Annotated in this window: 35 protein-coding genes (2 of these 35 running past the window's edge); 28 read left to right on the top strand and 7 right to left on the bottom strand. The window is 38.8% G+C overall.

Going from position 1 to position 57671, the window contains the following annotated elements; genetic code table 11:
• The 8 genes from BTO08_RS22035 to BTO08_RS22000 form a co-directional block, all read left to right on the top strand.
• On the top strand, positions 1 to 2381 hold the 3' portion of the coding sequence (locus tag BTO08_RS22035) for a right-handed parallel beta-helix repeat-containing protein (RefSeq protein WP_105062662.1). It extends 1924 nt beyond the left edge of the window; the window shows 2381 of its 4305 coding nt (coding positions 1925-4305); the start codon falls outside the window, past its left edge; its stop codon occupies positions 2379 to 2381.
• Positions 2382 to 2585: 204 nt separating this feature from the next.
• The gene (locus BTO08_RS22030; protein ID WP_105062661.1) at positions 2586 to 9446 is read left to right on the top strand and encodes a GEVED domain-containing protein; all 6861 of its coding nucleotides are present in this window, start codon (positions 2586 to 2588) and stop codon (positions 9444 to 9446) included.
• A 121-nt stretch (positions 9447 to 9567) separates the two neighbouring features.
• Complete coding sequence (locus BTO08_RS22025; protein WP_242446326.1) at positions 9568 to 16635, top strand: GEVED domain-containing protein; 7068 nt, start codon at positions 9568 to 9570, stop codon at positions 16633 to 16635.
• A 650-nt stretch (positions 16636 to 17285) separates the two neighbouring features.
• A complete protein-coding gene (locus BTO08_RS22020; protein ID WP_105062659.1) occupies positions 17286 to 17771 on the top strand; it encodes a hypothetical protein in 486 nt (161 codons plus the stop codon).
• A 92-nt stretch (positions 17772 to 17863) separates the two neighbouring features.
• Positions 17864 to 21181 (top strand): hypothetical protein, encoded by a 3318-nt coding sequence (locus tag BTO08_RS22015; protein WP_105062658.1) that lies wholly within the window; start codon positions 17864 to 17866, stop codon positions 21179 to 21181.
• 229 nt (positions 21182 to 21410) lie between these two features.
• Positions 21411 to 27899, top strand: coding sequence for a hypothetical protein (locus BTO08_RS22010; RefSeq protein ID WP_242446325.1), 6489 nt, complete (start codon positions 21411 to 21413; stop codon positions 27897 to 27899).
• A gap of 13 nt (positions 27900 to 27912) precedes the next feature.
• The gene (locus BTO08_RS22005; RefSeq protein WP_105062656.1) at positions 27913 to 28455 is read left to right on the top strand and encodes an OmpA family protein; all 543 of its coding nucleotides are present in this window, start codon (positions 27913 to 27915) and stop codon (positions 28453 to 28455) included.
• Positions 28456 to 28473: 18 nt separating this feature from the next.
• Positions 28474 to 31236: a hypothetical protein gene (locus tag BTO08_RS22000; RefSeq protein WP_105062655.1), complete on the top strand. Its 2763-nt coding sequence runs from the start codon at positions 28474 to 28476 to the stop codon at positions 31234 to 31236.
• A 136-nt stretch (positions 31237 to 31372) separates the two neighbouring features.
• Here the strand turns inward: BTO08_RS22000 and BTO08_RS21995 are convergent, their stop codons facing one another.
• On the bottom strand, positions 31373 to 32506 hold the full coding sequence (locus BTO08_RS21995; RefSeq protein ID WP_105062654.1) for an SEL1-like repeat protein: 1134 nt from the start codon (positions 32504 to 32506) through the stop codon (positions 31373 to 31375).
• Between the two features lie 187 nt (positions 32507 to 32693).
• Between BTO08_RS21995 and BTO08_RS21990 the strand changes: the two genes are divergently transcribed.
• The 4 genes from BTO08_RS21990 to BTO08_RS21975 all read left to right on the top strand — a co-directional run bounded on the left by BTO08_RS21990 (position 32694) and on the right by BTO08_RS21975 (position 36812).
• Positions 32694 to 33167, top strand: a complete 474-nt coding sequence (locus BTO08_RS21990; RefSeq protein WP_242446324.1) for a hypothetical protein — start codon at positions 32694 to 32696, stop codon at positions 33165 to 33167.
• A 313-nt stretch (positions 33168 to 33480) separates the two neighbouring features.
• Complete coding sequence (gene selB, locus BTO08_RS21985) at positions 33481 to 35310, top strand: selenocysteine-specific translation elongation factor (protein ID WP_105062652.1); 1830 nt, start codon at positions 33481 to 33483, stop codon at positions 35308 to 35310.
• 211 nt (positions 35311 to 35521) lie between these two features.
• Complete coding sequence (locus BTO08_RS21980) at positions 35522 to 36355, top strand: leucine-rich repeat domain-containing protein (RefSeq protein WP_105062651.1); 834 nt, start codon at positions 35522 to 35524, stop codon at positions 36353 to 36355.
• A 121-nt stretch (positions 36356 to 36476) separates the two neighbouring features.
• Positions 36477 to 36812: a zinc ribbon domain-containing protein YjdM gene (locus BTO08_RS21975; protein ID WP_005366260.1), complete on the top strand. Its 336-nt coding sequence runs from the start codon at positions 36477 to 36479 to the stop codon at positions 36810 to 36812.
• Between the two features lie 52 nt (positions 36813 to 36864).
• Here BTO08_RS21975 and BTO08_RS21970 read toward each other — a convergent pair whose 3' ends face one another.
• From BTO08_RS21970 to BTO08_RS21960, 3 genes are all read right to left on the bottom strand, one after another.
• Entirely contained in the window at positions 36865 to 37971 is a 1107-nt protein-coding gene (locus BTO08_RS21970; protein ID WP_105062650.1) for a flavin monoamine oxidase family protein, read from the bottom strand.
• The gene (locus BTO08_RS21965; RefSeq protein WP_105062649.1) at positions 37968 to 38642 is read right to left on the bottom strand and encodes a cupin domain-containing protein; all 675 of its coding nucleotides are present in this window, start codon (positions 38640 to 38642) and stop codon (positions 37968 to 37970) included. The genes BTO08_RS21970 and BTO08_RS21965 overlap by 4 nt, the downstream gene beginning before the upstream one ends.
• Positions 38643 to 38750: 108 nt before the next feature.
• The gene (locus BTO08_RS21960; RefSeq protein ID WP_105062648.1) at positions 38751 to 39524 is read right to left on the bottom strand and encodes an SDR family NAD(P)-dependent oxidoreductase; all 774 of its coding nucleotides are present in this window, start codon (positions 39522 to 39524) and stop codon (positions 38751 to 38753) included.
• A 163-nt stretch (positions 39525 to 39687) separates the two neighbouring features.
• Here BTO08_RS21960 and gcvA point away from each other — a divergent pair, with 163 nt between their 5' ends.
• The 11 genes from gcvA (at position 39688) to BTO08_RS21905 (ending at position 50112) form a co-directional block, all read left to right on the top strand.
• Positions 39688 to 40599 carry a transcriptional regulator GcvA gene (gene gcvA / locus BTO08_RS21955; RefSeq protein WP_105062647.1) on the top strand — a complete coding sequence of 304 codons (912 nt, stop codon included), beginning with the start codon at positions 39688 to 39690 and terminating at the stop codon, positions 40597 to 40599.
• A gap of 150 nt (positions 40600 to 40749) precedes the next feature.
• Entirely contained in the window at positions 40750 to 41676 is a 927-nt protein-coding gene (locus BTO08_RS21950) for a LysR family transcriptional regulator (RefSeq protein WP_198038523.1), read from the top strand.
• 176 nt (positions 41677 to 41852) lie between these two features.
• Positions 41853 to 42416, top strand: a complete 564-nt coding sequence (locus BTO08_RS21945; protein ID WP_105062645.1) for a fimbrial protein — start codon at positions 41853 to 41855, stop codon at positions 42414 to 42416.
• Positions 42417 to 42426: 10 nt separating this feature from the next.
• Complete coding sequence (locus BTO08_RS21940) at positions 42427 to 43161, top strand: fimbrial biogenesis chaperone (RefSeq protein WP_105062644.1); 735 nt, start codon at positions 42427 to 42429, stop codon at positions 43159 to 43161.
• Positions 43162 to 43203: 42 nt separating this feature from the next.
• Positions 43204 to 45687 (top strand): fimbria/pilus outer membrane usher protein, encoded by a 2484-nt coding sequence (locus BTO08_RS21935; RefSeq protein WP_105062643.1) that lies wholly within the window; start codon positions 43204 to 43206, stop codon positions 45685 to 45687.
• Positions 45678 to 46214: a fimbrial protein gene (locus BTO08_RS21930; protein ID WP_105062642.1), complete on the top strand. Its 537-nt coding sequence runs from the start codon at positions 45678 to 45680 to the stop codon at positions 46212 to 46214. Before BTO08_RS21935 ends, BTO08_RS21930 begins: the two co-directional genes overlap by 10 nt.
• Entirely contained in the window at positions 46168 to 46710 is a 543-nt protein-coding gene (locus BTO08_RS21925) for a fimbrial protein (protein ID WP_146108453.1), read from the top strand. Before BTO08_RS21930 ends, BTO08_RS21925 begins: the two co-directional genes overlap by 47 nt.
• Before the next feature lie 6 nt (positions 46711 to 46716).
• Entirely contained in the window at positions 46717 to 47670 is a 954-nt protein-coding gene (locus BTO08_RS21920) for a fimbrial protein (protein ID WP_105062640.1), read from the top strand.
• 106 nt (positions 47671 to 47776) lie between these two features.
• Entirely contained in the window at positions 47777 to 48496 is a 720-nt protein-coding gene (locus tag BTO08_RS21915; protein WP_105062639.1) for a helix-turn-helix transcriptional regulator, read from the top strand.
• 634 nt (positions 48497 to 49130) lie between these two features.
• Positions 49131 to 49856: an SDR family NAD(P)-dependent oxidoreductase gene (locus BTO08_RS21910; protein WP_105062638.1), complete on the top strand. Its 726-nt coding sequence runs from the start codon at positions 49131 to 49133 to the stop codon at positions 49854 to 49856.
• A 91-nt stretch (positions 49857 to 49947) separates the two neighbouring features.
• Entirely contained in the window at positions 49948 to 50112 is a 165-nt protein-coding gene (locus BTO08_RS21905) for a DUF2256 domain-containing protein (protein WP_080890354.1), read from the top strand.
• Between the two features lie 53 nt (positions 50113 to 50165).
• Here the strand turns inward: BTO08_RS21905 and BTO08_RS21900 are convergent, their stop codons facing one another.
• On the bottom strand, positions 50166 to 51839 hold the full coding sequence (locus BTO08_RS21900) for an RluA family pseudouridine synthase (protein ID WP_105062637.1): 1674 nt from the start codon (positions 51837 to 51839) through the stop codon (positions 50166 to 50168).
• 502 nt (positions 51840 to 52341) lie between these two features.
• On the opposite strand from BTO08_RS21900, the gene BTO08_RS21895 reads away from it, so the two are divergent.
• Positions 52342 to 53985: an insecticidal delta-endotoxin Cry8Ea1 family protein gene (locus BTO08_RS21895; protein WP_242446323.1), complete on the top strand. Its 1644-nt coding sequence runs from the start codon at positions 52342 to 52344 to the stop codon at positions 53983 to 53985.
• A gap of 127 nt (positions 53986 to 54112) precedes the next feature.
• On the opposite strand, the gene BTO08_RS22420 is transcribed toward BTO08_RS21895, so the two are convergent.
• Positions 54113 to 54271 carry a hypothetical protein gene (locus tag BTO08_RS22420; protein WP_198038522.1) on the bottom strand — a complete coding sequence of 53 codons (159 nt, stop codon included), beginning with the start codon at positions 54269 to 54271 and terminating at the stop codon, positions 54113 to 54115.
• A 332-nt stretch (positions 54272 to 54603) separates the two neighbouring features.
• On the bottom strand, positions 54604 to 54993 hold the full coding sequence (locus BTO08_RS21890; RefSeq protein ID WP_105062636.1) for an MAPEG family protein: 390 nt from the start codon (positions 54991 to 54993) through the stop codon (positions 54604 to 54606).
• 238 nt (positions 54994 to 55231) lie between these two features.
• On the opposite strand from BTO08_RS21890, the gene msrA reads away from it, so the two are divergent.
• From msrA to BTO08_RS21870, 4 genes are all read left to right on the top strand, one after another.
• Positions 55232 to 55729, top strand: a complete 498-nt coding sequence (msrA, locus tag BTO08_RS21885; protein WP_005366207.1) for a peptide-methionine (S)-S-oxide reductase MsrA — start codon at positions 55232 to 55234, stop codon at positions 55727 to 55729.
• Positions 55730 to 55870: 141 nt separating this feature from the next.
• Positions 55871 to 56125: an HPF/RaiA family ribosome-associated protein gene (locus tag BTO08_RS21880; RefSeq protein ID WP_242446322.1), complete on the top strand. Its 255-nt coding sequence runs from the start codon at positions 55871 to 55873 to the stop codon at positions 56123 to 56125.
• A 270-nt stretch (positions 56126 to 56395) separates the two neighbouring features.
• The gene (locus BTO08_RS21875; RefSeq protein ID WP_242446321.1) at positions 56396 to 56947 is read left to right on the top strand and encodes a hypothetical protein; all 552 of its coding nucleotides are present in this window, start codon (positions 56396 to 56398) and stop codon (positions 56945 to 56947) included.
• Positions 56948 to 57069: 122 nt separating this feature from the next.
• Positions 57070 to 57671, top strand: the 5' portion of a protein-coding gene (locus tag BTO08_RS21870; RefSeq protein ID WP_105062633.1) for an AAA family ATPase. It continues 139 nt past the right edge of the window; the window shows 602 of its 741 coding nt (coding positions 1-602); its start codon is at positions 57070 to 57072; its stop codon lies off the right edge, out of view.

The raw sequence follows: 57671 nt of genomic DNA, 5'->3' as shown, positions 1-57671 counted from the left end.
TGGGGAGTAATACTGGATGTACAACAGAAGTTATCCCACCATTAGCTAAACCTGAATTACAAATTGATATGGCAACCAATGCTAGCCCCTACAATGCTGAACTGCTTACTATCAGTGCTGATAATACGACGGTTAAACATTTATCTCTGACTGGTGGTTCGCTAGGAATTAACGTTAATGCAGCCAATATTACAGATACATTAATTGAAAATAACCTCATTGGTATTGATCCTGCTGGTAATGATGATGTGATTGGTGACCAAGGTTGCGGAACATCATTAGGTTGTGCTGGTATTGCTATTTCTAATGCCGGAAATAGTGCATTAACTGGTGACAGTGGTGTGATCCGTTATAACGCAATAAAGACAGCACATAATAATATTTCATTTAATAATTTAACATCACAAACTAATGTGATTAATTGGCAAGTGATTCATAACCAATTATTAGGAACAACCTCTACTGCAGCGACACCTTATCATAATGTTGTGATTGCTCGAGGCGCACCAAGTTATCTAAATATTCAAGGTAATATATTACGTGAAGCAACGGGGGATGGTATTAACCAGAGCCTTACTTCAGCCGTTGATTTAAACCAAACTATCACGAGTAATGATATTCAAAATGCTGATGGTGATGCCATTCATTATCGAAGTGGTCGCCATTCAACCATTGAATGTAATGTCTTACACAATAATGGTGGTTCGGGTGTTTCCATTGATGGAAATACCAATGTTAGAGGCTACTTAATTACTAAAAATACCTTCAGCAACAATGATTCCAATTCTATTGACTTACAAAATGGTGCCACTGGTGATGGCGTATCTCTTAATAATGATATATGTAATAACAATACCGGAGCTGGGGCAAATAACAATTTAGCACGGCCTGAAATTGATAGTGCAGTTTATGACGGTACCAATTTAACCGTGACTGGCAGTGTTTGTGGTACGGGTGAATTTGTCTTTGAAGTTTATAAAGTCAATGCAGGTACAGGTGATACTGGTGGTGATAGTCGTGCTGCTGGGGAAGGTGAAACGTATCTATACAGTATTACAGGTGTTGTTGGTTCTAACCTCAATGACGTTACAGCAGTACCAGGACTCGTAAATGGTGATGAAATTACAGTTATTGCTTATCGTATAACAACCGGCGGGCTTGGTTCACTGCAAGATACATCGGAGTTTAGTGCTAATGTACCTGTTGATATGGACATCACTTTAAATGGGAAAGTATTTGAAGACAACGGAAAAGGCGCTACCACTGCACATAATGGTATTCAGGCTGGTGATGAACAAGGCTTACATGGATTCATTGTTAAAGCGGTTTATGATGATACAGCAATAACGGGTTTTAACCCCGGACAAGAGATCAACCGAACTATTACCTCAGGAGATGGTCGTTTTACTCTTGTGATCCCTGTTGATTTATCAGAAAAAAACGTCAAGTTGATCGTGGTTTCGCAAGCTGCTTGGATTGATATATCAGAAAGTGATGTTACAGATCCTGCATTAGATTTAGTGGGGAAAGTTACTAATAATTCATTACTTGACGGTGAAATGCTGATCAACGCTACTGCTGGTGATATTTTGGATAATTTAGACTTTGGTAAAGTCCAAGAGCCGGTTTTAGAACCTGATAATTCTGTCGATGCCTTAGTTGGATTACCAGTCTTCCTGAGCCATAAATTTATTATCGATACGTCAGGTACGGTAACGTTTAGTTTAGCCAATGAACAAGCATCGCCATCAGGGTACAACTGGAGTCATATTATTTATCAAGATATTAGCTGTAACGGTGTGTTAGATATGCCAGCAGATATCGCTGTGGTTGCGCCATTCAATATGAATGCAGATTCTGCACCTGAAATATGCCTTGTTGTTAAATCTATGATGCCATCCAATACGCCACTCAATGCTATTAGTCGCTACGAACTTATTGCGAATGTAACGTTTAGTAATTCACCCATTGTTCGTCAGGTTTCCGATACAGATACAATTAAAGTGACTTACAGTGGTTCTAGTGATTTAGAAATAGAAAAAACAGTGCTAAATATCACTACATCTACGGGTGAATCAAGAAGTAATAAGGCCAAACCTAACGATATTTTAGAATATAGAATCTATTTTAAAAATAATGGATTAGGTGATGTCGATGATTTAATTATTTCTGATTTGATCCCAGATTTCACATCATTATCGACGACAATCTTATGTACGCCTCCTGCGGTATCGCTACCAGGAACGTTAGTTTGCAGCTCCATTTTAACGCCTAATGGTACTAATAATGCGGGTTATCAAGGTGCAGTTGAATGGCATTTCAATAATAATCTAGCTCCTGGTGAGAGTGGTTATGTGAGTTATCAAGTTAAGGTGGATTAATATTTATTAAAACGGAAATTAAACTTTTAATAATATTAAAATTCATAATTGCAATGAAATTAAATAATGATTAGCAAAATAGTATTCTACTTTACGTATATATAAGAAAATTGATGAATTTGAAATGGTATAAACTTTGCTTATTTCCTTTTATAGATTTCAAAAAATAGAGTTAATTATTTTTTGATGGAGGAATTAATTCGAATGCTTATTAAAATCCTAACAATAAAAATAATATTTAGATTACTTCTCTTAACTTCGACACTCTTATTTAGTCAGAAAGTTTTTTCTGCTGAAGGTGTGGGTTTAGTATATCAAAGCGACTTACTTTCCATCGGTGGTATGGGGGGATCTCCATTTTCTGTTAAAAACTGCCCAAGCGGTCAATTAATGACAGGGTTTGAGTTCTATAACTCAAATTCGGGTGGGACTCTTGATGGAACAGCCTTAAGAGGTCGCTGCTCAACAGTTAATGTATCTGGTGGTGTTGCCACGTTAACATACTCTGGCAACACGCCTTGGGGTGGGCCAACATCAGGGACGCAATATTCAGGAAATTGTCCAGCAAATCAAGCTGTTGTTGGTGTTGATGCTCAAACCACAACGTGGCCTGTAATGGGGTGGTTTCGTCTTTATTGTGCGCCTGTTTCTTTTAATAGTGGAACAAATCGATTAGAAATTGCAGCAGCGCCAGCATCGCCATCAACTGGGCAAATAGGACCTAATCATGCATACGGGGGATCATATTATAATCGTGTTGTTGCTCCTGCAGGTCAAGCATTAGCTGGTTTTGATGGCCGTTCCGGCGCAGCGTTAGATTTAGTGTCCTTTAAGGCCTATTCCTTTGTGCAAGGTAGCCTAACCTTGAACGCTGTTGTGAATCCAGGAGGCAGTGCGGTTCCTGGTGACTTTACATTAATAGCGACAGATAGTGGAAATATAGCTGCCAACTTTAGTTCAGGTGACACCAGAGCGATGACGCCTAGCTCGTATACCTTAAGTTGGAATGGTCCAACTGGCTATACGTTAAATAACCTCAGTTGTGCGACGACGTTTACATTAAATAATGGTGACGATGTTTCTTGTACTTATACATTTGATCCGCCTCCTTCTATTTCTGGCTTTGTTTTTAATGATGATGGTAGTGGAGGTGGTACATCGGCCAATGGTGTCAAAGATGGAAGTGAGGCTGGTCTGGGAATAACTGTGCCTGTTGTGGCTTATAATTCAGCAACAGGACAGTGCTATGCGGCTAATGCAGATCCGACAACGGGTGCATATTCAATATCGCTTCCAACGACTGGTACCTATAAAGTTTACGAAGCCATAAACGAAACTAACATCACTTCTCCGACTTGTCCACCAACGCAATCGACGGTTGATCCCGTCACCGGCACTAGCGGAGGCGGTACAATAGGCGATCCTGCTTCACATATCTCCTCAACTGCGAATATTGTTACCGTCACTGCTGGCGTTGTTACTGATGTAAACTTTGGTGACATTGTGATTGATAATACATTTCCTACTTGTGATACCAATGCGTATTTGACTAAAAATACACCCAGATCATTGTATCAAGTGAATTTGGTAACAGCGTCGGAAACACAGCTAGGTTCTACACATTCTCCGACATACAACGGTATTGGCTATAGTGTTGCCCAAAACTTATTATGGGGGGTTTACGCGAATAGCGGTTCAACCAATTCAGATGTCGTTGCTTTTGATAGTCAACATCAACCCGTCTTAAGGCTTAATGTGCCAGAACTCAACGGAATCAGCTTTCCTGCAGGAGACGTCACTGATGACGACATACTAGTATTGTTGTCGGGCGGAGGAGCGAATGGTCGACGTCTTTATTTTGTGGATGTGAATCCTAATTCTGAAACTTATGGTCAATATCTAGGTCGTTCTGCGTCTACGAATACCTTTGTTGGTGATCTCGCGATTCATCCGCTTGATACGTCAATAGCATGGGGTATTACCAACGATAAATCACTTTATCGTTATGATTTAACCATCAATCGTCAAACAAATACGTATGCTGTATCTGTGACAAATTTGGGCACAACAAATATGTCGGGTTCGGGAGCGGTTGGCGCTTTATATTTTGACAATATGGGCTTTATGTATGCCTCTAATAATAATGACGGTGCATTATGGCGATTTGATTTATCGAACTTATCAGCGCCAGCTGCGACGTTAGTTAATGCAACTTTTCTTACAAATGGTCAGCCAGCAAGTGGTAACGATGGCGCACGGTGTCGCTATGCTCCCGTACCAACAGATTTTGGTGATGCACCAAATACATACGGCACAGATTTAACTAATAATGGTCCTCGCCACCAAACCGACATCGGTTTACCGTATTTAGGCTCTAATAACCCTGATAATGAAAATGACGGTCAGCCAACCGCGACTGCAAATGGAGATGATATTAACGGCTTAACTCCGGATGATGAAGATGGATTTATTCAGCCATCGATATCAACAATATTATCTGGTGGTAGTACGGTGACCATGTCAGTACCTGTAGTATCGTCAGGAAATGATAACCTTTATGGTTGGATTGATTTCGACCTTAGCGGCACCTTTGATAATGATGAGAGGGCGACCGTTGCCGTTAATGCATCAGGTAATAGCACCTTAACCTTTACAGTCCCTGCTGATGTTCAAATCCAAGATACCCTTGCCCGTTTACGTGTTTGTTCGAGTGGTGAAGCCTGTAGCAGTCCAATGGGCAGTGCTGGTGACGGTGAAGTTGAAGATCATCAAATATCACTGAAACCACCCGGTGACTTAGAATTAGATTTAGAATTAGAGCCGGGAGTGAATGTTACGTTAGGTATTCCATTTAATGTGGTGGTAAAAGTTGAGAATAAGGGAACGACCATTGCGTTAAACACTAAAGTCACCTTACCTATTCCTGCCGGCTACAGCTTTGTTAGGGCGTATGAAGGAGATGGAGTAACGCCAACAACGATTTATGACCCTATTACGGGGGAATTGGATCTTGGGGCAATTGGTCTCGGATTTAACGATTATGCAGTGATCCGCCTTGCTCCTCAATCTTCCACAGCTCCTCCTATTAGTGGTGAAATCATTGAAACCTCGATCAATGATACCGACTCCACGCCAAACAATGGGTTTAATAACGGTGAAGATGACACAGATACCGTGACACCCAATATCACCAATGTTGTTCAACCGAATGTTTGTGAATCTCCTGTCGTGTATGAAGGAGGGGATGCTTACCTTGATGCCAATGGTGAGTATGTTGTAACGACCAATACACAGAACCAAGCAGGGTACCTGTGGAGTTTGCAATACATCGATTTAAATCAGCCTATGTATGCAGAGCTCGCCGTATATCTCGGTGATCGCAGTGCCAATACCGGGGGGCCGGCAGGCGAAGCGGGGGCTGACGGTATGACCTTTGTTTTATCTGCTGATCCTCGTGACTTGAATGCGGTAGGTGATTTCGGTGGTGGATTAGGGGTGGGCGATAACTTCGGTGGACAGCGTGTACAACCGTCCATTGTGTTTGAGTTTGATACTTTTGATAACACCTTTATTGGAGCTACAGACGATGCGCTTGGTGGACAATATATTGATCATACAGGTGTATATCTAAACGGGGACATATATACCCCAGATCCAGCCAATACTTTGATCCCTGCAACATCTGTCGCGGGTGGTGAATTGGAGGATGGACGTTATCACATCGCACAGTTCTATTGGGATCCGACTACCAACCAATTTACTTATTACATGGATGGTGTGATGGTAGGACAATTTACCCGAAACATCCGTAATGATATTGGCAACAACATGGTTCGTTTCGGATTTACAGGGAGTACTGGGGATAGCTTCAACCTACAAAAAGGTTGTTTCACTGATGCACCAGATGTATTAGGTTCAGATTTTGGTGATGCGGTTGATACCACAGCAGGGACAGGTATCAATGATTACACTACCATTTATGATAATGATGGGGCGCACCATGTGCAGGTAGATACGGATGATAACGGCTTTATCGATCTGCGTTTAGGTAACCAATGGGATGCAGATAACGGTAATTTACAAGATATCCTTGCTCGTGCGGATGATAATAACAATTTCGATGATGAAGACGGCGTTACCGTATTAGCACTTGCGACCATTGGCGAAAACCTTAGTGTCGCGGTTAATGTGGTCGAAGATGCGGCACGTACCAGTACAGGTCAACGTATTTATGGTTGGATGGACTTCAATCTTGATGGTGATTGGGATGATGCTGGTGAACAAGTTATCACTCAAACGAATGCAGCCATTGGCTTGAATAACTTCACGGTGCCAATCCCATCAGGTGCCGTGGTCGGGCATACTTATTTACGTGTTCGCCTCTGTAGTAATGTCGATTGTAATAGCCCGATGGGACGAGCAAATGATGGTGAGGTAGAAGATTACCGTATTCTGCTCTCTGATCTTGTTGGTAATAATCAGTGTGATTTGATCATGCAAACCATCAGGCCTGTGGCATCGAGTGATTATACATATACCTCTTTAGATGTACCAAGTAACCCAATTACTTTCTCTGATATTGTGAATCCGATTGCGATTATCAATCAGACCAATATCGCCAATATTAATGCGATTGGTTTTAACCGTGTGAATGGTTTCATTTACGGTACCTTTACCGACATGTCTCATGCCGATCGTACTCACCACCTATTTGTAACGGATAAAACAGGAAATAGCTTTATTGACCTAGGCGAAATTCGTGCAGCTTCAGGCAGTGCAATACGTCGTCTTCAAGATGGCGATACTTTTACTTTCACTGCTGGAGACTCTTTACGTAACAGCGGTTATACCTCAACGTCAGCGCCGACCGTTACTTTAAGTGCGCCTATAGCGGGTGATGTCACTGCTGATGGGAGTGAGTTGATCATTTGGCGTACATCTTGGGACTCGATTGTTAAAGTGGATGTAGAAACCCAAACTTTCACCACGGTGTTAATCGATATTGCCGCGATGGGAGGCAGTTATGGTGGCGGCCCAATTAATGTCGGTGCTGATTTAGCCATTAATAGTCAAACGGGAGTGGGCTACTTGTTGGATTTAGAAGGTGACACTTTATATACCATCAACTTGACGACGGGAGCAGTGACCAGTAGTAACCTCACTTACTTTGGTGCAGAGCCAACGTTAGATAGTAATGGCAAGTTACAAGCAGGAGCACTTGTAATGGACAATGGTATCAGCCTTTATGCCATCACCAATGGGGGGAACCATGACAGCGATAATAATGGTGGGATAGATCTTAACGATCGCGCTGTGGTTTATCGCGTTAACGTTGTTACTGGAGATACGGAATATGTTACCGCGTCCGATCAAGGCAGCTTACAAGGTAATGATGGGGCTGGGTGTTACGACTCGACCGATTATGGTGATGCACTAGCCAGTTATGGTGAAGCAGGACACCAATATTTTGATGCCGCGACAGATGGTACAGCCGATTTACTACTGGGTAGCCGTTGGGATCCAGAGTTTGGGCAATGGCTAACGGCCGATGCATCAGGGGATGATACCAATGGTCAAGATGATGAAGATTTGGCGATTCCTAGTCAGATTATTGTTGAGACACCAACCACCTTACCAATACAAGTAGTGGGTACGGGGTATGTCAATATCTGGGTTGATATCAACAATGACGGTGACTTTAACGATACAAATGAATTCTTAATTGATGATGAAGCTGTTGTGACAGGTCTTAACAATATTCCAATCACATTAGATGCGAACAGTGCTGAAGGTTTCAACGGCTATACCGTTATGCGCGTACGTTTATGCTCGGCGATAAATACTTGTGACAGTGTGTCAGGTTTAGTAGCTGATGGGGAAGTGGAAGATCACTGGTTTGAATTACTCAATCGTATCGTATTGAACGGCTTAGTGTTTGAAGATAACGGTGTCGGTGGAGCAACAGCGGCTCATGATGGTATACAAGATGGTAGTGAAATCGGATTAGGTAACTTCACAGTGACGGTTACGTTCAATGATACAGGGGTTACAGGGGTTACAACTGGTGATGTGATTGGTACTGAAATCACATCAGGTGATGGAACCTATCAATTTATTATCGGGGTGGATTTTTCGGGTAAAAACTTATTGTTAGATGTCGTGAAACAAGCGGATTGGATTGATATCAGTGAAGCGAATGTCACAGGCATTCCACAAGTGACGAGTAACAGTGTTATCGACAGTCAAATGGCCGTGAATGCGAATGCAGGTGATGAAATCTTCGGTTTAGATTTCGGTAAAGTACGTGAGCCACGCATGGAGCCAGATAACTTCAGTGAAGCCACCCCCGGTGGCGTGGTGTTCTTCCCACATAAATTTACTGCCGCGACATCCGGTAATGTTAACTTCACCATCATTAATCCAAGCGCGTCAACAACGAATACCAGTTGGAGTACGGTGCTCTATCACGATGTCGATTGTGATGGCACGCTCAATGGTGTTGAGGCGCAAGTGGTGAATCCAGTCGCAGTGAGTGGTAATAGTGCCGTATGTTTACTCAGTAAAGTCACCGTACCGGCTAATGCACCGATGAATGCTCATTATCACTACGATATTGAAGCTGATATGACTTTTGCAGATACCACTAATACAGGGCATGGCATAACGCGTGTCGTGTTAGATAAAGACACCGTTAGAGCAACCTTTACAGGCTCGGGTGAATTAAGGCTAGAGAAAACGGTGCGTAATGTTACTCAGAATGGTCAAGCGGTAACCAGTAATGAAGGGCGACCAGGTGATGTGCTGGAATATGTCGTGACGTTCACGAATGTGGGCAATGCACCAATCAGCGATGTTGTTATTTTTGATAGTACGCCTGAATTTACCGAACTTAATCAAGCGGTACAGTGTAGTAATGGTACGGTTCCTGCTTCACTCGTTTGTAACATAGTCATAAGTAATGGCGTTAATTCAGCTGGATACGAAGGCAATATTCGTTGGGAAATGAATGGTTCTCTTGCTGCTGGCGTATCAGGAACCGTTATTTACCGAGTTGTGATTCAATAATTGATTCATTTAGGTGTGCAAAATGGAAAATATCTCAAGAAGACTTGTCTCCCTGTTTTTATTTTGCATTTTCTTTCAGTGTCATAATGTATTTGCTGTTCCAATATATTGGACTGATTGGGTGTCAGGAAATTCAGGTTCTGGTACGGCATCAGGCCAAATAGTGACATCGGGCTCTACAGTAACTGTTTCTTATTCACAGCCTAATGGTTATAGCTTTATTTTAACAGGAAGTGGTACTGATTATTGGGTTAGTCAAGGAGGAGCAAGGAATCCTGCAATATCACCATTTACAAGTGGTTATGTTGATAATATACCGACAGCAAGTGAAATTATTGCTTTATCTAGACAGGGTGTAAATACACTGACATTTTCAGAGCCTATTGCTAACCCTGTTTTTTGTTTTGTCAGTTTGAATGGTAATGGTTATTCCTTTGATCGTGATTTTGAAATATTAAGTCAAACTGGTGGTGGCAATACCTGTGGTTTTTGGGGCTGTGGTAATGTTGTTAAGCAAATTGTTGGCGCACAATACCAGTTAAATGCAACAACAGGTGAGCCTCATGGTTGTATTCGGTTTACAGAAGAAGCTGCATTCTCAACCGTATCTTGGACAAGTCAAAGTAATGAAAATTGGAATGGGTTTACTCTTGGTATCGAAGGTACTGAGGCCGAGGTTTTTGCTGAGCGTGATTATGGTGATGCCCCCGATACTTCCGCAGGTACTGGCAGTGGTGATTATCAAACGTTAGATAGCAATGATGGGGCAAGCCATGCTCTTGTTGATACTGATGAAGATACTCAAGTTGATATCACATTAGGAACATTATGGGATGGTACAGATACCGGTAATGATGGCTCCTCGCAAAATGCGGCAGCAACAGCTGATGATATCGACAACACAGATGATGAAGACGGTGTAAGTTGGACTGATTCGTTTATTCAAGGTGGTAATACTAATATTTCTATTACTATTACAAAAGATCCCCAATCAACATTAGTAGGTTTACGTCTTTATGCTTGGGTTGATTGGAATCAAGATGGAGATTGGAACGATGCCAATGAGCAAATTATTTCTAATACTTCTGCAAGTTCATCAACCCAAAGTTACCCTGTTACAATTCCTCCAACTGCGACATTAGGTGCTACTTATCTTCGTGTTCGTGTCTGCTCTGATGCTGATTGTAATTCTCCCAATGGCGGATCAGATGATGGTGAAGTGGAAGACTACCAATTAACTGTGATCGGTGCTCAAATATCAGGGTTTGTTTTTAATGACAATGGTAGCGGAGGAGGCACAGCGACCAATGGCGTTAAAGATGGCACTGAGGCTGGGCTAGGTGTTGCGGTTCCCGTAGTCGCTTATAACGTAGCAACTGGACAGTGTTATGCAACAACAGCAGATCCTACAACGGGTTCATACACAATTTCAGCGGGAACGAGTGGTACTTACCAAGTCTATGAAGCGATAAATGAAACTAATATTGTTTCACCAACATGCCCACCAGTACAACCGATATTAAACACCACTACAGGCGCTTATTCAGGAGGCACTATTGGCGACCCAAGCAATTTTCATTCAAGCTCTGCTAATATTGTTTCTGTTACAGCGGGTGTCGCATCGAATGTTAACTTTGGTGATTTCGCTATAACACCTTTCGCAACCTGCAGCCCAGATGCTTATCTTCTTCGTAACTCCCCAACAGATATTACCGGTGTTAGTTTAGCGACAGGTGCTATCACTCCTCTCTTTAATAATGTCTTACCATCATCAACAGGAGTATTCGGAGGGACAGGTTATAACGTTATTACTAATACCTTGTTCGGCGATAATATTAGGAATACCAATACTGTTTTGATGATTGATGGTGGCGGTAATGCTTTTGTATTGCCGCTAACAGGAAGCACCATGGCACTGTCTAATTACAATAGTGGTGATATTGATGACAGTGGCAATTTGTTATTGATGTCAAGCAGTGGCACAAGCCTATATAAAATCGATGTTAATCCAAACAGTGCGACGTACTTACAGCAAATTCAACAATTGACAGTATCTGCACCTGTCATGGCTGATATGGCCATTAACCCTGTTGATAATATGTTGTATACGTTAACACCATCGGGCAGTTTAGTTCGCTTTGACCCCGCGAGTGGTGCGAGAACTAATCTCGGATCTGTAGGTACTGCGGGTACAACCTCTACTGGATGGGGAGCAGTCTATTTTGATGACCAAGGCTTTATGTATGCCTCACAAAATCCAAATCCAGGCCGTATTATTCGTATAGATATTTCAAATCCAAACTTACCTTCGGGGGGTTATGTTGCTGCTAATTTTACTCAAATGAATGCTTCAACCTCGCAAAATGATGGTGCTCGTTGTCGTTTTGCAAATTTACCGTTAGATTTTGCAGATGCGCCAACAGCGAATGGTTATGCGACGTTGCTTGCTGACGGAGGGCCTCGGCACTTATTTGAATCAGGTTTACCATATTTAGGAAGTAATGCACCCGATAGTGAAAGTGACGGTCAACCTAATACTATTGCTGATGGTGATGATACCAATGGTTTAACCCCTGATGATGAGGATGGATTTACTCAACCTTCGATTACGACCATATTAACAGCGGGCGATAATGTTGCCTTAACTGTCTCTGTGGTGACATCAGGAAATGATAACCTTTATGGTTGGATTGATTTCGACCTTAGCGGCACCTTTGATAATGATGAGAGAGCGACCGTTGCCGTTAATGCATCAGGTAATAGCATCTTAACCTTTACAGTCCCTGCTGATGTTCAAATTCAAGATACCTTTGCCCGTTTACGTGTTTGTTCGAGTGGTGAAGCCTGTAGCAGTCCAATGAGCAGTGCTGGTGACGGTGAAGTAGAAGATCATCAAATATCACTGAAACCACCCGGTGACTTAGAATTAGATTTAGAATTAGAGCCGGGAGTGAATGTCACGTTAGGTATTCCATTTAATGTGGTGGTAAAAGTTGAGAATAAGGGAACGACCATTGCGTTAAACACCAAAGTCACCCTACCTATTCCTGCCGGCTACAGCTTTGTTAGGGCGTATGAAGGAGATGGAGTAACGCCAACAACGATTTATGACCCTATTACGGGGGAATTGGATCTTGGGGCAATTGGTCTCGGATTTAACGATTATGCAGTGATCCGCCTTGCTCCTCAATCTTCCACAGCTCCTCCTATTAGTGGTGAAATCATTGAAACCTCGATCAATGATACCGACTCCACGCCAAACAATGGGTTTAATAACGGTGAAGATGACACAGATACCGTGACACCCAATATCACCAATGTTGTTCAACCGAATGTTTGTGAATCTCCTGTCGTGTATGAAGGAGGGGATGCTTACCTTGATGCCAATGGTGAGTATGTTGTAACGACCAATACACAGAACCAAGCAGGGTACCTGTGGAGTTTGCAATACATCGATTTAAATCAGCCGATGTATGCAGAGCTCGCCGTATATCTCGGTGATCGCAGTGCCAATACCGGGGGGCCGGCAGGCGAAGCGGGGGCTGACGGTATGACCTTTGTTTTATCTGCTGATCCTCGTGACTTGAATGCGGTAGGTGATTTCGGTGGTGGATTAGGGGTGGGCGATAACTTCGGTGGACAGCGTGTACAACCGTCCATTGTGTTTGAGTTTGATACTTTTGATAACACCTTTATAGGTGCTACTGATGATGCGCTCGGTGGACAATATATTGATCATACAGGCGTATATCTTAACGGGGACATCTATACCCCAGATCCGGCAAACACCCTTATCCCTGCAACCTCTGTCGCGGGTGGCGAATTGGAAGATGGGCGTTATCACATCGCACAGTTCTATTGGGATCCGACGACCAACCAATTTACCTACTACATGGATGGTGTGATGGTCGGTCAATTTACTCGCAATATCCGTAATGATATTGGCAACAACATGGTTCGTTTCGGATTTACAGGGAGTACAGGGGATAGCTTCAACCTACAAAAAGGCTGTTTCACTGATGCACCAGATGTATTAGGTTCTGATTTTGGTGATGCAGTTGATACCACAGCAGGTACAGGGATCAATGATTACACGACCATTTACGATAATGATGGGGCGCACCATGTGCAGGTCGATACGGATGATAACGGCTTTATCGATCTGCGTTTAGGTAACCAATGGGATGCAGATAATGGTAATTTACAAGATATCCTTGCCCGTGCGGATGATAATAACAATTTTGATGACGAAGATGGCGTTACCGTATTAGCACTTGCGACCATTGGCGAAAACCTGAGTGTCGCAGTTAATGTGGTCGAAGATGCGGCACGTACCAGTACAGGGCAACGGATTTATGGTTGGATGGATTTCAATCTTGATGGTGATTGGGATGATTTAGGAGAGCAAGTCATTACTCAAACGAATGCCGCCATTGGCCTGAATAACTTCACGGTGCCGATCCCATCAGGTGCCGTGGTCGGGCATACCTACTTACGTGTTCGCCTCTGTAGTAATGTCGATTGTAATAGCCCGATGGGACGAGCGAATGACGGTGAGGTAGAAGATTACCGAGTATTGATATCAGATTTAGTGAGTAATACTCAATGTGATTTAATTGTTCAAACCACTCGCCCCGTTGGTAGTAGTGATTACAGCTATACCTCCCTTGACGTACCAAGTAATCCAGTCACATTTTCTGATCTCGTCAATCCAATTGCGATTACCAATCAATCGAATATCGCCAATATAAATGCTATAGGTTTTAACCGTGTTGATGGATTAATTTACGGTACCTTTACCGATATGTCTCATGCCGATCGTACTCACCACTTATTTGTGACAGATAAAAATGGAACAAGCTTTATTGATCTTGGTGAGATAAGAGCAGATTCCGCCACATCACTCCGTCGTTTGCAAGATGGTGAAACGTTTGGCTTTAATCCAGATGAATCGTTACGCAATAGCGGCTATTCCACAACGTCCAGCACTTCAACAACCTTAAGCCCACCGACTGCCGGTGATGTAACTTCTGATGGTAACCACTTGATTATCTGGAGAACATCATGGGATTCCATCATTAAAATTGAATTAGCAACACAAACCTTTACCGCCATACCTCTAAATATAGCGGTAATGGGTGGGTCGATTGGTGGAGGAGCAATTAATGTCGGTGCCGATTTAGCGATTAATAGTCAAACAGGCATTGGGTATTTATTGGATTTAGATGGCGATAACCTCTATGCCGTAAACCTATCGACTGGCGCGGTAACAACTCAAGCGCTTAGTTACTTTGGTGCAGAGCCTACCCTTGATAGTAATGGCAAGTTACAAGCAGGGGCACTTGTAATGGACAACGGCATTAGTCTTTATGCCATCACCAATGGGGGGAACCATGACAGCGATAATAATGGTGGGATAGATCTCAATGATCGCGCCGTGGTTTATCGCGTTAACGTCGTTACTGGTGAGGTGGAATATGTTACCGCGTCCGATCAAGGCAGCTTACAAGGTAATGATGGGGCTGGGTGTTACGACTCGACCGATTATGGTGATGCACTAGCCAGTTATGGTGAAGCAGGGCACCAATACTTTGATGCCGCAACAGATGGTACTGCCGATTTACTACTGGGTAGTCGTTGGGATCCAGAGTTTGGTCAATGGCTGACGGCTGATGCATCAGGAGATGACAGTAGCGGTCAGGATGATGAAGATCTGAATATTCCTGGTCAGATTATTGTTGAGACACCAACCACCTTACCGATACAAGTGGTGGGTACTGGGTATGTCAATATCTGGGTTGATATCAACAATGACGGTGACTTTAACGATCCAAATGAATTCCTCATTGATGATGAAGCTGTTGTGACAGGTCTTAACAATATTCCAATCACATTAGATGCGAACAGTGCTGAAGGTTTCAACGGCTATACCGTTATGCGCGTACGTTTATGCTCGGCGATAAATACCTGTGACAGTGTGTCAGGTTTAGTAGCTGATGGGGAAGTGGAAGATCACTGGTTTGAACTGCTCAATCGTATCGTATTGAACGGCTTAGTGTTTGAAGATAATGGTATCGGTGGGGCAACTGCGGCTCACGATGGTGTACAAGATGGTAGTGAAATTGGGTTAGGTAACTTCACTGTGACGGTTACGTTCAATGATACCGGGGTAACAGGGTTTACTACTGGTGATGTGATTGGCACTGAAATCACATCCGGTGACGGAACCTATCAATTTATCATCGGGGTGGACTTTTCGGGTAAAAACTTATTGTTAGATGTCGTCAAACAAGCGGATTGGATTGATATCAGTGAAGCGAATGTCACAGGCATCCCACAAGTGACGAGTAACAGTGTTATCGACAGTCAAATGGCCGTGAATGCGAATGCAGGTGATGAAATCTTCGGTTTAGATTTCGGTAAAGTGCGTGAGCCACGTATGGAGCCAGACAACTTCAGTGAAGCCACCCCCGGTGGCGTGGTGTTCTTCCCACATAAATTTACTGCTGCGACATCCGGTAATGTTAACTTCACCATCATTAATTCAAGCGCTTCACCAACGAATACCAGTTGGAGTACGGTGCTCTACCACGATGTCGATTGTGATGGCACGCTTAATGGTGTTGAGGCGCAAGTGGTGAATCCAGTCGCAGTGAGTGGCAATAGTGCCGTATGTTTACTCAGTAAAGTCACCGTCCCTGCTAATGCACCGATGAATGCTCATTATCACTACGATATTGAAGCTGATATGACTTTTGCAGATACCACGAATACAGGGCATGGCATAACGCGTACCGTGTTAGATAAAGACACGGTTAGAGCAACCTTTACAGGCTCGGGTGAATTAAGGCTAGAGAAAACGGTGCGTAATGTTACTCAGAATGGTCAAGCGGTAACCAGTAATGAAGGGCGACCAGGTGATGTACTGGAATATGTCGTGACGTTCACGAATGTGGGCAATGCACCAATCAGCGATGTTGTTATTTTTGATAGTACGCCTGAATTTACCGAACTTAATCAAGCGGTACAGTGTAGTAATGGTACGGTTCCTGCTTCACTCGTTTGTAACATAGTGATAGTTAATGGCGTTAATTCAGCTGGATATGAAGGCAATATTCGTTGGGAAATGAATGGTTCTCTTGCTGCTGGCGTATCAGGAACCGTTATTTACCGAGTAGTGATTCAATAAGATAAAAGATACGGTCAGATCAACCTTATACAGGCATTGGTGAATTAATGTTAGAGAAACGGTGCGTAATCTTATTCAAGATACACAGGTTTTTACTGAATCATCAGGTAAAGTGTTATGCCTCATAATTATTAAAAAGTATTATTTTTAGTAAAGTTGTTTCTATTTAGGATTATTAGTAATAAGCAAAGTTTGTATGGTTAACTGCATTATAATCATCTAGGCGTATAGGTTTGAATATTGCCAATAATAGTTTGTTGGTCAATTTTAAAATTTTAGCTACTTATTTTGTGGCATTTATTCTATGCATTCAAATGAATGCCACGTTTTTATTTTTATTATTCTAAATATTTGGATTGATTCTTAATATTAATATTTCAATGAATTAAAGAATGATGATTTTATATTTATGTTAGGGAGGTGAAAGGCTGTTATTTTCTTGCAAATAAGATAAAAAAATATTTGCTGTTGTTTAAAATTACTCATGTCGTAAATTGGATTTATTAATCGGATTTGCATAATAATAAAAATTTCAATTTGCATATGAATAATTGATTTTTTAAGTGAGATTATTAATTAATTAATAAGTTATCATTGGCACGTAATTAGCATTAATACTATCGCAGACTAATTAAATAATGAGGTGTATTGTGAAAAAGCTATTACTAATCGTATTTGCTGCAGTGGTTATGTCTTTCTCTGTATTTGCAGAAAAGAAAGTTGAACCATTATCAAGCCAAATGGACGCATATCTTGTTACTTTAAATAAAGATGGAGATGAAGAGTTAAAACCAGCTGTTGAAGTTTATCCTAAAGATAAGATTGAATATAAGCTCACTTATACTAATAACTCAGATAAAGAGCTTAAGGGATTAGTTATTACTGGTCCTATTCCTCAAAATACATTTTTTGTTCCCGGTACTAATAACACAAAAATTAATTCAGATTTTGTTGTAAGTATTGATGGAGGCAAAACATTCGAACCGGAACCAGTTAAAAGAATGGTTATGAAGGATGGTAAAGAAGTTGAAGTTATTATCCCACCTGAAAAATACACAGCTATTCGCTGGACTCCAAATGTTCCGATTAACTCAAAGGAAAAACAAATTTTTACTTATCGTATCGAAGTTAAATAACCGATAAGTAAATGGCACTACCCCATGCTTATTGCAAGGGTTTAGCTACATTATCGTAAATTAAATTAACGACCTTAAAAGGTAACCACTTTATGAATACGCATTTAAAACCTATATGTCGATGGGTTGCAGCGGGTCTCATAACGATAGGTGCAGGTACACTTACTAGCCAAGCCCTTGCATCTACAACTCTAGCCGGCGTTGAAATTAAAAATGAAGCTAAAGTTGACTATGAAGATTCGTTGGGGAATACCTACCAAGCCTTCTCTAATGAAGCTGTAGTAAAAGTTGCGCAAATTTATGCCGCGACATTAGAGGATGACTTTGATGATACAGCTGCCGCTGGTCAAGTTAAATATGTTGTCCACGAGCTAACGAATAATGGTAATGGTCCAGAAGACTTTACATTATCTTATGCTCAAGGTTTACCTAGCGGAGACACCCGTGGTACGGATGATATTGATGCAAACAGTATCACTATGTACTGGGATGGAAATGAAACTGGTCGACCGGATAATGGTGAAGCAGCAATCCCAAGTGGTTCTGTTGTTACCATTCCAGCAGGGCAGACTTATTACTACATATTAGCAGTTGAAGTACCAAGCTCTGCACAAGTCGGTGATAAGTTAGGTGTCACATTTACAGCTCAAGCACATGAAGGTACAGGTGCTCCTGTTGCAAATGCGGTCTCAGATATTGGTGCTAATAATGATAGTGCTGATGATACGAATGGTGACTTAATCACTATTACTAACGATGCTGTTATTAATGTGAATAAGACAGCAAACGAAATCAAAGGTGGTACAGAGTCATCCACAGGTATTGATGTCGATGGTGACCCTTCAACAGATTTAGCTGTAAATATTATTCAATACAGCATTGTTGCAACGAATACAGGTAATACTTCCGCAACAGATGTTCACATGTTTGATGGTATTCCTGATGGCACGACATTAATTACTTCATCACTTTCTAGCCCAGGTTTAGTTGTTGCTGATGGTGATACATCTGTAACAAGTGCTGCTAACTTAACAGATGAAAACTCATTACTAAATTCATCTGGTGTTAGCGTTGATTTAGACCAAGATGGTTCACTTGAAAATAGCGGTGAAGGTGGTATTGCTGGTGGTTTAGATCTTAACCATGATGGTGATACTGCTGATGCAGTTGTTCCTGGTGTGTTTGCGATTGATAACTCACTACCTTCTGGCGGTACGGTATCGATGAACTTCTCTGTTTGGTATTCGCCAAACATGGTGGAAGGCGGTACAGACATTAATAACCAAGCCTTTATCTGTGCAAACTTAAACGGTGGCTCTGGTGACACCGATTATGTCGATGATAATGAGTGTGGTAGCCCAACCAAACCTGGTCCAATCATTACTAATCCAACCCCAATCACTTCAGAAAATACCTATGGTGGCTCTATTACTGATACAGGAAGTAATGGCCCATCAACGAGTGGTGAAGGTGGTGATGATGATGGTACAGAAGATAATGTACAAACTGTAGACAATGCATCAGCTGGTAGTGATGTGTTCTTCTATAACCTTATTACTAACACAGGTAATAGTACTGATACCTTTAACCTTGTGACTGTAAATGGCCCAACTAACCCATATCCAACTGGAACAACCTTCAAGTTCTTTAACGATACAGGTACTGGTCCTTTAGTTGACACGAGTAGTGACAGTATTGCAGATACAGGTGCAATTCCAGCATCGACTTGTGTGGCTGCAGGTGTAGCTCCAACAGTTGTTGATGGTATTACTGTTGCGTGTAACCAAACATTGATCCGTGTTGTCGTTAGCTTGCCTGCAAGTGCGACTGGTGGTCCATTCGAGGCGACTACAACAGCAACATCGGTTAATGATAGTACTAAGACGGATAGCAAAATTGAGCGTTTAACAAGTGTAACGCCTCCAACGGTTGATGTGTCAAATAATCCGTTTATTGATGCTAATGGTGACATGGCACCAGCAACGGATATTGATTTAGTCGATGTGACTGATGGTGTGTTAGATGCTGACGGTACGCCTGCTGACGATATTGCAACAGTATTCAATGACCAACCTCTAGCTACGACAGTAACGGCACCGATTTATATTGCTAACAAAGGCGGTGGTCAAGATTCATTCACGCTTGCTGCTGAAGGTAGTTATGACGCAGGATCTAATTCTTGGTACACAGCATTGCCTGATGGCTGGACTGTGAAATTCCTTGATGCAGGTATTGATACTAACGCCGATGGTACTGTAGATATTCCAGGTACAGGTGCACAAATCTTTGCTACAGCACAAATTCCTGGTGGCGCAGTACAGTTCGTAACGGCTGAAATTACACTACCATCTGATGCGCTTAAAGCATTAGCTGATAGTCAACAGCCTGGTACGATTGATGCCAATGTTGATGGTGATAATGATTATATTATCTCTATTAAAGTAACCTCTGCAAACTCAGGCGCTGAAGACCGTAAGGTTGAGGCAATTGATGTTCTATCTGCGAAATCTATCGCAATTACCCCTCCAACAGGTCAAAACCAAGTTGAGCCAGGTGGTTCTGTACTTTACGACCATGTATTAACAAATACTGGTAATACTACAGAGTCTGATATTACATTAGCTGCGACTGATGATAATGGCTTCACGCACAAAATTGAGATTGACACTGATGGTAACGGTACTCCAGATACAGCTATCACAGCATTGTGTCCTGCAGGTGTTGCAATTTCACCGACAATCACAGTTGAAGGTACTGACGGTGTAGATCAAACCATTGAGCTTACTTGTAAACCTGATGGTACACCAATGTTTAACTTAGAACCTGGTGAAACTATTCCAATGGAAGTGACAGTATTTGGCCCTGCTAATGCTGCACCAGGTAGTGTGAACATTACAACCATTACGGCTGAGTCTGATTCAGATTCTTCACTAACAACTAGCGCTCTAGATACCACTGAAATTGTTCGTGGTCAGGTTCGCCTATACAAATATGCGGCTCCTGATGCAACCTGTGACGGTACTGCCGATACTGGTTTCACTCAGTACTTCGAAGGTATTGAGCCTCAACAATGTGTAATTTGGATGCTTGTTGCTTGGAACCAAGGCCAAACACCAGCACTTAACACAGTAATTACGGATGCTGTTCCAGCGAATACAACGCTAGAAACTGCACAAGCACCGAATGACTGTCGTCTAACGACTGATGTTGCAGTGGCTGTTACACCAACGGATCCAACATACCCAATCGACACTGCTATTGAAGCTGACTTAGGTAACTTATGTTATCCAGCGGCTGGTACTGGTGCTGATATCACTGCGAATGTTAATGGTACTAACGTTGACTTTGACGTTGCTACATTAGCTCCTGGTGATAAAGCTGTAGGTATATTTACTGTTCGTGTTGACTAATCAATAAAAATACAAGCCTCCCTTAATTGGGAGGCTTATTAAACGTATTTATTTAAATATGTTTAATAAGCCTATCTTTCTTTGAATTATTAGCCAGTGGAGAGCGCTTATGGCACTCTTAAATTTTATGTCTAAAATGAAAAGCTTTATTATATTCATTTTATTATGTATGAGTTCATATGCATTTTCTATAACAAGTGCCGGTACTAAAATATTGAATCAAGCTGAGATGACATATTTTAATACTGAATTGGGAGAAGATGTTAAGGTCTTATCTAATTATTCATATGTAACCGTTGCCAGTGTTTATAGTTATACTATTTCACCGACAGATAACGGTGATTCTGATCCTGAATTTACCCGCTATGTACCCATTGGCGGTACTGCAAGTATTCCAGTCACTATTGAAAATACAGGGAATGAAGATGATTCTTATATATTAAATGTAAATAACTTACCAGGCGATAGTGGTGATATATATACAGAAGGAACTGAAATAAAAATATATATTGATGAAAATGGAGATGGCTTATTTAATCCTGGTGAAAGAGAGTTAGAGAAAAATGAAGATGGTAGCTATATTACACCAACTTTAGCTCCTGGAGAATTTTTACAACTTAGTTATGTTGTGACAACACCAAGTTCAGTATTAGAAAATGAAAACTTTTTATTATCTCTTAATGCACAATCAAGTGGCGATCCTGATTTAATTAAGAAAACTGATGCTGAAGTAATTGTTGTTGATGGTCCCGCATTAAATTTAACCGTAGGATCAGATCCTGTCTGTCAATCTCCAGTGAAGAGCGGTGAAGATATTGAATATAAGGTTGTTTATAACAGTGTGGGTACAGAGCGTCCGCAAGCTGCAACTGAACCTTATGTATTTTCTACGCAAGATGCTAGCGGCACATTAGTTGAAAAAAGGCATGCTGGTGTACTGATTACGGTTAAAAAACCTGCGAATGTAACAATTCAACAAGATAGAGTGGTTGATGGTCAACCTAAGCGTGATTATTCGCCAATTATCATTGCTTCACCGTTAGCGAAATTTAATGGTGGTATTGTACTTGTTGGTTTAAATACTGGTGAAATAACAAACGGCGATGATCGCTTATTAAAATGGATCGATTATTCGGTATGGGATGGTAACGGTATTGTCGAGAAAATGGGTTTCTTAGTTACCCCTTCTAATATGGAACCAGGAACATCTGGGCATTTCACCTATTATTCAAAAGTTAACAATATTAATAACTCTCCTGAATTTAAAGTATTTAGCCAAGCATCTGTTAACTTACTAGCTGGTGATCCACTTATTGTTAAAAGTAATATTCAATGTAATACGTTAAGTGGAATTGGGTTACAATCAGGCGGCAAATTAATTGACTTTGAGACCATTGATACTTCAGCCATTGATTTTGATGATAAAGGCATTAATTATTCGAATGAAGCTCACTTCTTGCCAACTGATTTTTACTTCCGCGAAGGCACACCGGGTCACGATCCTAAAATTGATGCCATTCATGCACGCATCAACTTACCTATTGCGAATCTAGATTCTTCTGTCATTGATTTTATTGGTCCTAAAGATTCTCGTTTCCCTGTTAAGTTACGTTCATCATTTGGTGATGAGTTCTATTGGGTATTTGCTGAAACAGGGCCTGATACAGGTATTTTCAGAAGTGTAATGCCTATCAGTGCGGTAGAGCCGAATGATCAGAGCGGGCCACAGGCAAGGGATTCTAATTACTGCCATGAAGCCTTCCCAGGAGTGTGGAGAGCTGGTGAAGTCAGCCGAGCTGAACAACAGTCACAAATTAACGACATTATTAACTTTAGAGCCAGTGGCTTAAATGGCAAAACTTTCAATAATTGTGGTATTGAATCTAATCCAAACGATAAATTAACGGTTGAGGTACGTGATACACAAAATAATACTGTTTTCTTACAAGATGTTGCGACAGTAAGCCCACAGTTCACAGTCTTTGATTCTACTCACTTCAAATACGATAAAAATGGCGATCTCATTCCTGGTATTGAAGGTGCTGTGGTTAAATTCTACCAAACCGTTAATGGTAAAGTACCTGATGTATTAGGTGAACCTATTGCTACTGCTGTTTCGGATGAAAACGGTCGTGTGTTCTATCCAAAACTACCAATTTCAAATGAAGGTTACTTTATCATTGTTGAGCCACCAGAAGGATATTCATGGCCAACACAATATAAAGATCCACTTGTCTTTAATTCTTACCAAGTTTCAGCTCCATCTTATGGTGCAAACGGTTATACAGGAGAAGAAAACTCAGGGTTATTCTATATAAGTTCGTTCAATGGATTAAACATTTTTGATATACCTTTAGATCCATCGAATTTAGATAGACGCCTAACATTAGAGAAAACAGCAGATAAAGAAACGGCTGAAATAGGTGAATTTGTTAAATACACCTTAACACTGAAAAATAACTTACCTGAATCGACGTTCTATAATACACGTATTATTGATGAGCTACCGTATGGTTTCAAATACATGAAAGGTAGTGCGCGTCTCAATGATCAGCCATTAGAAGATCCGATCCAAACAGGAACATACAGTATTGAGTTTAACCTTGGTGATGTCGATGGTTCTACTATCGCTCCAAATAATGGTACTTATATTGTTACATACCTCCTTCAACTTACAGCAGGTGCAGTTGACTCTGATGGTATTAACTCAGCACAAGCTGTCGCGAACACATTAGCGTCAAGTATCATCAGCTCGTTAGATAATGGTCAGCCAACATCTTCAAATATTGCACGATATCAACTGGGTATTACGCAAACTGGGGTAATGTCAGAACGAGGTATCATCTTCGGTAAAGTGTATGTTGATGGACATTGTAACAAAGATATTAAGAGTAGTGCGTGGCCAATTGGTGGTGTGAAAATCTACCTAGAAACAGGTGATTACGTCATAACTGATGAAAACGGTCAGTACTCGATGTTTGGTGTGAAACCGGGTACTCATGTACTAAAAGTTGATAAGCAAACATTACCAGAAGGTGTCGAATTACAAGCAATTGATACACGTAATGCAGGAATGGGTGATTCACGATTTGTTGATTTACGTCGTGGTGAATTCCATAAAGCAGACTTTGTAGCACCATGCCCAGAGAATAACCCAGAGGCTGTTTATAATGAGCTAAAAGGGCGAAATAAAGACATCAATGGTGATTGGTTATTTGATACTACTGAGCAATTTAAAGGACTAAGCAATCGTACAGTTGAGCGTAAAGGAAATGAATTAACCTCGGGTATTGTTAGTGGTCCAAAAGCAACAACGTCTAACAACGAAGCGTCATCGCTATCACCAACGTTACATAGTTTCAAAGGTTATGCTCTTGAGTTACGTTCGGGTAGTGAGCGTTCAATGAAAGAGTTCTATAACCTATTACCGTCAGGTGTTCAGGATGAAGCGTATGTTTATCTTGCGGGTGATGATGCATCACTAAGATTTGGTTTTGCTGATAAAGAAGACCTACTCGTTCCACTACAGCAAAAACTTCAAACCAGTAATTTTAATACCAAAGTAGTGGAAACGTCTTATAACAACATCCCTTATGCTGCTCGCCTCAATATTGATAACAAGATAGAAGAAGATATCCCATTACCAGAAAAAGATGCTGCAAAAATTACGCGTGCAGAAGCGAAAAAAGGAACATGGTATTGGCCAAAAGGCGACTATAGCTACCACGGACGTTTCATTATCGTTGTCCCTGCATCTGTTAAACCATCGCTATATGTGAATGGTAGTAAAGTGAGCGATACGCAGTTAGGTGAGCAAATTCGTAATGAGAAAGAAAAGGCACAAATACTCGGTTGGTATGGGGTTAATCTTGAGCCTGGCGATAACCTTGTTGAAGTGAAAGCGACAGATGATTTCGGAAATGAGCGTACATTATTAAGTAAAGTGTTCTCTCATCCTGATTCAGCTGATCGAATTAGCTTAAGCACTGATGGCAAGGTATTACATGCTGATGGTGGACGCTCTGTTATTCCACTCAATATCAAGCTATTTGATAAGAATAACAAGATAGCCCGTGGTACTTACTTCGTAACCTTGAATTCAAATAAAGAGAATAATTGGTTAGAGCCTGATATTCACCCTGATGAAACAGGTCATCAAGTACGTGTCGTAAACGGAGAGAAAACAGTTTACCTACGTAGTTCGAATACAACGGGTGCAATGGATATCACTGCGTCATTAAATGATATCGCTGACACCGCTCGTGTATACCAAGTAGCGGCAGCTCGCCCACTCTTTGTTTCTGGCTTACTTGAATATACTGGACGCTATGGTCGAATCAGTGGTGAAGAGCCATCTCGCCAAGCTGAAGGCTATGAAGATGATAGTTATAGTGATGATGAACGTGCAGCCATCTTTATGAAAGGTCAGGTTAAAGGAGGCATGCACTTAACATTAAGCTATGACAGCGACAAGGATGACGAAGAATATCTACGTGAAATCGCCCCTGATAGTTACTATCCATTACCAGGAGATGCAAGTATCCGTGGTTATGATGCACGCAGTACCAGTAAATGGTTCGCTAAGTTAGAAAGAGAACGTCACTTTGCGATGTGGGGTGATTACAGCACATCAGATGGTGCGGATGTGGCTGACTTAGGTATCACAAGCCAAGTGCTGAACGGTTTTAACGGTATGTACAACGATGGTCGTTTTATTGCGCAAGCTTATGCCGCACGACCTGAAGATTTACATAAAGTCGTTGAAATTAATGGTAACGGTACAGCGATGTTTTACGACATAGGTGACGGTCGTATTATCCGCCACAGCGATACCATTACGTTAGTGACTTATAGCCGTGATAATCCTGGCTTAGTATTAGCCGAACAAAACTTAATTCGCTACATTGATTACACTATCGATTACTTCACTGGACAAATTATGTTCAACCGAGTGATCCCAAGTATCGATGAAAATCTTGACCCAATAAAAGTACGCATATCGTATGACTTAGAAGGTGATGGTGATAAATATACTATCGCTGGTGGTCGTCTCTCTTACCTCTTTACACCATCGCTCGCTATGGGTTTATCATACGAGCAAAATACACATGAGTTAGAGGGCTATAAGCTAGGGAGTCTTTGGGCTAACTACAATATTGATAGCCAAACACAATTAACTGCTTCAGTGGCAACAATGAGCCATGAAGGTAGTGAAAGTGCCAATACTATCACTTCTAATGCTACGACTAATGGTCAAAAACTTGAACGCGGTACAGCAGTAAAACTTCGCTTGAAGCGTGATTGGACTGATTCAAGTCAAACCGAATTAGAATATGCATATGCAGAGAAAGGGTTTACCAACATAACTGGTGGTGTGACGCCAGCACGACAAGAAGTTCGCTTACGTCATCGTCAGAAGTTAATGGGTTTAACTAACTTGAATGTTGAAGCGTCCCACTCTGAATCTCTAGAAACGAGCGAGAAACAACAGTCAGCTGGCGCTACGTTAGATACTAAACTGTTTGGCAGTGCATGGACGACTCGTTTAGGTTCTCGTTACATCAAAAATGAAACCAGCACGGGTGAAACCGAACAATTCACTACAGCAATCTTCGGTTTAGGTCGCAGCTTTAACCTCTTTAATCGAGCTGGTCGTTTCGATACAGAGTATGAGCGTAGCTTCAATAGCAACGCACAGCAGCGTTTCAATATCAAAGCGGATTGGAATATACATAAACAAGCGAACCTTTATGCTAACTATGAATATATTGATTCACTAGGCGGTATTAGTAACTTAGGTAGCGGTACTACCAGCTTATTAACCGCAGGTATTGATGTAGATTGGCAGCATGGTGGTAGTACTTTCAGTGAGTTCCGTCAACGAGGTGCATCAGACGGCCGTATTCTGGAAGTGGCGAATGGTTACCGTGGCAAGTTTGAACTGGTGCCAGGGATCAGCATTGACCCATCAGCTGAATATATCGAAGTCATTAAAGGTGAAGGTACATCAGGCGTGGCTGTTTCATTAGGTATCGCTGATATCCGTAACCCAAATTATAAAACCACAGGACGTATCGAATATCGTCATGGTGATACCGAAGATTACTATGGTCTACTAGGGGCATGGGTAACGCGTTTGACCCAAGATTGGAGTGGTTTGGTTCGTGAAGAGTTCCGCTATGTTGATAATGATGCAGCGATTAACACTTGGAACCAACATTTAAGCTTAGGTATTTCATACCGTCCACGTTTAACAAACGTCTATAACATGCTAGGTGTTTATGAGTGGAAGATTGACCGCAATGATGTCAAACGTACCGCTCATATTCTATCAACACACCATAACTATCAGCCAGCATCAAATTGGTTACTATCGGGCCGCTTAGGGGTTAAGTGGGAAGACTATAACGAATACGATTATAGCTACGATTCAGTATCAACCATTATTGATGGACGCGTGATTTACTACCTCAATCGTCGTTGGGATCTTGATTTACACGCAGGTGTACTCGGTACCGATGGATTAAGTAGTCGCCGTTATTCATATGGCTTAGGTATCAACTATCTAGTAATGAAAAATTTACGCGCGGGTATTGGCTATAACGGTATTGGGTTCAAAGACAGCGATCTCGACCCACAAGGTTATAACCTGCAAGGTTTTTATTTCAACATGATGTTCAAACTTGATGAAGGCTTGTTTGGCTGGTTGAGTGAATAGAGGTAACTAACTAATGAAAGTAAGATTATTTTTATTGCTTGTTTGTACCTATCTAAGTGGGTGTGTCAGTGATAAAGCAATATATGCAGATTACGGCCCTTTAGCGTGTCAAAAAGCGGCACCAAAAGTTGTGGTAGACGCTTGGCCAAGTGTTGTTAACTTTGAATTTGATAAATCAGATTTAACATCAGCTGAAATGAGCCGTCTAGCGAATGCAGTAAAAGTATTGCAACAGAATCCATCTTTTAATGTTGCTGTAGTTGGTTCTACGGATCCAGTTGGCTCACATGAATATAACGATGCACTTTCTATTCGCCGAGCTGAAGTAGTTGGAAACTATTTGCAGAGTCAGGGTATTTCTCCATCAAGGATGGCTCTGATTGGTACGGGTGAAAGAGAGCTGTTCGTTAAAACAAACAGTGAGAAAGAAAACCGAGCAAATCGCCGTACCCAACTTATTTTACTCGATGCGAATCATGAGCCAGTGACAATGTTCTTTGATAATTCAAAGCAAACACTGGAGTCAAACATTATGAATCCGGTAAATAGCTTATAATCGGCGGAGGAGCGTCATATGAATGTCTTCTACAGGTTTATCATCAAGGTATTGATGCCTGTTTCGTTATTGATGAGTTTTTATGCAGTTGCATTAACTGAATCAGGAACAGTGATAAAAAACCAAGCAGGTGCGACGTATCGAGACAGTGCTGGTATCGATCGTAGTACAACGTCAAATTTAGTTGAAACTGTTGTACAACCTGTAGCTGCAATGACGTTGACGTTTGATCAGTCTAAACTAGGTGCGGCAGGTGGTCAGGTAACCTTTACTCATGTGCTAACTAACACAGGTAATGTTACTGATACTTATGATTTAGATATTGTTCCACCTGGAACGGTTATTTCTGGTGCATCGATTTATCCTGATGTTTCGCCAAATGATGGCGTGGCCGATGCTGGAGCTGCAGCGATAGATCCTAACTCAGATATTATTGGACCATTGGCTCCGGGCGAAAGTTACTCCTTTGTAATTGTGACTGATATTGATGCAGCGGCTGCACTTAACCAGTCTGATTCATTAACCATTACCGCAACCAGTCAGCAAGTGAATGTGAACGGTGTACCCGTTGCTAACGGTATGGTTGGTAATGAAACTAATACAGATACAGTAACTGTCACTGATTTACCGATTATTGATATTACAAAAGCAATCAGTGCTGATAATGGCGCTGCACCAAGCGGGCCTTATACTGTTACTTTCACGTATACCAATATTGGTATCACGGATATGAATCCTGCCAATACCAATGGCATTATCTTAAAAGATGAATTGCCTGAAGGAATGCGCTTTAACGGTGGTGTAAATTGGAGTGTCTCGGGTACGCAGATATCACCATCAAATAATACCGCTGGTGGTAGTGGCTCTGATGGGACATCAGATTTGAGTTTCACGACTTGTATTAATAACCCAATTAGTTGTCCAACCCGCGATATTGTTGAATTTACAATGGATGGTCTAGCTTCAAACGAATCAGCAACTATTTCATTTGAAGTGATGATTGATAATGGCGCACCAGCGGGTACAGTTTATAACTTTGGTGTTTATGGTTTCGATGAAGATAACAGTGGGCAAGTTGATAATAGCGAACTGGAATCTACTGATACCAACACTGTGCCGTTCAGAATCAATGCTGAATATAGTGTGATAGCAAATAACGGTGGTTGTACACCAGGTACAGATAGTAACTGTGATGGTAATGATGATACCAATCATGAAACTGTGAATGTACCATCAGCGAAACAAGGTGAGCGTGTTTACTTTACCAACTATATTTGGAACACAAGTAATGCGGAAGATACATTTAACATTACTTATGAAACCTCTACCTTCCCAGCAGGCACTAGCTTCTTCCTTTATAAAAGTGATGGCGTTACACCGTTAGTTGATACAGATAACGATAGTAATCCTGATACTGGTAGGATCCCAGCGTCAGGACAAACCTGTCGTATTTATCAAGTAACAGATGTAAACGGTAACTGTGGCTATAAAGTGGTGCTAGTGGCAACGTTACCGCCAAATGCAACGGGTGGGCCATTTGAAGTCGTTAAACGAGCAACCTCATCGAATGACATTTCGAAATCGAATACGGTTATCGATCAGTTAAGTGCTATCGAACTTAGCACGGTTGATTTAACGAATAACTTCCGCGCTGAAACAGCAACCACAACAGAAGATAGCTGTGATGCTGCTGATGACAACTGTGGTTTTGGTGCTGGTGCAGAAGCCTCGGCGGTTACCACAAATAGTGTCGAGCCTGGTAAGACAACACGTTTTACCTTATACGTTACCAATACATCAGCAGCCGCGGATGGTTATAAACTTGAATACAGTGATAATGATTTTAATGCAGGGGATTTACCTGCAGATTGGACTGTTGTGTTCAAAGACGCAACTGACAATGTTATCTCTGGTATCCCTGTTTTAGCCCCAGATGCAGCTGTACTTGTCTACGCAGATGTCACCGTCCCTGCTTCTGCAGGTAGTACAACACAATCTATCTACTTTAAAGTTACTTCCGATACCACAGGGGCAACAGATACAAAACATGATGCCGTTACTGTAGATAACAGTGGTTTATGTGTGGGCTCATCAAATAATCTGGCTGGTGTGACACATGTTGGTGGATCAAAAGTGTATGTTCATACCTTAACAAATAACAGTAATGATGCCGTTGGGCCTATAACCATTGGAGTTGTAAACAGTATCGCTGGGTTTACTTCTGTCATTTATGAAGATACCGATAATTCTGGTGATTTAACCAACGCAGATGTTGCTATTACATCTATTACAAGTATTGCAGGGCAATCTACAAAACTGCTCTTAGTGAAAGTATTTGTGCCTGCAAATGCGCAGGAAGGTGTTACAAACCTTACTACATTAACCCTAACAAGCCCTTGTGGTGTGATTGAAATCATTGATTCAACAAGAGTATCTAACACCAATATGGAGGTGAAAAAACTTCAAGCGATTGATACCACTTGTAACGGTGTTGCTGATGGCCCTTATTTAACGACTCAACTTTCAGTTGAGCCAGGCCGATGCGTACTCTATCAATTAATCGCTAAAAATGTAGGGATTAAAGATGCACTAAATGTTTCAATTTCAGATATAACGCCTGCTTATACCTCATTTATTGTTGCTGGTGGCGTACCATCAATTACTGCTGGTACGGTGAATAATATAGTGAATGGTAGTTCAGGCACAATTACAGGAACAGTTGGAACAGTTATACCTGGCGATACGGTAACACTAACCTTTGGTATAAAAATTGATGATTAAAATTTATTGATTATCGTTATTTATTAACGGGAACGCTTGCTTGGCAATGATTCGCCAAGCAAGTTTTTTTTGTTTTAAATTCAGAGGAAATAAAGGGGGGATGAAATGAAAAATAAAGTGAGAGGGACAATAAGTACTATTGTTCAGAAAGTAATTTTTGTGCGCGTTCATTACCGTTAGTTGCTGCTTTTTCTAACCAATATTCCGCTTTTTCATAAGATTCAGCAACGCCATCTCCATTCGCGTACATACTTGCCAAATTATACATCGCCTGATTATTACCAAAATCTGCAGATTGTTGATACCAATAGAGTGCTTTTTTATAATCTTGCTTAATTTGATACCCTTGATCATACAACTTAGCCAATTGGAACGTGGCTGGCTCATATTGGTTATTGGCCGCTATAGTTAGCTGTTTTAATGCTACGTCATAATCATTTTCAATCAGGAAAGGGTATTTAAACCCTAATGTAGCAAGTTGATATAGTGCTTTTGGATCGTTATCTTTTGCTGCAGCAGAAAAATGGAAGTAACTTTTTTCTAGATCGCGATTTACATTATGGATACCAAAGCGATAAATTTTTCCTAGTGTATGGTGTGAATAAATATGATTTTTATTGGCTGAAGACTGTAAAAGCTCAATCGCTCGTTCAATATTATTATTTGTTTGAAGGTACGAAATAGCCAGTAAATATTCATTTTCTTTACTTTTCTTTATATTATCCCCCTCCATGATTTTAATTGTGTTTATATATTCATCATTAATAAAGTAAAGGTAAGCAAGAGAATAAGAAGATGGAGAATGAGATTTTGAATGATTAATAAATAACAAACGTTCAGCTTCAAGATGATCGCTATTTCCTCCTTCACCATCAATAAGCATTAATGCGTAGTAATAGCGTGCGATTATATGATCATTATCTGCCGCTTTTTTATAAAGTTCCCGTGCTTTTTCAGGTGACAACGGGAGCAACTTTCCATTTCTATATAGTGTACCCAGATAGAACATGGCATTAGGATCGTTCTCTGCAAGTTTTTCTATTTCAGTAATATGGTTTGATTTTTCAATAGGATGGGTGTTAGCGTTTTCTAGTTTTAAAATATGCTCCTGTAAAGATGTCGGGTTAGGGGGAGGGATGTTTTTCATATTAGAGCCGAGACTTTTTATATCTGTTTTTTTGTTATTAACCGTAGTGTTATTATTACGATCAAAAATATCTAAAGAACAGCCGGAAAATAAAAATAAAGCTGGTAATAATAGTCGTATCATAATTGATTTCTCCTATCCCTGTACTATTGTTAATTTTAGAACATAAGTTAAGGGATGTATTATGCGTTATCTATTTATTTTATTATTAAGCAGTCTATTAACAGCGTGTTCCTCAAGTAATTTAACATCATCTTGGGTGGACACGTCATATACAAAGTTTCCAATAAAAAGCACGATGGTTGTTGCTATGTCTGACAATTTACGTGTAAGACGGATCTTTGAAGATGATATGGTAAAACAATTACAAACTCATGGAGTAAATGCGATCCCGAGTTCGCAAGTTTTTCCTAACGAGTTACCGTCTAAAAGCGATATTGCGGCTTATGTGAAAAAACATAATACACAAACCGTTTTTGTCGCAAAATTGATAAACATTGAAGATAAAGAAGTAAGATATCCGGGTAATACGGGATATAGCTATAACCGAGGTATTAGTTTTAACAGTTACTACAATACTTCTTATAGTTATATTTACGATGATAGTTACTCTGTTTCTTATGAATTTGTGAACGTTGAATTCACCTTATTTGATACGCAAAGTCATAACCCGATTTGGTCAACATCATCAGAATCTGTTGATCCAAGTGATATGAATAATATTATTGATGAATTAACGGGAATATTAATCACGAATATGAAAGACAATAACGTGATCAGATAGAAATTTAAAAATAGAACTAAGCCCTGCAATAAGCGGGGCTTTTTATTGCTTGCGAATAGACAATAATAAAGAGTATGAATAAATATCATACAGATAAAAGCAAAAATACTTCATTAAAAAACAAGCCTAATATTTGTTTGTTATACAAATTGATACTAGTCAATTACTAATATCCGAAAGTTTATTACTATCACCTCAAGAATTTGATGATAAACCTTTATAAATTAATGACTGCGTATTCATGCCTCAACATGCGCAACAATTAGTACCTTATCTCAATATAAATATTATTCACTTCAATTAGGTCGTAGTAATGGTCTCACAGCCTCATAATGTAGAAAAATATCAAGCCGTTATTGGTTTGGCTGGTCATGTTGATCACGGTAAAACCGCTTTAATTGAAGCACTCACAGGTATCGTCACAGCGCGTCCACATGAACAACAATTAGGTATGACACAAGATTTGGGTTTTGCCTATTTTAAAGACGATAACAATAATACCATTGGTGTTGTGGATGTCCCGGGACACGAGCGTTATCTACGTAATATGGTGTCAGGTGTATGGCACCTTAATGTTTTATTGCTGGTTATAGCGGCAGATGAAGGGTGGATGCCGATGACTACCTCACATTTACAAGTTGCACATGCGATGGGAATAGAAGATATCGTCGTGTGTATTAATAAGCGCGATAAAGTCACGGCAGAGCAACTCAGTGCGGTAGAAGATCAAGCCCTAGATAATGTAATGGAGATGACGGGTTTATTACCTGAGATTATCAGCGTATCAGCATTAAAAAATGACAACATTCCTGCGTTACGTGATCTACTGATTGAGGCGGTTAAAGCTAATATTGAGCGTAAAGCATTGGCTTATGTTGCAGATGATCAGGTCGTAGCCCCAATAATGTATATCGATCGTTCTTTTGTCGTAAATGGCATGGGCACCGTACTTACAGGTACATTGGCACAGGGGACGTTGAGTATTGGCGATAAGGTTCGCTGCTTTCCTAGTAACATCATGGGGACAGTTCGTTCTCTGCAAGCTTATCATCAACAACATCAGCAGTTATCTGCCACCTGCCGTGTTGCTGTGAATGTTAAAGGGATCAGCCGTAAAGAAGTAGGGCGAGGGCACTTATTAACATCTGCGACAATAACCCCACCATTACATAGTCAGAGCATCGTTCGTATCAATAAAACGGCAGACAAACTCAAGCAACGTAAACAACGTCATGTTGAAGTTGCAATGGGAACTTGGCATGGCTCGGCATTGTTAAGTTATATTCCGAATACTCAATTAGCACGACTAACCTTTGAAAAGCCCATCCCAATGATTTTTGGGCAACGATTAGTAATGATCCAAAAAGGTGGCTGTGGTCTACAACACGGTGCTGAAATTGTGTGGTCAAAACCTGTAATGGGTTATCAAAAACGCCGTTTATACCAAGCATTAGATAATTTACCTGCGCTTTTAAAGCCTGAATCACAACGTGAGATGTTACTCGCTCTACAAGGTTACTTTGAAACAATCGAAGCAGGTTTTGAGCCGGCACAAGGTCAAACTTATTTAACGCCTTATTGTTTAGAAGATAGCTGGTTAGCTGATAGTTATATACAAATACAGACGTTACTGTCTGATGGGATCTCAATGTCATCTGCCGAAATAGCAACACGTCTACGTATAAATGAAGCGGTGATTGATATTTTAATGCAGCAATTAAAGCTGCAAGAAAAAGTGCATGTTAGTTATGGCAAATGGTGCTTAGGGCAAGGTGATAACGAAGACGAATTACCTTCTGCGGCACAAGAGATTCTGCAACAAATACGCGAGTTAGGTAAAGCAGGGCTAGAGCTGAATAAAGTGACGGTTGCTGGTGGTAAAAAGTGGCTTAGACAACTCAGCCATCAAAAATATATTACCGCTTTGGATGATACCATTTACTTCGATATGGGCTTATATCTTGATTTAGTTAAAGCCGTGATAGCAGAGCATCAGCCCCAAGATCGTATATCGATGGGAGATATTAAAGATCGCACAGCATTAAGTCGAAAATACTCAATCCCATTAGCAAATAGAATGGAAAAAGATGGTTGGGTTCGTCGTGATGGTGATGAGCGTATTATCTTAAAATCATGGGTTTAGTGAATGTAGTTGCTATTTATTATTACTGACTGAAATGTAAACAAGACTTTATGGAATAGTGCTTACTTAAAAAGTATTTATTTGATCCGGTGCAAATTTTTGTAACCTATATTTCCCCTACAGTATTTTGCTAACTAAGCTCTCAACCGCGTGAATGTTTGAAATCATTCACGCGGTTTTTTCGTTTATATATTTGGGAGTTTGTTTAGTTATGGATTTAACAAAGAAATTTGCGTTCACTGCATTAGCGTTAATGGTTTCAGGACAAGTCGCTGCAGCCGATTACAGTAAGGTAAGTGAAATACCATTCAAAGATGATAATTTTAAGCAGTGTGTAATGGCTCAGAAAATTGAAGATCCAGCTACGATCACTAAGTTAGATTGTAGTCAATTTTCTATCAACACCATCGATGAATTAGCAAATTTCCCGGCATTAAAAGAATTACAGGTATCAGGCTCTGAGTTAAAGCATGTTGATTTAACCCATAACCCAGCCCTAGAAAGTGTATTTATCACCAAATCAAAGATCGACAACATTGATGTTAGTCAAAATCCACAATTAAAAGAATTAGGGGTTAGTTTTAATCTATTATCACAGATTGATTTGAGTCATAACCCTAATTTGACAGATTTAGCGGTAGTAGCAAATAAATTGACTACGTTAGATCTATCTAAAAACCCGCAGCTAAAATACTTATGGGCAGATCGAAATCAATTCACGACCGTTGATTTTAGCCACAATCCGAATTTAGTACAGGCGGGATTGGCTGAAAACCAACTGACAACCGTTAACGTAAGCAAGAGTAGTAAGTTAAAAAGCTTATCATTAATGTATAACAAAGTGGTTGCGTTAGATGTTACTCATAACGCGCAGTTAGAAAAACTAAGACTGACGGATAATAAGCTGACGTCAGTTGATGTGAGTAAAAATCCTAAATTACGCTCGCTATGGTTAACGGATAATCCATTAACAAAACTTGATATTAGTGCTAATCCAAAGTTAGACGATTATGAAGCTGATGACAGCGTAACGGTTCTTAAATAAGCCGTATCACTAACGTAAACCGCAATCAGTCAAGCGATTGCGGTTTATTAAACTCGTATTAGCTAGCTATAACTATTAACATAATGCGCATTATTGTTAATTGATTAAAGAAGTTGTGATTATGTCTTTACCGCCGTGCCCAAACTGCCAATCTGAATATGTCTACCAAGATCAAGCGAACCTAGTGTGTCCTGAATGTGCCTATGAATGGAACCCTGCGGAAGTTGCAGAGGAAGAAACTATTATAATGAAAGATGTTAACGGCACATTATTGCAAGAGGGCGATAAGGTCACGCTAATTAAAGATTTGAAAGTCAAAGGCAGTTCACTGGTACTAAAAATTGGAACTAAAGCGGTCATTAAACGTATTGTTGAAGGTAAAGACCACCAACTAGACTGTAAACTTGATGGCGCTGGTGACATGATGGTTACTGCAAAATTTGTTAAAAAAGCGTAATACATCATTACGCAATTTTATTGACAAAGTTTGATTGCCCCCGTCTTGGCGCTTATTTTTCATAGAGCGCCAGATACCGTTCAACACCTAACTCAGCCGCTTCTGTTGCCCCGGCTAAATAACCCGGAAATTCCGTTGCCCATTCACTGCCAATACCTGTTAAGTGTTGCGACCAAGTATTATTAATGGGGGATCGAGGCGGTGCTAAGCTATGGCTTAATGCTTGGCTATCCAGCGTTGTGGCAGTAAATGTATCTTGCGCCCAATCTTTTATCATATGAGCTGTAGGCTGTACTGCTTGCTCGCCAAATAAACGTACCAATTGTTGTTGGCAATAAGCCTTAATCTGCTCTTCCCCGATATCCTTACGTTGCTGAGCTGGAATACCAATAAACCCGAATAAAGCAGCATGTTTTGGCTCTGTGCTTAGCGATGCATCATGAATTTCAACCATAGGGCCAACCATACTGCGTACGCTGCCTGATAGCTGTTGCTCTCGCCAAAATGGACGCTCATAAACAGCAATATATTTCGCGTGAGGTGCCATCCAGGTCGCTGTATGTTGCCATTGCTGTATAAGTGTTTCTGGTAACGAAGGCGAGAATTCAATGAGCTCAATCGCTAACCGTGGTGGCAGCGCGAGCAAGACATGATCACTTGTTGCCATTTGCTGAGTGTTATTTTGACTATCGTGGTAGTGGATAATAACCTTGTTTTCCTGCCGCTCAAGTTTCGTCACTTGTTTCGAACAATGAATATTAGTGTTAGTGAGTTTTTCGCTTATCGTTTTAATTAAGCCGCTCATACCTTGAGTTAGGCGCATAGAAGTAGGCTCTGTGACAAAGCCTGAAATTTCATTCGGTGTTTTAGATAACGAACGCTCTACAAGCATGTTACCGGTATCGTATTGAGCAAAACTGTCTAACTGAAAATCATTAATAAGCTGTGAAAACTCAGGTTGAATGTCAGGCCAAAACCATGCTGGCCCCAGATCAAAACTGGCTTCAGTGTTGTGTGGTGTGAAAGATTGGATCCGACCCCCAAAACTATCACGGGCTTCTAATAACAGATAATCTGTGATCCCTTTTTGTTCAAGTAAATACGCGGCATAAAGACCACTTAAACCGCCACCAATAATAGCTATTTTTTTATCCATCATGACGTAGCCTCGCTTTCAATATTGGCAAATTCACCTTGTTTGATAAACACCGTTGCACCTTGTTTTTCCGCGGTAACGGTTGCTGCTGAACCTTTAGGTAAGCGCAGCCAGCTTCCTTGTGGGTAAGTGATCCCGTCATGTTTTACAGAGCCAGTCACCACTAAAATCTCCGTGGCATCGAGCGACAAATCACACACAAGGTTAAGTGCAGGGACTTTCTGTAAACTGACCGATTCAAATGGGTTGCAAAATAATGGGCATGTTTCACGACCCTCAATCACTTTCCAATTAGCGGGATCGTTGGTATCTACACGCAGTGTTTCTTTTTCGATTTCGCGCATTTGCCATAATTTGACAAAAATCGTCGTGCCTTGGTGGCTAAAAGGCGCGTGTGAAGATGCGGGAGGATTACGTAAATACCAGCCAGTAGGATAATCGCCTGTACTGTCTGAAAACGTTCCCGATAGCACTAAAATTTCTTCACCCCCTGGATGAGCATGATTAGGAAATGAAGAATGAGGAGCATAACGAACAACAGTGGTCGCACGTGCTTTTTCATCGCCAATACGATCCAGCATCATACGTTCAACGCCCGTTTGTGTTGATGGCACCCAATGATAACGATCACCACGAATAGTGACAGGGCGAGTAAAGTCAGTATTAATTTGCATGATGACCTCTTAGATTTAAATAAAGGGCGACAGTAAGATAATTAAGTAGTGAAATAGCAAATAGTGAATATCTATCGCCCTAAAAAGTGAGCTTTAAAAAGAAGGAGATTAATTACGCCCTGCCATCACACCGCCATCGATATCCCAAATAGCGCCTGTTACCCACTTAGCTTTATCAGACAGTAAGAAAGTAATGGTATTGGCAATATCTTCAGGCGTACCTACACGACCAATAGGATGGAAATCATTAAAGCCTTGCAGTGCATCATGTACTTCAGCCTTAGGAATAAAGCCTTCATAAATCGGTGTTTGTACAACCGCAGGTGACACCGCATTAACGCGAATATTGCTTGCCGCTAACTCCATCGCTAAATGTTGAGTGAGTGCATGTAATCCTGCTTTTGCCATTGAATAAGCCGATGATGGTGTTGCAGCAATGGCTTGTTTCCCCCACATCGAGCCGATATTTACAATCGCACCTTTTAAGCCATTCGCAATCATATTGGCTGCCACTTTTTGGGTGATAAAGAAAAAGGCACGGTTAAGCTGCATATACTTATCGTAGTCGTTACTGTCATGCTCAAGAAACGGTTTTGGAAAAAACACACCAGCGGCATTGACCAGTAGATCGATGTCTTGGTGTTTTTCAGTAATGGTGTCGATAAGCGAATTAACGCTAGCTTCACTGGTGAGATCAGCCGTTAGTGCTTCAACAGCGCCTAACGTGGCTAATGCTTGCTGCGCGTTTTCGGCTTTATCAGCACGATGACCCACAATCACAGTACTTCCGCCTTGCTCTAACACCTGACGAGCGGTTTCATAACCCATGCCGCTTGTACCGCCGATCACTAATAGTTTTTTACCTGAAAATAGATCACTCATGGCTTTGCTCTCTCTGTTTAGCGTTTTTTAACTACGACTATCAACAAAAGAAAAACTTTCATGCTAGGCTTGGGTTGATAGCTAATGTTGACATTTTTGTTGTTATTAGCTGTTTCGACAAATGAGATAATCTGTTAAACCGATAAAGAAAAACTTTACCGATATGAAATTACCGATACATTTGAATGCGTTAAAAGCCTTTGAAGCCAGTGCTCGTCACCAAAGTTTTTCTGCTGCAGCAGAAGAGCTAAATGTCACACCAGCGGCGGTAGGGCAATTAGTCAGAACATTGGAAGAATGGTTAGAAACGCCGTTATTTCACCGCGCTAACAGTGGCAAAATTCGACTACTGCCAACTGAAACTGCCGAGCGTGCCTTGCCAGAAATTCGTGCTGGGTTTGATAAACTCTCCCAAGGGTTAGAGCTACTTCAGCAAAGCCCTACGTGCGGCATATTAACTGTGACCGTTAGTCCAGCGTTTGCTGCTAAATGGTTATTACCAAGGCTTGATCGCTTTCAAGCGTTATGTCCAGAAACCGATGTGCGATTAGACACCAATTTAAAACCGATAGATTTTGTTATTCAGCGCGTCGATATTGGTGTGCGTTATGGCACAGGAAATTGGCAAGGGCTGGTGGCAGAGAAATTAATGGAAGAAGAAGTGTTTCCCGTTTGTTCGCCACAGTTATTAGCACAAGCAGATAGCTTAATAAAACCAGAACAATTATTAGCACAAACACTCATTCATGATCTGTCTATGGATGAGCACTCAGGCTTTCCAACATGGTCAGCATGGTTAGATAAAGCTGGCGTAGCGGAGCATCAATCAGCCCATAATATTCAAATTAATAACTCGGCTGCGGTATTACAAACGGCCATTGATGGTGGTGGTATTGCATTAGCGCGAAGTGTAATGGTGAAAGATGATTTATCAGCAGGGCGGTTAGTACGATTATTTCCAGATATCCAATTTGATTCCCCACTCGCTTATTTTGTGGTTTATAAACCAGAATCAATCGATATAGCTAAAGTACAAGTGTTTCGTGATTGGTTATTTACCGAAGCTATCGAATAATAAAAATATAAATTAATGTAACGATCTAATCGTGCTTATCAAACTGTGAATTAAATTTAATAATAAATAACATTAAAAAAACTAATGTTATTTGAATGCGGCATAAGTTGTGTTTATATAATAGTACAATATAAATATATAAGTAAAATTATGCCATCGCGTACTGTATTACCCACAACATTAAAAAAATTAGAAGTCTTCTCTGAATTTATAAAATCAGGAAGTGTCGAGATTGTTGCTAATAGTCAATGTATAAATAAATTATCGGTGTATAGAATATTACGTGAAGTTGAAGAAGATTTAGGATTTAAATTATTCAAAAGAAATGGCAGACGTTTGGAGCCTCTTGAATCAGCATCAATACTTTATGAATCTGTTATTCAAGCGAGTAAAAGCTTAACTGACGGTATAGCAAAAGCTAAAGCAAATTCAGGATTAAGCGATAAGCAACTGAACGTCGGAATTGTAAATTCATTATCTGTAGATCTTGTTCCTTATTTGATAAAGAGCTTTAACGAAAGGTGTCAAGACATTGACCTTAAATTTCATAGTGACTCTAACGATTCATTGATATATCAAATGGAAAACAATAAGTTAGATGCGATCTTGATTTATGGCGATGATGCAATAGAAAAATTGGCTAATATGGTAGTACTAAAAGTCATTGATGATACATTAAGTTTCGTTACCAGTACTGATTCGCAGTCAAAACCTGATGCTTCACAAATACCTGTAGGAGTGAAATATTTATCAGAACAAAAAATGTTGGTGTTAAAACAAGATTTTTGTTTACGTAAAATATACGAGCAATTGATAAAATCAACTACTCAAAAACCTAAAATATATTCAGAGTTCTCAAGTATCTTTAGTCTGTCATTTTCACTAAGAGCTGACGATTATGGAACCATTCTTCCTTCTAGATTATCTTCAATAGCAAAACAACTAGGACTAAACTTTTATCCTCTTGCTAGTGATAAAAAATATAGTATTTACCTTATTTTTCCGAGAGCAATTGAAAAAGCATTTCACATGCGATCCCTTGTTGCGGCTTGTCGGATGTACAGATTAAAAGATTAAATAACATTTATTAATCAACTTATATTAAAAACTTATTTTATATTTTATTCTTAATAGAAAAAATTAATCATTATATAGAAATAATAAATCAATAAGTTGTTATTAAGGAATGCGCTGAATATTATTCGTCTGCAGCATAAAAGCTGTAAATCAGAATAGTAAAGTGGATATTAATCATGAATAAGAAAATTGTAATCAGCTCGTTAGCAATATTAGCAAGTTTTGGTGTCGCATCAGCAGCATTTGCAGATGATCCAACGCCGCCAACAACACCATTAGTAGTACATGGCGGTACAGTAAACTTTAAAGGTGAAATAACAGCAGGTGCATGTGCTGTTGATCCTGATTCAATTGATCAAACAGTACAAATGGGACAGGTTAAAGCTGCTACCTTAAAAGATCCTAACTCAGTATCATCATCTCATCATTTCAATATTAAGCTAGATGACTGTAGTACGGCTACATATAAAAACGTTGCAATGTCGTTTTTAGGAGCAACAGATGCTAATGGTTCGCTGGCATTAACAGATGCTGCAGGCTCTGCAAAAAATGTTGGTATTGATATTTATGACGGTACAAATAATAAAGTTAAATTTGATGATAGTACGCCAACGACGGCCGTTAAATTCCATGATGGTACAAACGTTATCCCATTCACGGCAAATTATGTATCAAATTCGGGTAGCGCAACACCTGGTACTGCTAATGCAACAACTACGTTCAGTATTATTTATAGTTAATTAAAAAGTAATGTTGCAACTGCAAAATGTAGTTGCAACTTTTTTAAAGAGAATCGTTTTGAAAATAAAATTTTTATATTTATGCACATTATTGATTGCAGTGTTAACTTCAGTGAATACATATGCTGGTATTGCACTTGGCCAAACAAGAGTTATATTTGATGGTTCAAAAAAAGAAGTTGAATTATCAGTTTCTAATAATAAAAAAGATAGTAACTATTTAATTCAATCATATATAACAAAAAGTAATAATAAGAAAACAAATGACTTTATTATTACGCCACCATTATTTGTAATGAAGGGTAAAGAAGAAAATTTGCTCAGAATTGTCGGTGTTAATAAAGAGAGTTTAGCTAAAGATCGTGAATCATTGTATTGGGTTAATGTTAAAGCAATTCCAAGTTTATCTGAAAAAGATAAGGGGAAAAATATAATTCAAATAGCAATAAATAATAGAATAAAACTATTTTATAGGCCTCATAAGTTTAAAGTCACACCTATAAAAGCACAATCTATGATTAAGTTCTCCAGACATGGAGATAAAATAACAATATCTAACCCAACACCTTATTATATAACAATAATCAACATGATTGTTGGTAAAGGAAAGTTAGAACCAACGATGATTGCACCATATTCTGAACATAAAATTGATAATAAAAAAAATTATAGAGGAAAGATAACTTATCAAACAATTAATGATTATGGTGGGACATCTGACGTAATTAAAGCTGGTTCTATATAACAATTATGTTTGCCTTATAGGGCAATTATAAGGCAATATGGTATGAAATTAAGAATAAAAATATTTCTGTTTACTTTATTTTATAATGTTAATTGTGTTGCGAATACCTATTTCGATCCTCATTTTTTAACAAATGATGATAGCGATTTAGTTGATCTTAAAATGTTTAATAATGGTTTAGAACTTCCTCCGGGTAAATATAAGGTTTCCGTTTACGTAAATGGGGAATATATTTCAGATAAAGAAGTGAACTTTGTTTTAAATGAAAATAAAACTGAGTTAGTGCCAATATTAACAGTAGGGTATTATATACAGTTAGGCGTTAAAAAAAATATTTTTAAAAATAAAAAATATCAAGATCAAATCGTTGATATTTCAAAATACATTAAATCTGCGACAGCTGTAATTAATGTATCGAAAATGAAATTGTTAATGACAATCCCCCAGGCTAATTTAACTATTAAGCCAAAGGGATATATACCAATTGATGAATGGACTAATGGTGTAAATGCAGGGTTACTTAATTATAATTTTTCTTCAGGTATATCAAAATATGACAATAATTATGAAAGTGATAACTATTTAAATTTACTGACAGGTATTAATATTGGAGCTTGGAGATTTAGAGATAACTCCTATCTAAATCAAAGTTTTAATTCTAATCATAGTAATGATGATATTAGTTCATTTAATAATTTATCAGTATTTGCAGAACGAGATTTGCCATCATTAAGATCGCGATTAAAAATTGGAAGAATATATACACCAATAAGTGATTCATTTACTACGCTTCCATTACGTGGAATCTCATTGTCATCAGTCGATCAAATGAGGCCTGATAGTTTACTTGGTTATGCTCCTGACATTAGGGGGGTTGCGAAAAGTGAAGCAACAGTTTCAGTGTATCAGGATGGCTATAAGGTGTACCAAACACATGTAGCATCTGGACCATTTGTCATTAGAGATATTAATTCATTAACAGGAAATGGTGACCTTAAAGTAATTGTTAAAGAGGCAGATGGCAGTACACATTCATTCATTGTTCCTTACGCCAGTTCACCTTTATTAAAGCGTGAAAATCAAACTGATTACGCAATAACATTTGGTAACTATAGAGGTGAGAGTGGTCCTCACCCTACATTCATGCAAGCAACCCTTAATCACGGGTTTTCACAAGGGGTGACTGCTTCAACTGGTGTGCAATTAGCGAGTGAATATCAATCTTACAATATAGGATTAACGAAAAATCTAGGGAGTTACGGTACGTTAAATACTAGTGTTACAGATAAAAGAATTAAGTCTGCAAATAGTAGAGTTAAGAAAGGAAGTATTTTCGGCGTAAAATATCAGAAAGATTTTATTAGAAGTAATATAAATTTTGGCTTGGATTTTAGTCATTATTCAAAAAATGGTGATTTACAATTGGATGATTCTGAATATTTCATCAATGATAAGACTAATAATGGAAGTTTAAAGAAGAACACACTTTCAATAAGTCTTAGTAAAAACTTAAATAATTCATTGTCATTGTATGTAAATGATAACATTTATAGCTATTACAATAGCTGTAAAAATATTAATAATTTTAATCTGTCCTCCTCATATTATTACAAAGGGATTTCATTTTCTTTAGGTTTAAATAGTCAGTCTAATTATAATGGAGAAGGAAATAATAATTCTGTTTACTTTAATACATCAATTCCGATGTCATTTTTTAATGATGCAAGGATTAATACATCATTAAATGATAAAATTGATGATATAAGTTATGGGTTATCAACTGATTTGAAGGGAGATTCAAGTAGTCAATTAGGTATAAATGGTAGTTTAAATAATGGAAATCATTTAACTTATGGTATCAATATAAATAGGTATAAAAAATCAAGTGGTATGAGTGTCAATGTTAATAATAACAATAATTATGGCAGTCAAGGTTTGATATTCGGTAAAGATAACAATGGGTATAATATTAATTTTAATGCCACTGGTGGTATGATTTATTATAATGGCAATATAATACTAGGTCAGCCAATATATAACTCAAGCGCATTGATTGAAGTTAATGATGCAAAAAATATAAAAGTTACTAATGAATCAGATGTTAAAACTAATAAATCAGGATTTGCAATAATTCCTACACTTAACGACTATCGAAGTAATCGTATTGCTTTAGACCCTGAGTCTTATCCTAATAATGTAGATATAGCTATGCCTATAATAAATGTTGTCCCAACTGTTGATGCTATTGTTTTAGCAAAATTTAATGCGAAAATTGGCTATAAAGCGTTATTTAAACTTAACTATAAAAACGGAATTATTCCGTTTGGAGCATCAGTAAACTTACTTGGTGATAATAAAATATCTTCAATGGTATCTACAGATGGTTCTGTTTATCTAACAGGGCTACCTAAAAATGGTAAATTAAATGTTGAAATAAATAGAAATGAATCATGTCAAGCGAGTTACCATTTATCTAATAATGAAACCAAAAAACCGGTGATAGTGAAAGGGTTATTATGTCAGTAAAACTAGTATTATCCTTTATATTCATTTTTTTTGTACAGTCAGCATATTCTATTACGTTAGTTAATGAAATTAAAAAGACATCGATAAATATTACTGGAAATGTCATTGATAATAGTTGTGAAGTAGTCCCTAATAATATAGATGTAAATTTGTTTAATAATCCATTAAAGCAGTTAAGTTATAAAGGTGCTGTGACAGCTAATGTTTTATTTTCAATAAATCTTATTCATTGTGGTGATTCTGTAAAAGCGATAAAAGTTGTGTATAAAGGCGAAGAAGATAATATTGATAAAAATCTATTGGCAATAAATAAAGTACCAGGTTCGACAGAAGGTGTTGCAATCCAATTACTAAATTCAAACAAAATTCAAAAACCGATTAATCAATTAATGAATAATACGCAATGGATACCATTACATCCTGGTAGTAATGTGATCAACTATTATGCACGACTAAAAGCGACAACTAATAAGGTAATCTATGGACATGTCCGTTCCCAAGCAATTTTTAACATTGAATATTTATAAAAAAAAGTATTCTTTAATTTTATTATTGTTACCTTTTTTTTCTAATACAGCATTCAGTTCTGGGCCGCCTAAAATTACTGTTTATGGTAAAGTAGTTATATTACCATGTGAGTCTGTACCCGTTAATGAAAATATTGATATTGGGACATTGAAAACAGGTGATTTTATTAATAAAAGATCTTTTAGCCCATGGAAGCAGTTAACATTACATTTAGAACATTGCCCAATTAACAATTTTACAGTACGTGCTACTTTTAATTCTGAAAAAGGCATTAACGCCGGTGATTTTAAAAATACCGGAACGGCAAAGAATTTAGATATTCAAATTAAAAATGATGATAATGATCAATTAGTAAATAATGGTAGCTATGTAGAAAAAAAAATTATACATAACTCTGTGGATTATTCCTTATCAGTAAGAGCTTATAGTCCTTCGGGAAATATCACTAAAGGCACGATCAAATCAACAATCGCTGTTACTTATCAATATCTGTAGGTTTTTATGATTAGAATATTTATATGCTTTTTTCTTTTGTTTTCATTCAATTCTTTTGCTTTTACTTGCAGGGTTCGATCTACAGGACAAATAATTAGTTATAGAGGTGCAAAACAGGCAGACGTTACTGTTAGTTTAGTACCAAAAATTGGAGCGCATGAAAACATAATTATTGATTTTAGTCAGGGGTCTAGTGAGATTGACTGTAAAGATGATTTTCCCCAGTGGGTAATTGATATCTTTTGGCCAACGGAGGGTAATGAATTTATTGCGCCAGAAAAAATTAAAAATGGGTCTCTTGATTGGTGGGGAAAGAGGTATAGTTTCCCTATGCAAGCGCAACTTGGTGATACTCATGAGATATCAGACGGTGCGTATCATCCCCTAGATGTAAAGTTTACTTTATCACCAACTTCTAATGCGAATGGAGTGATAATTAAGAAAGGTCAACCGATCGGTTATTTTGAATATCATCAGGAGAATCGTCCGGCGAAAGGATCGAAGATGAAGAATTTACGTGACGATGGTGATACATATGGATGGCGAATTTTGGCTGGAAATGATGTTGTTATACCGACTGGTACTTGTGAAGCCAATGCGTATGATACTCAGGTAACACTTAATAATTATAACCCAAACAAATCTTCACGAAAGAATGTTGATTTAAGTATACATTGTGCTAAATCTACAAACTTGAGTTATAGTTTAGAAGGCCAATTAGAAAGTAACACCGATAATAGTGTATTCAAAAATACTGCTGATAATCCTGCTAAAGGCATTGGTATTAGCTTTTTTAACAATGGAAAAAAAATTAATAAAAATGAAGTTCAAAAAATAGGAACAGTAAATAACTCTTATAAATCGTTAAACTTATCAGCGGATTATGGTGTTGTAAAAGGAGTCCCTCTCTCTGCCGGGGACGTAAGATCACAGGTGACAGTGAATATCACTTATTCATGAAAATACGATAGTTTTCATTTTTTGTTAGTTGTTATCGTTATTTGTATATTATCTTTTAAATGTAATACAAATATAATTTTAAAAAATTATTTATTCGTGTGGAGTTATGTTAATAGTAGAGAAAGAAAAGAAGTTTGCATTAAATACTTTATTAGATAATAAGGTTTCTTTCTTAGCAAAGAATAATCATATTATTTCTTTTTCAGGATGTGAAAAGATAACTATAAAATCATCTTCTGGTTGTGTTGATTATAGTGAGAATGAAATTATTCTTTTAGAGAAAGGTCATGTTTACAAATTTTTTTTTATGAATACTGAAAATATAGATGGAATTATTTACTCTATAATTAACAAGCGTTGGAATAAGTATTATAAATTTTATTTTCATTATCTTAAATCAAAAGTAGAAGTGTTATCATGTGGTTTAGGAACAGAAAACTATATTATTAATGCATTGTATGTTAATTTTTATCATACCGTTAATGATAAAATGATTTCTAAATTTAATGAATCAGATATTATTAATTCTATTACATGTTTAGTGTCAAATGATTTGAAAAGAAAATGGAGTTACGATTTAATTTGTGAACTTCTTTATTTATCGCCTGCTACTTTATATCGGGAATTAAGTAAAAAAAACACTTCACTAAAAGAGTTAACTAATCATTTACGTTTAACGGAGGCTGCTACTTTACTTCGTGGGACTAAATTATCAGTAGGTAAAATTGCACATGAAGTTGGTTTTGGTAGCAGTTCTTATTTTGGCAAAGTATTTAAAAAGAGTTTTAACTGTACACCTGTTGAATATCGTAAACTGATTAACTAACTGAAAAATTTTAATGATTTTATTAAGTAATACGATTTCCCATAACTTATATATTTAGTTTATTTTTTATAGAAATATAATTGCCAATACAGTTTTCATGTTGGGATTAGTCTTTATATTAATAATATTAAAAGTAACCTTAACGATAAATCAATAAATTTACCATAGCACAAGGAAGTGCACCTTTTATATCTAACAAAAAATTGTAGTTAAGAGGTGGTTCTAATATCAATGCAGGTTTAAATGATTTTGAGTAATCAGTTAATAATTGTGATGATATATTAGCGTTACCTAACGTTTGAGTTAAAAAAACTATTAAATGGAGAGATAATTATAAATCATTTCTCTCTGATAAAAATGAATGATGAATAATAAGAGGAATTGATGTTATTAAAAGGTGTTTTTGATGATGAGTAAGAAGCAAATAGACAAGATGTTTTATAAAACTATTGAAAGAGCATTTGATAAAACTGGAACCGTATCATTATTATCAATCATCAATAGTCAAAGTAAACATAGACTTAAAGAAAACCTCTATTTAAAAAAGAGGTCGTCTAATGAAAAATAAATTTTTGTGTGGTAATTTTTACATCTTAAAATTAACAAAATAATAATTATGAAGGTTTAAGCTAGTATGAACACAGATGTTAAAGGAAAAAAATGGGCCTTAATTACTGGTGGTAGCCGTGGTATTGGAAGATCTCTTGCTCATTATTTTGTTGAACAGGGGTTTTCACTTATATTAATTGCTTGTAATGATGATGGGCTAATAAAAACAAAAGTTGAAATTGAATCACAATATCCTTTATCTCAAGTAGATATATATAATGTTGACTTTAATTTATCTGAAGAAATGGAAATGGTTATTCCTATTATTCTAAATCGTTATGAAAATATTGATGTATTAGTAAATAGTGCAGGTGTATTAATTGCTGGCAATATTTCGATGTCCTTTACTGATTTGAGTCGTTTAATCAATGTTAACTTATTATCAACAATGATGGTTTGTAACTTTGTTGCGACTAAGATGAAGCAACAAGGTTTTGGTGAAATCTATAATATTGGCTCTACAGCAGGTTTAGTGCCGGTAAGTAAGATTGCAGCTTATTCAGCGACTAAGTCTGCCATTATTAGTTATAGTCAGTCGTTATACGATGAACTACTTCCATTTAATATCACCGTGTGTTGTCTTTGTCCGAGTGTTGTAAATACAGATATGACAAATGACGGAAGAATTTCTAACGAGTTAAAGATCGAACCTGAAGATTTAAATAAAGCGATGCAATTTATAAGAACGTTATCTTCTGGCGCTGCTATGTCTATGTTGTCCATTCGTTGTCGAGCCATTGATTTAGAATAATGATTAATTCAACCTTTTGATTTATTACTATGATCGATGTGCTGGCTTTGTGCATATGTTTAATAGGGCTCACGAACATTAATTATATTCTATGCACAAAAAATCAAATTTACCCGCTAAGGTGTGTGTGGTTTGCCAACGACCATTTACTTGGCGCAAGAAGTGGCAACAATGTTGGGATGAAGTGAAGTATTGCTCTGAACGTTGTAGGCGCTCACGCCAGCATGTGGATTCATCAAGAAAGAAAGTAGGCTGACACATAACAAAAAATGTGTCAGCCAATGTCGTTTTTACGGTGTTATTTAGGCTTTAAAAGTCTTCAGCGACTTCAAACACCATACGCTCGCTAGTTGTTGGATGGTTGAATGCCAAGTATTGAGCATGTAAGCATAAACGATCGCCTTTTTGCCCGTATAAATCATCACCGACAATAGGCATATTCATCCCTTTAACATGAGCAGAATGCACACGAAGTTGGTGTGTACGACCTGTTTTCGGGTAGTAATAGACTTTGGTTCTGCCATTTTTACGCTCAAGCAATTCCCATGTGGTTTGTGCTGGCTTGCCGTATTGGTAACACACGATTTGACGAGGACGATCGTCTAAATCTACACGCATTGGAAAATCAATCAGCCCGTTATCACTTTCACTGTTACCTTCTAATAGGGCAACGTAACGTTTTTCGACAGTACGCTCAATAAACTGTTTTTGCAGTGCTTTGTGAGCATCTTTGGTTAAAGCAATCACCATTAAACCAGAGGTCGACATATCTAAACGATGGACAATCAACGGGCTATCGCTATTTGGGAACATAGCTTGCATTCGGCTATATACTGAATCGGTAATGGTTTTACCGGGCACAGATAAGAACTCCGCAGGTTTATTAACAATCACCATCGCATCGTCTTGATAAACAATACTTAGCTCTTTGCCTTCGGCTGGGTTTTGCTCTAGCGGATTCTCGTCTATCTCAATGCCAGACAACATATGGGCTAAAATAGGCGCACATTTATTTTTTGATGCTTCATAAAAATAAGCATGTTTTAGCATTTGTGGCGCGGGGGACTTACCCCACCAGAAATTTGCCATTGCTAACGGTGTTAATTGGTGGTTAAACGCATACTGAAGCAGTTTTACGATAGCGCAATCGCCCGCACCTCGTAATGGCTCATCAAACAACTGGTTAAGATCTTTATATTCCCCAAACTGATCGACAAAGCGGTATTGGCGATGAATAGTTTGTTCTAATTGTGCTGCTAATTTACTTTGCTTAGCTTTCAGTTCAGCAAGTGCAGTGGTATCTGCTTCAAGCTGTTCGCTTAGTGATTGCAGCGTTTGTTGCCACTGTTGGCGCAAGGCTTTTTGCTGATGTTTATCGTAAGCGCTTTCACGGGCTAGGCGATGAAACACTTCAGTTTTAACGTTTTCATCATCACTTTGCTCGGCAGCTTTGCGTTGTAATTTACGCTGTTTTCGCTGTTCAATCATCTGTAAACGAAAGGCTTCAGATTCTTGCTCAGCTTGCGTTTTCGCTTGAGTATATTGCTGTTGCAGCGCAATGAACTGAGGCGAAGACGCAATAGATTCAATGTCAGATTCTAGTGCTGTAAGCGCGCGTTTAATCGCTTGGATCTCAGGATCGGTGTTAAGCGCATCAAACACAGGTGGAACAAAGTGGGGTAACTGTGTTTGCCCTGCGATAGTGCCTGAAAATGCCGATAGATAACCGATGTTACCTTGCTCGCTTTGTACCACTAACACACCGAACATATTGCCAATGGCGTGATTATCACTGTCTTCATTTAAGCGATCTAAACCAAAATCGTGTTGCCATTCGGTTTGTGTCTTAAGGTGTTGTTGCAACTCTTGTGCAGCTAACACGCTAAGTGGATGTGGCTTATAACAAAAAGGATAAGTAAAACGTTCAGGTAAGGCGATAGCCTCAATCGATGAGCGAAATGGAGTAAAAAGGGAATCGTACATGGCTTAATCTATCGCAAAATGGGGCGTGGATTTTACCACTCTATGAGGGAGAGTACGAGTGATTGGATTTAGCTACAGGGTTAACGGCCATATTTGCCGTTCATGTCCTCACTTTTGCTGATTAAGAAATAACGCTTTCAATAAAAAACTATAACCATATTCTGCAACACTAGCCCCTTTGGTTTATTTCAATATTTACATGTAATTTAGCGCATGCCTTTCGCTATTATATAAGTAGTGACCCATTTCTTATTTCTACACGTAATAAAAGAGTTATTAGAATGTTGCTTTTAATATAAGTCGCAACAACCTAGTAATGCTGGGTTCTTATTTTTTATTACTTCTTCATGGTTTTTTACCGAACGTTAACATTGTAATTTTCTGACGGGGTATTATCAGTGGCAGAATGTTGCGAGTATTTATGACTTCATGGCTTAAGGTACGAGTAATTGCATTTAGCCACAGAGTTATCAGGCATAGTATTTATTATTAAGATGTATTTATGAATGATAGAAGATTAGCGTTAAAAAAAATATCAGCATTAGTTGCGATGTCTCTGTTATCAGGCAATAGCATTGCTCGTAGTTTAGGCGGTAATAACGAGTTAAGTAGTGATAAAGGTTACACTATTAATTACCCTGACTTTTCAGGTTCAGATGTGATTGAAATCTTTAAAAGTTCACTGGGTTTTGCTTTAAATTTTATTCCTGAAGTTGGCGGTGTTGTGTCATTTCTCGTGCGTTTATTGTGGCCGTCACCGAAAGAAGATGTTTGGGGAAAAATAAAAGACAAAGTAGAAGAACTGATTGATGAAAAATTAGACGAAGAGGTTTTTTCAAGACTAAGTACAATAGTAGCAGGCATGAATCTCTCTCTAAAAAATTATTTAAAACTTGTCAAAAGCGCTTCTCCTGAGGAGATAACGTCTCTTATTATTACGATAAATGATGACTTCATAAGAGAGGGCCCAGAGTTTCAACAAAAAGGCTATGAATATGTTTTGTTTCCATTATATGGTGTTTTCGCTTCGTTACACATGACTTTTTTAAGGGATGTTTTACTGCATCACAAAGACAATCTATCTAAAAATACGTATGACTTGTTAAAATCAGAAATGAAAGATTATAAAAAGCAATATTCTGATTACTTTAAACTGATGGTTAAAAACCAAAGAGATAAATTGGAAAAAAACAGTCCTCCTGCAGGGCAACATCGTACTGATACTTACAATTATTTTTTTGCGTCCAACGCCATCGCTGTAAAATATTGTGATGACTTTATAGAAATGTTTAGGCAAATGGATGTTGATGCAAATCCAGCTCCATTTAAATTGGATTCAAGTAAATTTCCTGATATTTACTCTCCAGCTTACGGCACTGCGGATGATTGGGATCAAGAGTGTAATGAAGTTACCCATGGTGGAAGTGGGGTGATAGGAGGAGTATATAGAGAGCCAACGCTATCTTTCACTTCACTGTATCTTGATTACTTCGATGGGCGCCCAGTAAACTTAGATGTTTATTATCCGGATGGTAAGGGACCTATTAATAATGATGGTCATAGAGTAAATAAAACAAATATTATTGCTTATCCAGCATCAGGGGTCGAAACAAAAAATGTCACGATAGAGAGTATTGAAGGTGAAGAATTTCCAATATCCTATGCAGTAATAAAGTCTCAGAGTCTACCGTCACATTTAACGCTGTATGATATTAATGATAAAGATTATGAGTTATGGGATAGTTATGAGGCTCAATTCCAACATGAACATAAAGTCGCATTTTTTCCTCGTCGACTTTCAACGATGACAGCTTGGACTCATAGTGCATATTTTCATCAGGCTATAGGTTGTTTGATTTTGGGCTTTACTTGGGTACCACCTAAAAATAAGAATGAAGAGTTTCTTCAGCAACATTACATATCATCCATTGAAGAGCCAGATCTTGACGTGTTAAGTGAAATTCATCAATTAGATGCTTACTCGTGTATAACATCTGAACATGAGGCTGCTCGTGATGAATTTTGGGCCTATGCCACAGATGGGAACGATGATGATAGAGGTGATAGGCGCGGTGGTTCTGTTGATGCATTGCCGTTAGTTGGGCTGGCAGGAGCGGCGCTTTTAAAAGAAGCGGTGAAGAAATAAGGTATTGTATTTGGAGAGTCATCTTAATGACTCTCTAGATATTACTAATGAAAAGAATACAAATACTGCTATTTATAAATGTATAAAGTAAAAAGGGAACTTGGCAGTATTTACGCGGTAAGATCCTCTAATCTGGCGTCTTAATTTGCTGTTCTTGTTTTTCTTTATTCTTCAGTTTTCTGTCTTGATCGAAGTGCCACTTGATCGCAAAATATCCTGCAACCATTAACGCAATGACTTTAATCGCCATAGCGACATAAGGGAAAAAGTCTGTCCAGTGATTCATCGTAAATCTCCATTCCAACCGATATCAGATTAATAACAAAGAATGTGTTATCAATAAAATTCAATAAAATCTGCCATCGTTAAATTAATATCAAAAAATCGCATGCAAAATATCAAAATATATCCAATTACACATAGGATATAGCGCACAGATATAAAAATGGGTTGTATTTTATTGAAATAAAAAGCCCCTCTAGTCACATATTTGGAATGAGGGGCAATGGTTTATGATGACCTAGACACTTGCATATAAATGTATAGTTAGGCTAATGCTTTTTATCAAGTGCATTTATCAAGTCGCACCTTCAATTTACTTTTATGTCTTACTCTTGATTAACTCGACAGGCATTGTCCCATAATGATAAATGAACAGCCGATTGCTATCGTCCAAGCGATGGAACGCAAAACACCGAGATTTATTAGATACAGTATGTGGTAGACAACTCTAAAGCTAACGTGGAGAAGTGCCAAGAACTGAATTTTTTCATTTGTGGTGCCTGTTGCGATAGCTAACACAATTGCCATGGAAAAAATAATAAGTGATTCAAAGGCATTTTGATGTGCTGCTAATGCTCGCGCTCCGAAGCCATGCAATTTCGCCTGTTGGTCTCGGGGATGGTTATTATCGTAGCCGCCAGCTCTATGCATTGCGACGGCGAGAGGTATCTTGGCTATGTAAGGAAGTAATGCTGCGGCAATTAAACTATAAATTAAAATATCCAATGAATCGTCCCTGTCTTTATCAACTAGCTATTTTATATTAATAAGTATACTTGTTCTTTACCGTGATCATCAGTCAATTAGGTATATGAAGGCAGAATCTATTGCTAAATTAAGATTTTTCTTGAGGACGTTGAAATAAGTTTTTAGCTGTTTTTCAATCACAAATACTGTTCATCCCTGACGATTTATTGATAGGGTATATATTGAATTGGGATTTAAGAAAGCGAAGGAGTTAACGATGGCACAACAAAAAGCAATACTTGCTGGCGGCTGTTTCTGGGGGATGCAAGATCTTATTCGTCGTCAAACAGGGGTGATCACAACCCGTGTAGGCTATACGGGTGGTGATGTGGCAAATGCCACTTATCCCAATCATGGTACTCATGCTGAAGCCATTGAAATAACCTTTGATGATGACCAAACCAGTTTTGAAAATATTTTGGCGTACTTTTTTCAAATTCACGATCCAACAACAACCAACCGCCAAGGTAATGATATCGGTACTTCTTATCGCTCTGCGATTTTCTATACTTCAGAGGCGCAAAAAAACACGGCCCAAGATTTGATTAAGCGTATCAATGCTTCTGGAATTTGGCCGGGAACGGTAGTAACAGAAGTCGTGCCAGCGAGTGATTTTTGGCAAGCAGAGCCAGAACACCAAGATTATTTACTTCACCGACCTAATGGCTATACCTGTCATTTTCCGCGTCCTGATTGGGTATTACCTGAAGAATAAATGTGAAGCTAAGTAATTTTGTGAGTATTAATATTACTTTTTTAGAATGAGACTTTTTTTATTTTTAGGCTTACATTCAGTGCCAGATATTTAAGAGAATTACTGAGGTGTATCATGAGCTTAAAAATCAAATGTGAACATATGGAACTAACTGATTCAATCAAAGCAGTAGTATCTGACTATATTGAAAAGATGATAATTATCGACCCTGAATTTAAACATCTTCATGTTGATATCATCAAAGAAGATACAGGCTACGCTGTTGATTTAAACATGGATACAGAAGTGTTCCATAAAGTTAGTGCTAAAGCACATAATGTAAATTTAGAAGAATGTATTAAAGAAGCATTTTTCCATTTTGAAAAAGTGGTTGAGAAGAAAGCAGCGCATCAATAATTTTATGCTATTGCATTTCTTGTCATCAAAATTAAAGGCTCGTAATGAGCCTTTTTTATTGTCTGCGTATTACGGCTATTGCTCTAAAATGAATGCAATATCCAATCACATAATGATGAATTTAATTCTATGTTCATCGTTAAAGCCCTTATACTGACTTGATAGCAAAGATTAAAATCATCTATCGCGTTAAATATTCAGCTTCAAGTCATTGTTTAGCGACTAAGATAAGATTGTTTTCTCTTTAGTAACGTATATTTTGGGAGTTATATGATGAAATCACTATTATTAGTCACGCTATCTATTCTTGCTTTTCAAGCACATGCACAAGATAGGTATGTGTGCAAAAGTGATCATTCTGAGCGTGTAATCGAAGTTGTTTATGCTAATCCAAATAGCAAAGTACCATGTGAAGTTCGCTACACTAAGCCGGAAGGCACTGCTGTATTGTGGGATGCGAAACATGAGGTAGGTTACTGTGAAGCGAAAGCAAAAGCCTTTGCTGAAAAATTAACAAGCTTAGGCATGTCATGCTCTGGCGTCGATGTCGCATCAAGCACTCCTGTTGCAACAGAACAGCCTACAGAAACCCAAACCCAACAAGATGCCGCGACTCCTTTAGCTGCACCTTTAGTTGATACTCCAACGGCTTCAACGCCAGAATCTACTAACACTGCGCCAGTTGTAGAATCACAAACGCATTCTGATTCACCAACCGCAACACAAATTCAGCAAGATGCAGCAGCACCTTTGGTTGATACTCCAACCTCTTCAACACCAGCATCTGCAACAGAAGCAGCAACGCCATCTCAAGCGGAATAGTTCTAATATTAATGGTTGATGTAAATTGAGTGGGTACTAACTTTCTCGCTCATTTTATTTCAATGCGATAACGGATAGTTTTGTTAAACTATTTTAGAAATAAGTAATACTGTTTGAGATTTATGAACTTTGAAGAAAAACCCTACCTACGAGAAGTCGAATTAAAGCGCGAAAAAATTGATAATTACGATCAATTTCCGTTTTGTATTCCAGCCATCAAAGAGTTAGATGTCATTGAGTTTCACCCTGATGTTACTTTTTTTGTCGGTGAAAATGGTTCAGGAAAATCTACGTTAATTGAAGCGATTGCAGTATCCATGGGGCTTAATGCTGAAGGGGGGAACAAGAATACCGGTTTTGCTACCGAGCAAACACATTCAGAGCTAGATCGCTACATTAAAACCGTAAAAAGTTTTAAACGTCCTAAAGATTACTATTTTTTAAGGGCTGAAAGTTTTTATAATGTCGCTACTTATTTAGATCAGCTCATGCCGCCACCGTTGCAAGGTTATGGTGGGCAATCACTACATCATCAATCTCATGGTGAATCTTTTATGGCGACGATCTCTAATAAGTTACGTGGTAATGGTTTATACATTATGGATGAGCCCGAAGCTGCACTCTCACCAGCGAGGCAAATGGCTGCGCTTTCAGAAATCCACCGCTTAGTTGAAGCAGGTTCGCAATTTGTTATTGCTACTCACTCGCCGATTTTATTGGCTTA

The sequence above is a fragment of the Photobacterium angustum genome (assembly GCF_002954615.1).
Lineage (GTDB): Bacteria > Pseudomonadota > Gammaproteobacteria > Enterobacterales > Vibrionaceae > Photobacterium > Photobacterium angustum_A.
This window is presented reverse-complemented; position numbering and strand designations above follow the sequence as displayed.

Coding starts and splice junctions, on each gene's coding strand:
- BTO08_RS21980 (WP_105062651.1), top strand. CDS start 35,522: ATGGATTTAACAAAGAAATTTGCGTTCACTGCATTAGCGTTAATGGTT.
- BTO08_RS22000 (WP_105062655.1), top strand. CDS start 28,474: ATGAATGTCTTCTACAGGTTTATCATCAAGGTATTGATGCCTGTTTCG.
- BTO08_RS22005 (WP_105062656.1), top strand. CDS start 27,913: ATGAAAGTAAGATTATTTTTATTGCTTGTTTGTACCTATCTAAGTGGG.
- BTO08_RS21965 (WP_105062649.1), bottom strand. CDS start 38,642: ATGCAAATTAATACTGACTTTACTCGCCCTGTCACTATTCGTGGTGAT.
- BTO08_RS21940 (WP_105062644.1), top strand. CDS start 42,427: ATGTTGCAACTGCAAAATGTAGTTGCAACTTTTTTAAAGAGAATCGTT.
- BTO08_RS21970 (WP_105062650.1), bottom strand. CDS start 37,971: ATGATGGATAAAAAAATAGCTATTATTGGTGGCGGTTTAAGTGGTCTT.
- BTO08_RS21975 (WP_005366260.1), top strand. CDS start 36,477: ATGTCTTTACCGCCGTGCCCAAACTGCCAATCTGAATATGTCTACCAA.
- BTO08_RS21915 (WP_105062639.1), top strand. CDS start 47,777: ATGTTAATAGTAGAGAAAGAAAAGAAGTTTGCATTAAATACTTTATTA.
- BTO08_RS22015 (WP_105062658.1), top strand. CDS start 17,864: ATGAATACGCATTTAAAACCTATATGTCGATGGGTTGCAGCGGGTCTC.
- BTO08_RS21950 (WP_198038523.1), top strand. CDS start 40,750: ATGCCATCGCGTACTGTATTACCCACAACATTAAAAAAATTAGAAGTC.
- BTO08_RS21880 (WP_242446322.1), top strand. CDS start 55,871: ATGGAACTAACTGATTCAATCAAAGCAGTAGTATCTGACTATATTGAA.
- msrA (WP_005366207.1), top strand. CDS start 55,232: ATGGCACAACAAAAAGCAATACTTGCTGGCGGCTGTTTCTGGGGGATG.
- BTO08_RS21930 (WP_105062642.1), top strand. CDS start 45,678: ATGTCAGTAAAACTAGTATTATCCTTTATATTCATTTTTTTTGTACAG.
- BTO08_RS21990 (WP_242446324.1), top strand. CDS start 32,694: ATGTCTGACAATTTACGTGTAAGACGGATCTTTGAAGATGATATGGTA.
- BTO08_RS21900 (WP_105062637.1), bottom strand. CDS start 51,839: ATGTACGATTCCCTTTTTACTCCATTTCGCTCATCGATTGAGGCTATC.
- BTO08_RS21895 (WP_242446323.1), top strand. CDS start 52,342: ATGAATGATAGAAGATTAGCGTTAAAAAAAATATCAGCATTAGTTGCG.
- BTO08_RS21935 (WP_105062643.1), top strand. CDS start 43,204: ATGAAATTAAGAATAAAAATATTTCTGTTTACTTTATTTTATAATGTT.
- BTO08_RS21945 (WP_105062645.1), top strand. CDS start 41,853: ATGAATAAGAAAATTGTAATCAGCTCGTTAGCAATATTAGCAAGTTTT.
- BTO08_RS21925 (WP_146108453.1), top strand. CDS start 46,168: ATGGACATGTCCGTTCCCAAGCAATTTTTAACATTGAATATTTATAAA.
- BTO08_RS21905 (WP_080890354.1), top strand. CDS start 49,948: ATGCACAAAAAATCAAATTTACCCGCTAAGGTGTGTGTGGTTTGCCAA.
- BTO08_RS21960 (WP_105062648.1), bottom strand. CDS start 39,524: ATGAGTGATCTATTTTCAGGTAAAAAACTATTAGTGATCGGCGGTACA.
- selB (WP_105062652.1), top strand. CDS start 33,481: ATGGTCTCACAGCCTCATAATGTAGAAAAATATCAAGCCGTTATTGGT.
- BTO08_RS21995 (WP_105062654.1), bottom strand. CDS start 32,506: ATGATACGACTATTATTACCAGCTTTATTTTTATTTTCCGGCTGTTCT.
- BTO08_RS21875 (WP_242446321.1), top strand. CDS start 56,396: ATGATGAAATCACTATTATTAGTCACGCTATCTATTCTTGCTTTTCAA.
- BTO08_RS22420 (WP_198038522.1), bottom strand. CDS start 54,271: ATGAATCACTGGACAGACTTTTTCCCTTATGTCGCTATGGCGATTAAA.
- gcvA (WP_105062647.1), top strand. CDS start 39,688: ATGAAATTACCGATACATTTGAATGCGTTAAAAGCCTTTGAAGCCAGT.
- BTO08_RS21910 (WP_105062638.1), top strand. CDS start 49,131: ATGAACACAGATGTTAAAGGAAAAAAATGGGCCTTAATTACTGGTGGT.
- BTO08_RS22010 (WP_242446325.1), top strand. CDS start 21,411: ATGACATATTTTAATACTGAATTGGGAGAAGATGTTAAGGTCTTATCT.
- BTO08_RS22030 (WP_105062661.1), top strand. CDS start 2,586: ATGCTTATTAAAATCCTAACAATAAAAATAATATTTAGATTACTTCTC.
- BTO08_RS21920 (WP_105062640.1), top strand. CDS start 46,717: ATGATTAGAATATTTATATGCTTTTTTCTTTTGTTTTCATTCAATTCT.